The organism is Luteimonas sp. A649, from assembly GCF_054072735.1.
The window spans coordinates 111,417-167,327 of the sequence record NZ_JBSVRQ010000004.1; the positions used below are offsets into that span (position 1 = coordinate 111,417).

The following is a 55,911-nucleotide window of genomic DNA, read 5'->3' on the forward strand; positions in this document are numbered from 1 at the left end:
ACGGACTTCAGGTACATCATGTCCTCGACGCCGTTGATCGCCTCCTCAAGCGGCGTGGACACGGTTTCGGCGATCACCTTCGGGTTGGCGCCGGGGTACACGGTGCGCACCACCACCGAGGGCGGCACCACGTTGGGGTACTCGCCGATCGGCAGCAGCGGGATCGAGATCAGGCCGGCGGCGAAGATCACGATCGAGAGCACCGCGGCGAAGATCGGGCGGTCGATGAAGAACCTGGAGAAGTCCATGTCGCATCCCTTCGCGGCGTGGCCGCGTGGACCCTGCCCCGCGCAGGCGGGACAGGGGAGAGAGATGCCGGCATCGACCCGACCCGGGGGAGGGGAGGGTGGACGGATCGAACGCCGGCGGAGGAAAACCGTTCGCGTCGCCGGGCGGCGCGGAGGGTCGGGTGTCAGCTCATCGCGTGCCCGCAGCGGCCACTGGGCCGGCGTCCGATCCGCGTGCCGGTGCCATCGCCACCTGTTCCGGTGCGACCGGCATCCCGGGGAAGAACACCTTCTGCACACCGGCGACGATGACCTGGTCGCCGGATTCGAGTCCCGACTCGACCACGCGCAGGCCGTCGACCACGCGGCCCAGGGTCACGTCGCGACGCTGCGCGGTGTTGTCTTCGCCGAGCACGTAGACGTACTTGCGGTCCTGGTCGGTGAGCACCGCCTTGTCGTCGATCAGCAGTGCGTCGAACTCGGCGCTGCCCTCGAGCTGCACGCGGGCGAAGAGCCCGGGCGTGAACACGCGGTCGGGGTTGGGCAGCACGGCGCGCGCGTGCACGGTGCCGGTGGTGCTGTCGACCTGGTTGTCGATGAAGTCCACGATGCCGGCGTGCGGGTGGCCCTGCTCGTCGGCCAGGCCCACGCGCACCGGGTTGCTGGTCGCGTCGCGCGCGCCGCTGCGCGACAGCGCCTGGTAGCGCAGGAAGGCGCGCTCATCGGCATCGAAATGGACGTGCACCGGATCCTGCGACACCACCGTGGTGAGCAGGGTGGCATCGGCCTGGGCGAGATTGCCCACGGTGACCAGGGCGCGACCGGCGCGTCCGGCGACCGGGGCGCGGACCTCGGTGAACTGCAGGTCCAGGCGCGCCGCGGCCACCGCGGCCTCGGCGGCGCGGACGCCGGCCGCGCCCTCGGCGGACGCGGCGCGCCGGGTCTCGAATTCCTCGCGCGAGATCGCGCGCGCCTCGACCATCGACTGCGCCCGCTCGTGCTGGCTGCGGCTCAGCCTTGCTTCGGCGCGTGCGCGCTCGAGCTGGGCCTGGGCCTGGTCGAGCGCGGCGCGATACGGGCGCTGGTCGATCACGAACAGCAGGTCGCCCTTGGCGACTTCGCTGCCCTCGTCGTAGGCGACGCGCTGCACGTAGCCGCTGACGCGCGGCCGCAGTTCCACCGATTCCACCGCGGCAACGCGGCCGCTGAACTCGTCCCACTGCCGCACCGGCGTGGCGACCACGGTGGCGACACCGACACCCGGCGCCGGCGGCGCCTCCGGGTTGGCCACCGCGTCGCTGCTGCAGCCCGAACCGGCCAGCACGATGGCCGCCGCCAGGCCGGTCGCCAGCAGGGACAGGCGGACGGTGGAATGCACGATGACGTTGCGGATGTTCATGGCGGGATGTCCTTTGACGCGAGGGGAAGGCAGGAGCCGGCAGCGCCGGGACGATCAAACGTTCCGGGATTGTCCCGACAACGGGATTTGCTCTCCCGCATTCGGGATGCCGGCATAGCGGTCGGCCATGGAGAGCAGGGCGTCAGACAGCGGCCGCGCCAGTAGGAACAGCGGCACGAAGAGCACGACGGCGATGCTCCAGGAGCGGCCTGCTTCTTCAACAAGCCATTGATTTAAAACGAGCGCAGCCAGGCCGATCCCGTCCAGCACGATCAGCGTGGAGAAGATGGTGCGAAGCAGGGCGCGGCGCGCGGGACGGGTCATCGGGATCGGCCATGGGCGGGATGGCGGCCACGATAAGCCGATGCACGGCACTTGATTAGCCGTCAGTTCGGGGAATAATTGTCCCCCTGCTGGTCCAATGTCGCCGCTGCCCCGGAGTGCCCCCGTGAGCCACGATCTGAACGACACGCTGATCTTCGTCAAAGTGGTCGAGCTCGGCAGCTTCATCGCCGCGGCCAAGGCCTTGCGCCTGCCCAAGACCACCGTCAGCCGCAAGGTGCAGGAACTCGAGGCGCGCCTGGGCGCGCAGCTGCTCCATCGCACCACGCGCAAGCTCGGCCTGTCCGAGGCCGGCAGCGTCTACTACGAACACTGCCAGCGCATCGCGCGTGGACTCGAGGAAGCCGAGAGCGCTGTCGGCCAGCTGCAGGGCGGTCCGCGTGGCTGGCTGCGCTTCAGCGCACCGTATTCGGTCGGCATCGCCTGGATCGCGCCGCTGCTCGGCCAGTTCCATGCCCTGCATCCCGAAGTGCGCGTGGAGATGTCGCTCAGCAACGAACAGGTCGACCTGATCGACGGCGAGAACGACCTCGCGCTGCGCATCGGCACCCTGCCCGATTCCAACCTGGTCGCACGCCGGCTGGCGGTGTTCCGCACGCAGGTCTACGCAAGCCCGTCGTACATCGCGCGCCACGGCGCGCCGCAGCACCCCGACGACCTGCAGCACCACCGCACGCTGGCGATGCAGAAGTCGCGTCGCAACGGAAATTACTACTGGCCGCTGCGCGACAGCGAGAAAAGCGCGGAGTACCGCATCGATCCGATCCTGGTCGCCAGCGATCCCGCCGCCCTTACGGGTGCGCTGCTCTGCGGCGAGGGCCTGATGCTGGCCAGCGACGTGACCGTCAAATCCTTTGCCGAGCAGGGCGCCGTGCAGCACGTGCTGGCCGGGTGGACCGGGCCCAACCTCGACTTCAACGCGGTGTTCCCGCGGGGGCACGTCACCTCGCCCAAGGTCCGCGCCTTCGTCGACTTCCTGGCCGAACGCCTGAACTTCGACGCCGACTACATGCACACCCTGTGCCCGAACACGCGCTGCACCGAGCAAGGCGACGTCGCCGCCGAACTCGACCGGGTGGCGCGGCAGCCGGAGGCCGCGGCCCAGGGCGGCAAGCGCAGGAAGCGGGACGTCGAAGAGGCCGCGTGATCCCCGCAGCCGCGTGGCGGCACACTCGGCGCGCTAGCGCTCCGAGTGTCCGCTGTCCTCGTGGCCGCGGCGCACGAACAGGTCCGGCTTGATCAGGTCGATGAAGGCCCGTGCCTGCGGTGACAGCACCTTGCCCTTGCGCACCACCACGCCGTAGCTGCGCGCCGGGAACCAGGCATCCAGCGGGCGGATCGCCAGACGCTCGCTGTCGGTGTCGTCCAGGCAGATCGAACTCACGATCGAGATCCCCAGGCCCATCGCCACGTACTGCTTGATCACCTCCCAGCCGCCGACTTCCAGCGACACGGTGTAGGGCACCCGCGCCTGCTGGAACACCAGGTCGACCAGGCGCCAGGTCACCTGCCGCTGCGGCGGCAGGATCAGGCCGTGGCGCGAAATGTCTTCCAGCGTCAGTCGCGGGGTGTGCGCCAGCGGGTGGTCGCGCGGCGTGATCAGCATCGGGGTGAACGAGTACACCGGCACGTAGCTGAGGTCGGCGGGCACGTCGAGCATCGAGCCGACCACCAGCTCCACGGTGTCCGCGCGCAGCAGGTCGGTGCCGTCGGCGCTGATGGTGTTGTGCAGGCGCAGCCGGACCTCCGGGCGCTGGGCGCGGTAGGCCTCCACGATTCGCGGCAGCAGGTAGAGGATCGTCGAGCTGTTCGCGGCGATCTCGAGCTCGCCGGCGTCCATGCCGGCCAGCTGGCGGCGGAAGGCCGCCGGCAGTGCGTCGATGCCGTCGACCAGCGGGCGTGCCAGTTCGTACAGCGCTTCGCCCTCTGGCGTAGGGAGCAGGCGGCGGCCGCTGCGTTCGAACAGCTTCGCGCCCATTTCGCGCTCCAGCGCCTGCAGCTGCTGGCTGACAGCGGGCTGGCTGACGTACAGCGCCTCGGCGGCGCGCGACACCGATCCCAGGCGCGCGACCTGGCAAAAGGCCCGGAGCGGCTTCAGGCGATCGCCCTTGTAGGCAAATCTGGGGGTCCGGACAGGGTCCAAGGCCGCGTTCCGTCTCATTTATAAGTAGAAATTATCAATCGCATTGTTATATCTGTTTTGTCAAATACTTACGCCCCGGGGATGGTGAGGGCCCGAACCACGTGCCGGAGCCGCCATGTCCGCAGTCCCCCATGCCACCGTCGCCGAGGCCCGCGTCGCTCCGGGCGCTGCCGCTGCGGCCGACCTGCTGGACGACCGCGCCCTGGGGTTCCTGGCCGGCCTGCACCAGCGCTTCGAGTCCACGCGCCGCGACCTGCTCGCCGCACGTCGCGCGCGCCAGGCGGTGTTCGATGGCGGCGGCCTGCCGGACTTCCGCGCCGACACCCGCGCCATCCGTGAGGGCGACTGGCGCGTGGCGCCGCTGCCCGAGGCACTCCTCGACCGCCGCGTCGAGATCACCGGCCCGGTCGACCCGAAGATGGTCATCAACGCGCTCAATTCCGGTGCCAGCTGCTACATGGCCGACTTCGAGGATTCGACCGCGCCGACCTGGGATGCCCTGCTCACCGGCCAGCGCGCGCTGTGCGAAGCGGTTGCCGGCACGCTGGCCTTCGATGCGCCGGGCGGGAAGTCCTACCGCCTGAAGCCGGAAGGCGAGCGCGCGGTGCTGATCGTGCGCCCGCGCGGCTGGCACCTGGACGAAAAACACCTGCTGGTCGACGGGGAACGCATCTCCGCGAGCCTGTTCGACGCCGGCCTGTTCTGCCTGGAGAACGCCACAGCGCTCGCGGCGAAGGGCCGCGGCCCCTATCTCTACCTGCCCAAGCTGCAGTCGATGGAAGAGGCCGCACTGTGGGACGACGTGCTGGCCCATATCGAAGAGGTGTTGCGCCTGCCCGAGGGCTGCATCAAGGTCACCGTGCTGGTGGAAACGCTGCCCGCGGTGTTCGAGATGGACGAGATCCTGCACGCGCTGCGCGGCCGCATCGCCGGGCTCAACTGCGGGCGCTGGGACTACATCTTTTCGTACATCAAGACCTTCCGCGCGCACCGCGATCGCGTGCTGCCCGAGCGCGGCCAGGTGACGATGACGCAGCCGTTCCTCAAGGCGTACTCGGAACTGCTGGTGCGCACCTGCCACCGCCGCGGTGCGCATGCGATGGGCGGCATGGCGGCACAGATCCCGATCTCGGGCGACCCGGAGGCCAACGACGCTGCGCTGGCGCGGGTGCGCGCCGACAAGTTGCGCGAAGCCGGCGCCGGGCATGACGGCACCTGGGTGGCGCATCCCGCACTGGTGCCGATCGCCAAGGCGATCTTCGACGAGGCGATGCCGGGGCCGCATCAGCACGTTGTGGCGCGCCAGGACGTCGTGGCCGATCGCGATGTGCTGATCGCGCCGCCAGTGGGAACCATCACCCGCGCCGGTTTCGAGGGCAACGTCGAAGTCTGCGTGCGCTACCTCGCCGCCTGGCTCGACGGCAACGGCTGCGTGCCGATCCACTGGCTGATGGAGGACGCCGCCACCGCCGAGATCGCGCGCACGCAGCTGTGGCAGTGGCTGCATGCGGCCGACGGTGGCGAGCCGCTGCACCTGGCCGACGGCACGGTGATCGACGATTGTCTGTTCGAACAGGCCCTGCTGAACCTGCCTTCGCGGCTGGCCGCCGAGGGGCCGATGCCGGGCGCGGCGCGCGTGGCCGAAGCGATCGGGATGCTCGAGGAGCTGACGCGCGGCCAGGCGCTGGAGGAATTCCTGACCTTGCCGGCATACGAACGATTGGCCTGAGCGTTCCACCCCCCCCCTCCCACAAAAAAAGCCGCTGCCACAAGGGCGCGCTGCAGAATCCCACCGGAGATCCCGCATGAGCACGAAGCTTCCGAACGCCGACGCCATCCGCAACGACTGGGCCACCAACCCACGCTGGGCCGGCATCACCCGCAACTACGCGGCCGAGGACGTGGTGCGCCTGCGCGGCACCGTGCACGTCGAGCATTCCCTTGCACGCCTGGGTGCGGAGAAGCTGTGGACGTCGCTGCATCAGCGCCCCTACGTCAACGCGCTGGGCGCGCTGACCGGCAACCAGGCCATGCAGCAGGTCAAGGCCGGCCTGAAGGCGATCTACCTCAGCGGCTGGCAGGTGGCGGCGGATGCCAACCTCGCCGGGCAGATGTATCCCGACCAGTCGCTGTACCCGGCCGACTCGGTGCCGTCGGTGGTCAAGCGAATCAACAACGCCCTGCTGCGCGCCGACCAGCTGCACCATGCCGAGGGCGACGACTCCATCGACTTCCTGCAGCCGATCGTGGCCGACGCAGAGGCCGGCTTCGGCGGCGTGCTCAATGCCTTCGAACTGATGAAGGCGATGATCGAGGCCGGCGCCGCCGGCGTGCATTTCGAAGACCAGCTGGCCAGCGTCAAGAAGTGCGGCCACATGGGCGGCAAGGTCCTGGTGCCCACGCGCGAGGCCGTGGAGAAGCTCAACGCCGCCCGCCTGGCCGCCGACGTCTGCGGCGTGCCGACGCTGCTGGTTGCGCGCACCGATGCCGAGGCCGCAGACCTGCTGACCAGCGACGTCGACGACAACGATCGCCCCTTCACCACCGGCGAGCGCACCGTCGAAGGCTTCTACAAGACCCGCAACGGCCTCGACCAGGCGATCAGCCGCGGCCTGGCCTACGCGCCGTACGCGGACCTGGTGTGGTGCGAGACCGGCAAGCCTGACCTCGGCTTCGCCCGCGCGTTTGCCGAGGCCATCCACGAGAAATACCCGGGCAAGATGCTGGCCTACAACTGCTCGCCGAGCTTCAACTGGAAGAAGAACCTCGACGACGCGACGATTGCGAAGTTCCAGGACGAGATCGCCACCTACGGCTACAGGTTCCAGTTCATCACGCTCGCCGGCTTCCACGCGCTGAACTACTCGATGTTCAACCTGGCCCACGGCTATGCGCGCCGGCAGATGAGCGCCTTTGTGGAGCTGCAGGAGTCGGAGTTCGCGGCCGCCGACAAGGGTTTCACCGCGGTCAAGCACCAGCGTGAGGTCGGCACCGGCTACTTCGACGCGGTGACCCAGGCGATCCAGCAGGGGCAGTCGTCGACGACGGCGCTGACGGGTTCGACGGAGGAGGAGCAGTTCAAGGTGGCGGTGGCCTGATTTCGACGCCCCTCCCCTACCTGCGGAGGGGGCAGGGCGCACGGCCGGGATGCACCGACCCGTCCTCACCAGTGACTGAAGGAGCCGTGGCACAGCGGCCTGCCCGTTTTTGTCCTAGGCTCTGGCTGCGCAGGATGGCAGCAGGCATGGAGCGTGGACGAATGGATGGGGATCCTGGGGAAGGGCTGCAGCACGGGCTTCCACGAAGCACCAAGTGAGGGAGTGAGCCGACCGTGCTTCGTGCGTTGATCCTCGTCCTGCTTGTTGCCCTTTGCCCTTCGTGCGTTCGTGGTCCAGCGGCTGACGAGAGTCCATGCACTGTTGAGCCGGCCTTGGCCACCTGGATGGCGTCGGTACTGGAAGACACCGACGTGCTCGTCTTTGGCGAGCTGCATGGCAATGCCGAGTCACCGGCAGCGTTCAAGCGGATGGTGTGTGCGACCTTGGCGAGTGCGGACAGGGCTCTGGTCGGGCTCGAGCTGCCTGAGTCCGCCGTCGACGTGGTGCGTGCGCAGGTCGGCGAGGCGATGTCCTCCGCGGCAGCGACCGGTTCGGAGTTCTGGTCCAGGGCCCACGACGGCCGCACAAGCGTCGCCATGTTCGACCTCGTCGAATGGCTCGTGCACATCGAGGCAGCCGGACGCATCCAGCTGCTCGGAATCGACATGCGTGTCACTGGCCGCGAACCGTTCGGGACCACCTCGGGCATGCATCTGCGACGGGTGCTTTCCCCGGCCGGCGAAGACGCACGCAAGATCCTCCTCTTGACCGGTCGCGGCCATTCCGACTTCCACGGGGGCGGACACAGTATTTCCGAGGATCTCGCCTCGCATGGCATCGCAACGCTTTCCGTGGAGCTCATGCCGACCGGAGGTGCGAGCTGGGTGTGCCGCTTCGGACGCTGCGGTGTGTCGGACGCGCCGCGCGGGGAATGCGGCGTGGGAGGGGATGTGCCTGGTGCGTACGAAGAACGCGACGTCCATCGGCGCCGCGCCACGCTGTGCCTGGGTCCCGTGACGCCATCGTTGCCCAAGGTCCAGTGACATCGGCGGCACCTGGAAAGAACGCGCCGATGCGAATCAGAGCGGTACCGCCCTCGCCTCGGTGACGTGCGCGATCCGTTCCCCATTCCAGTGGTACTGCAGATGCGGACCCTGGTGCACCGGCTTCAACACGTCCGGGTAGAGCGCGGCCACGCAGGTGCCACCCGGCGCGCGCACGCTGTCATAGACGATGCCGTTGCTGCCTTCCGCCCGCAGCTCGACCGCGAAGCGCTGGCTGGCGACGTAGCTGTCGGGGTCGTGGAGTCCGGGGTACGCGCCGCGGATGTCGTGCAGGCGGGTGTCGATGTCGCCGACGTAGCAGCGCATGTCCAGGACGCAGGCGGGCTCGTTCGTGCTGCTCAGGAAGCGCTCCCTGTGGAAGACCGTCTCCCGCACCGCGGTCTGCTGTTCGCGGGCGCAGTAATAGACGCCGTACCAACCGGGGGTAAAGCGCGAGCCCTCGGGGTTTCGATGGGTGAAGGCCGCCATGATCGGCGTGGTGCCCGGGCCTGCGACGCGCCGGCGCGGGGGCACCAGTTCGATCGCGCCGAATTCTTCGCGCATCCGCGGGTTGGTCATCGACTCGAGTTCGTGCAGGGCGTCGATGTCGGCCGGATCGGCAATGGCATCGAACACGCCCACGGGCGGGAAGCGGCTCGACACGATGCGGTATGTCGACCGGAACCGCACCCGCGTCACGGGGACCGGCATCAGCCCCAGCCCCGCTGCGCGTCCAGGTACTGGCGCACGACGAAGAGGTCGGCGACCTGGCCGCCGAGCATCCGGTCCAGCGCCGGTCGGCCGCCCAGCAGCGGTGTCGCGTTGGGGCGGCGGACCCATTCGTCGGCCTGGCGTTCGTTGCTGAAGATCAGGTGCAGCGCTTTGTAGATACCCAGGACGTAGCTGACGCGCTCGAGGGCGTCATGCGGAAGCTGGCCGCTGCGGTCCCGCTTCCAGCGGAAAAACGTGGACCGGCCGGGGCTGCCCAGCAGCACGCGTTCCTGCTCGGCGCTGAGGCCCCAGCGTTCGGTGATGCTGAAGAATGCGCGGAGCGCGGGGCCGGCGAGTTCGCGGCGGGCGGGTGCATTGACTGCGTGGAGCTGCGCCATGGCTAATGTCCTTTAGTGGACTGTGCAGGCAGTATAGTCCCAAAAGAGACTTTATTCCAGTTCGCGCGATCCGGCGTCAAGACCGTGTTTCAAGCGGCGACCTGGCTCCGCGGGTCGATGCCCCTGTATCCCAGTGCTTCCGCCAGGTGCGCGCTGCCGATGGACTCGCTGCCGGCGAGATCCGCGATCGTCCGCGCCACGCGCAGGATCCGGTGCATCGCCCGGGCCGACAGTTGCAGGCTGTCGATGGCGCGTTCGAGCAGGGCCTGGTCCGCAGCGCCCAGGCGGCAGTGCGCCGCGGTACCAGCCTGGTCGAGGTGGGCGTTGAGCACGCCTGCCCGCGCGGTTTGGCGCTCGCGCGCGGCCTCGACGCGTGCGCGGACGGCGGCGCTGGATTCCCCCGGCGCCGCATCCAGCCGCAGTTCGGTGGATGACACCCGCGGCACGTCCACATGCAGGTCGATGCGGTCCAGCAGCGGCCCCGACACCCGCATGCGATAGCGCTGCACGGCATCGACGCCGCACTGGCAGCGGCCCGACGCATCGCCTGCCCAGCCACAGGGGCACGGATTCATGGCGGCGACGAGCTGGAAGCGCGCGGGGAACTCGCTCTGCCGGGCTGCGCGCGACACGGTGACCGTGCCCGATTCCAGGGGCTGGCGCAGCACTTCAAGGACATGGCGGCTCCACTCCGGCAATTCGTCCAAAAACAGCACGCCGTGGTGCGCCAAGGATATTTCTCCGGGCCGCGGCTCGCTTCCGCCGCCGGCCAGGGCGATGGCGCTGGCGGTGTGGTGCGGCGCGCGGAACGGCCGCTGCAGCCAGCGCGCAGGATCGATGCCGCGGCCGCTGACCGAGGCGATGGCCGCGGTCTCCAGGGCTTCGGCCTCGCTGGCGGGGGGCAGGATGCCCGGCAGCCGCGACGCGAGCAGGGTCTTGCCGCAGCCCGGGCTGCCCGAGAGCAACAGGTGATGGCCGCCGGCCGCGGCGATCTCAAGCGCGCGCCGTGCCCGCAATTGCCCCCGGACGTCGGCGAGGTCGGGAACGCCGGCTGCGGGGCCCGTGTCGACGGGCCGGGCCTCGGCCTTCGGCAGCGGCCGCTGCCCGGTCAGGTGGGCGCAGACTTCCGACAGCGTGCGCGCCACGCGCACGTCCACGCCTGCGGCCAGGGCGGCCTCGGCGCCGTTGTCGGCCGGCACCACCAGCACCCGGCCGGCCTCGCCGCAGGCCAGCGCCGCCGGCAGCACGCCATCGACTGCACGCAGTTCGCCGCTCAGGCCCAGCTCGCCCAGGAACTCGTGTCCCGCCAGGGCCGTGCGCGGCAGCTGCCCACTGGCCGCAAGGATCCCGAGCGCAATCGGCAGGTCGAAGCGACCACCGCCCTTGGGCAGGTCGGCCGGGGCCAGGTTCACCGTGGTGACCCGTGGCGGGAACTCGTACTGGGCGCAGCGGATGGCCGCGCGCACGCGGTCCTTGGACTCGCGGACCGCGGCCTCCGGCAGGCCGACCATCGACATCCGCGGCAGGCCGCCGCTCATGTAGACCTCGACCGTCACTTCCGGCGCGCGTACGCCGGCGCGTGCACGGCCGTGCACGATCGCAAGACCCGCCATGGCAGGAACCTCAGTGGGGTTGTTGCGGCGCCGGTGGCGCAGCCGTGCTACCGCCGTTGCCGCCGGCAAGCTGGGCCTCGAGCTGGGTGACCTGGGCCTGCAGCGCCTCGAGCTTCTCGCGCGTGCGCAACAGTACCGCCTGCTGGACGTCGAACTCCTCGCGGGTCACCAGGTCCAGGCGTGCCAGCCCCGCCTGCAGCACGGACTTGAAGTTTTCCCGCAGCTCCTCGCGGCCCTCGCGCAGGCCGGGGGGCACCAGGCTGCTGAGGCGGCGGGCGAGGTCGTCGATGTGGCCGAGGTCGATCATGGGGGTGTCCTCCGGTGTTGCAGTCAGCGTGGTCGCCACGCGGGTCCCGCGCCATCGGCCCGGTGCGTGCGTGCGGGTGGGAAAAAGCCCGTCGCCCGTGCCGGGCCGCGTTATGCTGCGCGCACTGCAAGCGGAGGCTGCGTGATGAAGATGATCATGGCGATCATCAAGCCGTTCAAGCTCGACGACGTCCGCGAGGCGCTGTCGGAAGCCGGCGTGGCCGGGATCACCGTCACCGAGGTGAAGGGGTTCGGTCGCCAGAAGGGCCACACCGAGCTTTATCGGGGCGCCGAGTACGTCATCGACTTCCTGCCCAAGATCAAGCTCGAGGTCGCGGTCACCGACGACCAGGCGGAACTGGTCACCGAGGCGATCCTGAAGGCCGCGTCCACCGGCAAGATCGGCGACGGCAAGGTCTTCGTCTACGACCTCGAGCGCGCGGTGCGCATCCGTACCGGCGAGCTCGACGCCGACGCCCTCTGAGGTCTCCGCAGGAAGAAGTCAGCTGTGGGGGCGGCTATAGCCGCGATTGGCCCGAATCGCGGCTATAGCCGCTCCCACGAAAGCTGCTCCCGCAGAAGTCCCTCCCGCAGCAGCAGCTAGCAGTGCCCCGCTTCAGCCCAGCGCTTCGGCCACGAATGGCGGCAGCACCTGCGCGGCCTTGTGGATGTCGGTGCTGTAGTACTTCGTCGCAAAGGCCTTCGCGCGCGCGTCGTCTTCGCGGAAGCCGAACCCGCGGCCATCCTTGCGCGCCAGCGTGCAGCTCCACCAGCCGGTCGGGTAGCAGGGCTGCGGGAAGGGCAGGGTCTGGAAGCTGTCGAAACCGGCCTTGCCCATCTCCGCGCGCATGGCCTGGATCAGCTCGAGCAACACCAGGGGAGACTCCGACTGCTGCACCAGGATGCCGTCGTCCTTCAGCGCGCGGAAGCAGCTTTCGAAGAAGCTCTTGTTGAACAGTCCTTCGGCCGGACCCACCGGGTCGGTCGAGTCCACGATCACCACGTCCAAGCTGCCCGGCGCGCAGTTCGCCATGTAGGCGATGCCGTCGTCGAACATCACCTCGGCGCGCGGATCGCCATTGGATTCGCACAGCTCGGGGAAGTACTTCTCCGCCATGCGCGTGACCTGCTCGTCGATGTCGCACTGCACGGCCTTTTCGACGCCCGGATGCTTCAGCACTTCGCGCAGCGTGCCGCAGTCACCGCCGCCGATGATCACCACCTGCTTCGGGTCGATGTGGGTGAACAGCGCGGGGTGCGTCATCATCTCGTGGTAGAGGAAGTTGTCGCGCGTGGTGACCATCATCGCGCCATCGATGAGCATGACGTTGCCCCAGTCGGTCGACTCATGGATCTCGATCTTCTGGAACGGCGACTGCACCTCGTCGAGCTTGCGCGTGACGCGGTAGCCGATGGCGGAGCCGGCGGGATCGAAGTTCTCGTACAACCAGTGCGGGGTGCTCATGGGGGCATCCGGAAGCGGGGATGAAGGCCGCGGATTGTAGCGGACCGGTCGTGGCCGACTTAGCATTGGTGACGGGTCGGGCGCAGGGGGCGCCTGTGGGGAGGGGACGGGATGACCAATGAGGAGCGGCGCGCGCTGGTCGCGCGCCTGGAGCAGGCCGCGCGCCGATCGCCGCGTGCCTACCGGTTCAAGCTCGCGCTGCTGGCCTGCTTGGGCTTCGCGGTGCTGGGCGGCGCCGTGCTGATCGCGCTGGGCATGTCGGCCGGGCTCGTGCTGGTGCTGCTCGCGATCAGCCCGGTGCTGCTGCTGAAGCTGGCGAACGTGGTGTGGATCCCGATCGGCTTCGGGCTGCTGGTGCTGCGGGCGCTGTGCATGCGCTTCAAGCGCCCGTCCGGCTTCCGCCTGCGGCGGGGCGAGGCGCCGGAGCTGGAAGCCGAGGTCGAGCGCCTGCGTCGTGCCGCCGGCGCGTCCCGGCTGGCCGGCATCGTGATCGACCAGGAGCTCAACGCCGCCGCGGTCAGTCTGCCGCGGGCCATGGGCCTGCTGGGCCACCAGCACTGGCTGGTGCTGGGGCTGCCGCTGATGCAGCTGCTGGACCGCGACCAGTTCGCCGCCGTGATCGCGCACGAGTTCGGGCATTTCGGCGGCGGACATTCGCGATTCGCGGGCTGGATCCATCGCGTCCGCGGCAGTTGGTATCGACTGCTTGTCGAGCTCCACGAACGCGGCAGCCGCGCCGGGCGTGTATTCGCCCGCTTCTTCGACTGGTACGCGCCCTGGTTCGACGCCTGGAGCTTCGTGCTCGCGCGCGACAACGAATACCAGGCCGATGCGACCGCTGCACGCATCGCCGGCGGCGAGGTGATCGGGCAGGCGCTGGTGCGGCTACACGTGGGTTCGGCGCGCCTGGCGCAGGACTTCTGGCCCGCCGTGTCCGACGCGAACCTGCGCGAAGCTGCGCCGCCGTCCATGCTGTTCCGGGACATGGCCGCCGCCCTCCGCCACGGCCATGCCGACGACGGCCAACGCATCGCCTTGCGCCTGGCGGAGAGCCCTGGCGTGGACGATACCCATCCCACCCTGGCGCAGCGGCTGGAGGCGCTGGGCGTGGAAGCGGTCGAACCGCCACCGCCCGTGGAGAGTGCGGCCGAGGCCTTGCTGGGTGCGCTGCTACCGCAGCTTGAGGAATCGTTCAGCGCCGAATGGCGGGCACGCATCGAAGGGCACTGGCGCGAGCGCTACATGCAGCACGGTGCCAACCTTGAGCGGCTCGGCGAACTCGAAGCCGGGGAGGTGCTGCTGCCGGACGAGATGGTCGAGCACGCACGACTGGTCGAGGAGCTCCACCCGCAGGTGGACGCCCTGCCGCTTTACCGCCGCGCGGTGGCCGCGGCGCCCGAGGATGCCTTCGCCCGGTTCCGCCTGGCCCTGCTGCTGCTGGCTCGCGACGACCGCTCCGGTATCGACGAGATGCGGCGCGTGATCGCGCTGGAAGCGGGCAGCGAAGAGGTCGTGCTGCGCGAGCTGGCTGCGTTCCACCAGCGGCAGGGCGACGATGCGGCGATTGCCGCGCTGCAGGCCGAGTTCGACGATCTGCGCGCCCGCGCGGCCCGGGCCGACCGCGCGCGCAACGAACTCCGGGGGCGCGATGTCTTCGTCGGGCACGGGCTGGACGACGAGGCGCTGCGCGATGCCCGCGCCGTGCTGGGCAGGGCCAAGGGCGTTGCGAAGGCCTGGATCGTGCGCAAGGTGCTGGAGGGCGATCCGCGCGCCATGCCGCACTTCGTCGTGCGCATCCGCCTGGGCGGGCTGATACGGAGCCAGGAAGAGGTCATCGGTCGGGTGGCCCGGGGCCTGCGCCTGCCCGGGACCGTGATGGTCTTCACCGCCGAGCACGGCCGTCGCGTCGCGTACCGCGTGCGCAAGGCCGCGGGAGCGCCGACCTACCAGCGCGGCAGGCACTGAGCGCCGCTGCGTGCATGGGGTGCCGGCGCGCGGGGCTAGAATGCGCGCCTCCCCCCACGCTCCCGGATTGCTGCCCATGACCGCCTGGTCCATCGACCAAGCCCGCAAGACCTACTCGATCCCGCACTGGTCCTCGGGCTATTTCGACGTCGATGCGGCCGGCCGCGTCGTGGTGCGTCCGCGTGGCGCCGGCGGACCGGCGATCGCGCTGCCCGAGGTCGTGGATCGTGCGCGCGAACAGGGCGCGAACCTGCCGATGCTGGTGCGCTTCCCCGACGTGCTGGGCGACCGCCTGGGCGCGCTGCAGGCGGCGTTCGCGCAGGCGCAGGCGGACTGGGAGTACACCGGCGGCTACACGGCGGTCTATCCGATCAAGGTCAACCAGCATCGCGGGGTGGCAGGGACGCTGGCCTCGCACGCGGGCGAAGGCTTTGGCCTGGAGGCCGGCAGCAAGCCGGAGCTGATGGCGGTGCTGGCGCTGTCGCGCCCGGGCGGCCTGGTGATCTGCAACGGCTACAAGGACCGCGAGTACATCCGCCTGGCGCTGATCGGTCGCAAGCTGGGCATGGACGTCTTCATCGTGGTGGAGAAGCCCTCCGAACTGCGGCTGGTGATGGAGGAGTCCAAGGCGCTGGGCGTGGAGCCGGTGCTTGGCGTGCGCATGCGCTTGGCCACGCTCGGCGCGGGCAAATGGCAGAACTCCGGCGGCGACAAGGCCAAGTTCGGCCTCAGTCCGCGGCAGCTGCTGGACCTGTGGAAGTCGCTGCGCGATGCCGGCATGGGAGATGCGCTCAAGCTGCTGCACTTCCACATGGGCTCGCAGATTTCCAACGTGCGCGACATCGCGCGCGGCATGCGCGAGGCCACGCGCTACTTCGTGGAACTGTCGCAGCTGGGCGCGTCGATCGACTATGTCGACGTGGGCGGCGGCCTCGGCATCGACTACGAAGGCACGCGCTCGCGTAGCTACAACTCGGTCAACTACGGCATGGCGCAGTACGCGTCGAACATCGTGCAGCCGCTGGCCGACGCCTGTGCCGAGGCCGGCCTGCGCCAGCCACGCATCGTCACCGAGTGCGGGCGCGCGATGACCGCGCACCACGCGGTGCTGGTGGCCAACGTGTCCGAGGTCGAGGCCGCGCCCGAGGGCCGCGTGCCCGACGAGCACGACGACGAGCCCGCGGTGATCCGCCACCTGCGCGAGATCCATTCCGAACTCGATGAGCGCCCGGCGGTTGAGCTGTTCCACGAGGCCCAGCACCACTATGCCGAGGGCCTGAGCCTGTACGCGCTGGGGCAGTTGGACCTCGTGCACCGCGCGCGCATCGACGACCTGTTCTACGCCATCGCCCACGCGGTGAAGGCGCGCCTGACGTATGACGAGAAGAGCCACCGCCCGGTGCTCGACGAACTCAGCGAGCGCCTGGTCGACAAGTACTTCGTCAACTTCAGCGTGTTCGAGTCGATGCCCGACGTCTGGGCGATCGACCAGGTGTTCCCGATCGTGCCGATCGAGCGCCTGGACGAGGCGCCGACGCGTCGCGGCACCATCGCGGACCTCACCTGCGACTCCGACGGCAAGATCGACACCTACGTCGAGAACGAGGACCTGGACAGCTCGCTGCCGCTGCACGCACTGCGCGCCGGTGAAAGCTACCGCCTGGGCTTCTTCCTCGTGGGGGCCTACCAGGAGATCCTGGGCGACATCCACAACCTGTTCGGCGACACCGACGTCATCGCGGTGAAGGTGGACGGTGACGGCTACGCGATCGCCCAGCAGCGCCGCGGCGACACCACCGACGTGATGCTCGATTACGTCGGCTACCGGCTCGAGGACCTGCGCCAGAGCTATGCCGACAAGGTCGCAGCCGCGGGCCTGCCTGCCGACGAGGCCGCGGGCCTGGCCGCGGACCTGGAAGCCGGCCTGACCGGTTACACCTACCTCGACGACACGCCGCTGGGCTGAAGCGTGACGCGGCGCATGGCCCGCCGGCTGCACGAAGGGCTGGATTGCGCGAGAATCGCGCGGAAACCGGGAGCGGACCGTGCTGGAACTGTTGATGGCGGTGGGAGTCGGGCTGGCGATGCTGCTGCCGCTGGCCAATCCGTTGACGACCGTGGCGCTGATGATGGGCCTGTCGCGCGGCATGAGCGAGGCCGAGCGCGACCGGCAGGCGTTCAAGGCGTCCTGCTACGTGTTCACGATCATGGTGGCGTCGTTCTACGCCGGCCAGCTGGTGATGAACGTGTTCGGCATCTCGATCACCGGCCTGCGCATCGCCGGCGGCTTGATCGTGGCCTTCATCGGCTTCCGCATGCTGTTCCCGCAGCAGAAGCTGGAGGAGACGCCGGAAGTGGAGCGGCGTGCCGAGGAACTGCGCCAGCACCGCACCGAGGACATCGCCTTCATTCCGTTGGCCATGCCCAGCACCGCCGGGCCGGGCACGATCGCGCTGATCATCAGCACCGCTGCGGCGATGCAGGACGACCTTCCCTGGTCGGGGTGGGTGCTGAACGTGGCGCCGGTGCTGACCTTCTTCATCGCCAGCGTGATCCTGCTGCTGTGCCTGCGCAGTGCCGGCCGCATCATGCGTTTCCTTGGCCAGAGTGGCGTGGAGGCGTTCTCGCGGCTGATGGGCTTCCTGCTGGTGTGCCTGGGCGTCCAGTTCGTGATCAACGGCGTTTACGAGATCTTCAAAGACCTGCACATGCTGGCGCAATCCGCCCTGTAGACCCGGCTGGAGCCGGATGTCCCTTGACCCTCTTTGGGCGGTGGGGGTTGGATGCGCTGCGGCGGCTACGCTGCCGGTGAGCGCCAGGGCGCTGCCACCAGCAGCACGCCCAGCAGCACCAGCATCGCACCGGTCACGCGTATCCAGTCCGCGTGCCGCGGTGCCTGCAGCACGCCGTAATGATCCAGCAGCAGCGATGCCACCAGTTGTCCGAACACCGCCAGGCAGATCGCCGCGGCCGCGCCGACGCGCGGGATCAGCAGCGTGAACACCGCCACGTAGACCGCGCCCAGCACGCCGCCGATCCAGATCCAGGCCGGGAAGCGCGCGTCCGCTGCGGCGCCCCAGGGCGTTCGCGCCGCCAGCAGCCAGGTGCCCAGCACCACGGTGCCGACCAGGAACGATGCGAAGGCCGCCATCACCGGCCCGTGTAGCGCCGTCGCCAAGCGCGCGTTGACCAGGCCCTGCAGCGGCAGCATGGCGCCGATGGCCACGATCGCGAGCATGGCCAGCCAGGGATTCATGCGCTGCGTCCGTCCGCTGCCACCTGCGGTCTTCCTGCAGCCGCAGGCACGGCCCGCTTCATTCCGCCGGCATCCGGTGGATCTGCAGTCCCGCCAGCGACTGGCTCACCGGCATCACTTCCAGGCGATTGATGTTGAGGTGCGGCGGCAGGTTGGCGACCCACCACGTGGATTCGGCGATGTCGCTGGCGGTGATCGGCTGCGTTCCCGCGTACAGCGCATCCGACGCGGCACTGTCGCCACCGGTGCGCACGAGGGTGAACTCGGTTTCCGCCAGGCCGGGCTCGATAACGCTCACGCGCACGCCGGTGCCGTGCAGGTCGGAGCGCAGGTTGAGCGAGAACTGCTCGACGAAGGCCTTGGTCGCGCCATAGACGTTGCCGCCGGGATACGGATACACGCCGGCGATCGAGCCGATATTGACGATCGCGCCGCGGCGCTCGATCAGCGTCGGAAGCATGCGGTGGGTCATCGTGACCAGGGCGGTGACGTTGGTGTCGATCATCTGCCGCCACTGGGCGAGGTCGCTGGCCTGCGCCGGCGCGGTGCCCAGGGCGAGCCCGGCGTTGTTGACCAGGAGGTCGACGCCGCGAAACGGTTCGGGAATCGCGTCCAGCGCGGCGGCCATGGCGTCGGCATCGCGGATGTCGAAGCAGGCGGTGTGGATGCGGTCCGGCCCCAGGCGCGCGGCCAGGGCATCGAGCCGGTCCTGGCGGCGCCCGGTGGCGACGGCGCGCCAGCCGGAGGACACGAAGCGCTCCACGATCGCGGCGCCGAAGCCGGCAGTGGCGCCGGTGACGAGGAGGGCCTTCATGATCGCGATTCTACGCCGGCGCGGAGAGTTTCTTTTTCGCCGGAGGCTTCCGCGCGGCGGGCGTGGCGACGCTCCTGCCTGGCTTGCACGCCGTGGTGTTCACTGCCAGCGCGGCCGCCGGCCTGCGCTTGCGCCCGGTGGCGGCCTTGCCCGCCGTCCGCGCCTTGGTGGCCCGGTGCTTCTGCAGCATGTCCTCGGCCAGCACGATGTCCTCGGACAGGATGCCGGCGGCGCGCGCGACCGCGATCCGCGTTGCCGCACGGTTCTCGTCGGGATTGGCCATCAGCAGCTCGCGGATGGCCCCGCGCAGCGCGGCCTCTGCGTCGTGCTTGAGCCTGAGTTCGCTGCCTTCGCGGAACAGCGCCAGCAGCGCGTCCACGACCGGCTTGATGAGTGCGGCTTCGATCGCCATCGCGGGCTCTCCTCCTGGGAAGGAGAGGCTACGGGGCGGCGGTCGCAGCGGCCGCGACCGCCGGGGCGGGCGGCCTCAGCGGGCGCGGATCGCCAGCGCTTCCAGGCCGCCGTTGCCGAGCTTCTGCTTGGCTTCGGCCAGTTCGGACGCGGTGCCGTAAGGCCCCATGCGTACGCGGTGCATGGTGCGGCCGTCGATGTCGGCCGACTCCACGCGGGCGACCAGGCCGAGCATGGCGATGCGTGCCTTGAGCGCTTCGGCATCGCCATTGCTGGCGAACGAGCCGGCCTGGAGGATGTAGCGCGCGCCGTCGGCAGCAGGGGCGGCGGACGCGGTCGGCGACGCCGGCCGCGCGGGCGCGGGCTGTGGTGTGGCCGCAGGCGCCGCGGTGGCTGCGGGCGTGGCGGTATCGGCCAGGTCCGCAGCGTCGGCGTCGCGCTCGCGCTGCTGCGCTGCACGCTCGCGGTCCAGCAGTTCACGCTGTCGCGTCTGCTCGGCGCTCGCGCTGGCTGCCAGTTCAGCGTCGGTCATCGCCACTTCCTGGCCGGGGAGCAGGTCGTAGAACTCGTAGCGGGTTTCCGGCGGGCCTCCTTCGCGCGGCGTCGCGGCCGTGCGCGACGGGGCGGGAGCGTCCTCGGCCACGCTTTCTTCGCCTGCGTTGGCGGCGGCGGCCGGGCGCGCGTCCGGGTTCGGCGTCGGGCGGAAGAAGCCCTGCTCGCCATCGGACTTGAGCAGCTTCGGCACCGCCATCACCACCACGATCGTCAGCAGCACGCCGATGATCATCCACGCCCAGCCCGGCAGCGGCGCACTGCTGCCGCTGTTGCGACGGGCCTGGGACTTGCCGCGCTTCACTGCCACTTACATCGCCTCCGGGGCCTGCACGCCCAATACACCAAGTCCGTTTGCCAGCACCTGCCGCGTCGCGAGCGCGAGCGCCAGGCGGCCGTCGCGCAGGTCGGCGTCGTCGACCAGGAACTGGTGATCGTTGTAATACGACTGGAACGCCTGTGCCAGCTCCAGCAGGTACTGCGCCACGAGGTGCGGTTCGAGCAGCTGTCCGGCCGTGGCCAGCAGTTCCGGCCAGCGGCTGATCGAAGTCACCAGCTCGAGCGTGGCGGCGCTGTCCAGGTCCAGCGGCTGCGCCAGGCCGTTGTCGCGGTCGAATGCCAGGCTGCGTTCGTCCATCTGCCGCAGCAGGCCGCAGATCCGGGCGTGCGAGAGCTGCACGTAGTAGACCGGGTTGTCGAGCGACTGGCTGCGCGCCAGGTCGATGTCGAACACCAGCTGCGAGTCGGGTTTGCGCGCAACCAGGAACCAGCGGGTGGCGTCGCGGCCGGCTTCGTCGATCAGGTCGCGCAGGGTGAGGTAGCTGCCTGCGCGCTTGCTGAGCTTCACTTCCTCGCCGCCGCGCATCACGGTGACCATCTGGTGCAGCACGTACTCGGGATAGCCCTGCGGAATGCCCTTGTCGAGCGCCTGCAGGCCGGCCTTCACCCGCGCCAGCGAGCCGTGGTGGTCGGCGCCGAGTTCGGTGATCGCGCGCTCATAGCCGCGCTCCCACTTCGACAGGTGATAGGCGACGTCGGGCACGAAATAGGTGTAGGTGCCGTCGGACTTGCGCATCACGCGGTCCTTGTCGTCGCCGAAGTCGGTGGTGCGCAGCCACAACGCGCCGCCCTCTTCATAGGCGTGGCCGCGTTCGTCGAGCTGGCGCACGGTGTCCTCCACCTTGCCCTCGCTGTACAGCGAGGACTCGAGGAAATACACGTCGAAGGACACGCCGAAGGCGGCGAGGTCGCCGTTCTGCTCGTTGCGCAGCCAGGCCACCGCGAAGCGGCGGATCGCATCGATGTCGTCGGCGTCGCCGTTGCCGGTCACCACCTGGCCTTCCACCTCGACGCTGCCGCGGTCGAGGAAGGCGCGGGCCACGTCGGCGATGTAGTCGCCGCGGTAGCCGTCCTCGGGCCAGCCGGCGTCGTCGGGGCGGATGCCGCGCGCGCGCGCCTGCACCGACTTCGCCAGGTTCTCGATCTGCACCCCGGCGTCGTTGTAGTAGTACTCGCGCTTCACGTCCCAGCCGTTGGCATCGAGCACGCGCGCGATGCAGTCGCCGATCACGGCCGCGCGACCATGGCCGACGTGCAGCGGACCGGTGGGATTGGCCGAGACGTACTCGACGCCGGCCACGCGCCCGGCGCCGCTGGCGTTGCGGCCATAGGCCGGGCCCTGCGCGTGCACGTCGCGCAGCTGGCGCTGCCATGCGGCGGGCGACAGGCGGAAATTCAGGAAGCCCGGGCCGGCGATCTCGACCGCGGCGATGTCGCCGCCGACCGAAATCGCCGCGGCCAGCGCCTGCGCCACCACGCGCGGATTGCTGCGCGCCGGCTTCGCCAGCAGCAACGCTGCGTTGCTGGAGAAGTCACCGTGCGCGCGCTCCTTCGGGCGCTCGATCACGAAATCGGGCGTCACGAGGTCGGAGGGCAGGGTGCCTTGGTCGCGGAGCGTGGCGATGCCCTGTTCGACCAGGGCCTTGAGCGTTGATTTCACGGGGATTCGCGCAGGAACACGGCTGCCCATTGTACGCGAGCGCCCGCCCGCGCCCGGGCTGGCGCCTGAACCGGCCCTGCGGCGTCCGGCCTAGACCCAGCCGCGCGCGGCGAGCGACACCGGCGCACCGTCGCCGACCACGAAATGGTCGAGCAGGCGGACGTCGACCAGGTGCAGGGCCTGTTTGAGCCTGGCGGTGACCGCGCGGTCGGCCGCGCTGGGTTCGCTGCTGCCGCTGGGGTGGTTGTGGCCGACGATCACCGCCGCCGCGTTGTGCCCCAGCGCCCGGCGCACCACCTCCCGCGGGTGCACTTCGGCGCCGTCGACGGTGCCCCGGAACAACTCTTCGAAGGCCAGCGCACGGTGGCGGGTGTCGAGGAACAGCGCGGCGAAGACCTCGCTGGGATGCCCGCGCAGGCGCTGGGAGAAATAGCGTCCGGCGGCGTGCGGATCGGTCAGGGCTTCGCCGCGCTCCAGGGCGGCCGCCAGGTGGCGGCTGGCGAGCTCCAGCGCTGCGGACAGCTGGCAGGCGCTGGCCGGTCCGAGGCCCGGCAGCGTCACCAGCTCGGCGGGGGGGCGATCGAGCAGGCGCCGCAGCGGGCCGTGGTCGGCCAGCAAACGGCGTGCCGTGGCGACCGCGTCGAGCCCGCGTACGCCGGAACCCAGGAACAGGGCCAGCAGCTCCGCGTCCGACAGGACGGCCGCGCCGCGGGCGAGCAGCTTCTCGCGCGGGCGTTCGCCGGTGGGCCAGTCGCGGATGTGCATGGGCGATCCTCGGAGTGGGTGGTCGTCGGCCGCCGACGCATCGCGGCAGGGGATGGAACCGCGCGGCGGGTCTGAAAGGGGGGTGCCTGCGCCGGCAGCCGACGTGGGGCCATTGCACGCGATCAGGCGTCGCGGCGCCGCCGGGCGGTCATGGACGTTCGGGTAAGCTGTCCGACCCCTGCCGGGTCAGGACACTCCGAGCGCGCATGGCCAAGACCGACAGCCAACTCGAAGGCGAGCGCATCCTGCTGTGCGTGTGCGGCGGCATCGCCGCGTACAAGTCCGCCGACCTCGTGCGCCGCCTGCGCGACGCTGGTGCGCAGGTGAAAGTGGCGATGACCGAGGGTGCGACGCACTTCGTCGGCGCCACCACCTTCCAGGCGCTGTCGGGCGAGACCGTGCGCACGTCGCTCTGGGATCCGGCCGCCGAGGCCGCGATGGGCCATATCGAACTCGCGCGCTGGGCGACCTGCGTGCTGGTCGCGCCGGCCACCGCCAACACCTTGGCCAAGCTCGCCCACGGCTTTGCGGACAACCTGGTCACCACGCTGTGCCTGGCCACCACCGCGCCGCTGGCGCTGGCGCCGGCGATGAACCACCGCATGTGGCTGCACCCGGCCACTCAGGCCAACATGGCGCTGCTGCGCGCACGTGGCGCCCTGGTCACGGGGCCGGTCGACGGTCCGCTGGCCGAGGGCGAGTCCGGGCCCGGGCGCATGGCCGAGCCGCTGGACATCGTCGCCGCGCTGGCGGCCGCGACGCCATGAGCCGCGGCACGCTGGCCGGCCTGCGCGTGCTGGTCAGCGCCGGCCCGACCTACGAGGACATCGATCCGGTGCGCTTCATCGGCAACCGCAGCAGCGGCAAAATGGGTTTCGCGATCGCCGCGGCCGCTGCGCGCCGCGGCGCGGACACGGTGCTGGTCGCCGGTCCGGTGGCGCTCGACACGCCCGCAGGCGTCGACCGCCGGGATGTACGCTCGGCCGCGCAGATGCACGCCGCCGTGCTCGCCGCGCTGCCGGCCGACATCTACATCGGCGCCGCCGCGGTCGCCGACTTCACCCCGGCCGCCGTGGCCGAAGGCAAGATCAAGAAGCAGCCAGGCGGCGATGGCCTGGTGCTGGAACTGGTGCGTACCGCCGACATCCTCGCCGGGGTCGCATCGCACGCACTGCGTCCGCGGCTGGTGGTCGGCTTCGCCGCCGAAACCGGTGACCTCGAGGACAATGCGCGCGACAAGCTGCGCCGCAAGCGCATCGACCTGATCGCTGCCAACCGGGTGGGTGTCCCGGGCAGCGGCTTCGAGTCCGATGACAATACGCTCCATGTCTTCAGCGCCGACCGCGGGCAGGTGCTTGGCCCGTCGCCCAAGACCGAACTTGCCGAGGCGCTGCTCGATCTCGTCGCCGCACAGTTGCAATGAACCCGCACCAGGACGCCAGCCGCCCATGCAGCACACGCTCGACCTGAAGATCCTCGATCCGCGCATCGGCGCTGAGTGGCCACTTCCTGCCTATGCCACCGATGGCAGCGCCGGCCTGGACCTGCGCGCCGCGATCGACGCGCCGCTGGAACTCGCCGGCGGCGACACCGCGCTGGTGCCCAGCGGCATCGCGATCCACATCGCCGATCCGGGCCTGTGTGCAATGGTGCTGCCGCGCTCGGGACTCGGGCACCGCCATGGCCTGGTGCTGGGCAACGGCACCGGCCTGATCGACGCCGACTACCAGGGCCCGCTCATGGTCAGCCTCTGGAACCGCTCGCGCGAGGCCTACGTGGTCCAGCCGGGCGACCGCATCGCGCAGCTGGTGCTCACGCCGGTCGTGCGCGCGGGGCTGCGGGTAGTGGATACTTTCGAACAAAGCACGCGGGGCGCGGGTGGCTTTGGCCACACCGGCACGCGCTGAGGGGGATACACCGGATGGATCTGAAGGCTTCGAACACGACCCGGCAACTCGTTGTGCACGGGCGGCCCTGGCTGCTGCTGCTTGCCGCGGCCGCGGTGCTGCTGGCGCTCTGGCTGGCCTGGACCGGCTGGCGGCAGATGCAGGACGGCACCCGGCGTGACCAGCTGTCGGTCAATCGCGACGCGCTGGCACAGTCGGCCGCGCGTTCGCTGGGCAACGAACTCGAGCGGATGGCCGAGCGCGTGGACTCGGCCCCGGTGCGCGAGGCCCTGGCTGCGGGGGACTTTGACGCCGCGGCAAAGGCGCTGGCCCTGGACTGGCCGAACATCGAGCATGCGGCGATCCACGCCCTGGACCTGGCCGAGGCCTACGGCGCGGTCGAGGAGGCCGGCTATGGCCGCATCGCCGTGGCCGAGGCCGCGATCATCGAGGGCAAGCCGGTAATGGGCGTGGTGCGCGACGGCGGCGGCCCGCGCCTGGCCCTGGCGGCGCCGGCGCGCGTCGACGGCGCCCTTGTCGGCGTGGCCTACGTACGCCTGCCGCTTGCGCGCGCGACCTCGAGCCTGGACGCCGTCGACGTGCCGGGTTCCACCTACCTGGCGCTGCGCCAGGGCGGCTTCACCCTGGCCGCGCGCGGCGACGAAAAATACGCCGTGTCCGCCGAGCGCATGGCCGTGCCCGTGGCCGGGACCGGCCTGCGCGTGGCGGCCGGCCTGCCGCCGCGGCCGGCGGCGCTGTTCGGACTTGGTGCGATGCCGTCGTTCGTGGTGGCCGCCATCCTGCTGCTGCTCGGCTACCTGCTGTCACGCCTGCCGTCGCTTGTCGGCAAGCCGGAGCACGAGGAGACCGGTGACGCGCCCACGCTCGAGCAGGCGCTGGAGCTGGAACCCGAAGACGGCGTGGACGGGACCGACGGGTCCGCAGCCGCACCGGTGCGCGCGGAGGCAGTCAAGGCAGCGGTGGCGATCGACCCGGGCATCTTCCGCGCCTACGACATCCGCGGCATCGTGGGGCAGACGCTGGACATCGGCGTCGCCGAGCTGATCGGCCACGCCATCGGCTCGCTGATGCACGAACAGGGGCTGAAGGACATCGTGATCGGCCGCGACGGCCGCCTCTCCGGTCCGGACATGGTCGCCGGCCTCACCGCCGGCCTGCGCAAGGCCGGCCGCGACGTCATCGACATCGGCATGGTCCCGACCCCGGTGGTGTATTTCGGCGCCTACCACCTGCGCACGGGTTGCTGCGTGTCGGTGACTGGCAGCCACAATCCGCCCGACTACAACGGCTTCAAGATCGTGGTCGGCGGCGAGACGCTGTCGGGTGCCGCGGTGACCGACCTGTACGCGCGCATCGCCGAGGATCGGCTCCACATCGCGCCCACGCCGGGCGGCGTGACCGAGCGCGACATCGCCGACGACTATGTCGAGCGCATCGCCTCCGACGTCCAGGTCGACCGCGCGCTGAAGGTCGTGGTGGATGCCGGCAACGGCGTGGCCGGCGAGATCGGCCCGCGCGTGCTGGCCGCGATCGGCGCCAACGTCGAGCCGCTGTTCTGCGAGATCGACGGCACCTTCCCCAACCACCATCCGGATCCGAGCGAGCCGCACAACCTGGTCGACCTGATCGACATGGTGAAGCGCTTCGACGCCGACCTCGGCATCGCCTTCGACGGCGACGGCGACCGCCTGGGCGTGGTCACGAAGGACGGCGAGAACATCTATCCCGACCGCCTGCTGATGCTGTTCGCGGCCGACGTGCTGGAGCGCAACCCGGGTGCCGTGATTGTCTACGACGTGAAGTGCACCGGCCGCCTGCAGGGCCACATCCTGCGCCACGGCGGCAGCCCGCTGATGTGGAAGACCGGGCATTCGCTGATCAAGGCGAAGATGCGCGAGACCGAGGCCGAGCTTGCCGGCGAAATGAGCGGCCACTTCTTCTTCGGCGAGCGCTGGTACGGCTTCGACGACGGCATCTATGCCGCCGCCCGCCTCCTGGAAATCCTGGCGTCGCGCCCGGAATCACCCAGCGAGGTGCTGTCCGCGCTGCCCACCGGCATCGCCACGCCCGAGATCAAGGTCGATGCCCCGGGTGGCGATCCGCACGCCTTCGTCGAACGCTTCGTTGCGCAGGCGACGTTCGAAGGCAATGCGCGCCCCTCGACCATCGACGGCCTGCGCGTGGACTTCCCGGACGGCTGGGGCCTGGTGCGTGCCTCCAACACCACGCCGGTGCTGGTGCTGCGCTTCGACGCCGACAGCGAAGAGGCCCTGGACCGCATCCGCGGCCAGTTCCGCGAGCAGCTGCTGGCGATCGACCCGGATCTGCCGCTCCCGTTCTAGCCCCGACTGTTGTGGGAGCAGCCAATAGCTGTGGGAGCGGCGATAGCCGCGATTGCGGCCATGGCGGCTCCCACAGCTATAGCTGCAGGCCGACCGCCCCTAGCCGGACTTCATGTTCCGATAGCGCTCCAGCGCCCCCTCCAGATCGCTACCCAGCGACGCATGATCCGCCAGCTGCCGCTGCATGATCGCCTGCTGGCGGACCAGGTCGCCATGCTGCGACTGGATGCCCTCGGCCAGGGTCTTGCCCACGGGCTGCTCGAGCAGCTCACGCTCGGCCGCTTGGCGCAGCAGTGACAGCAGGCTCTGGCGCAGGTTGGCGAGGCTGAGCTCGGAGGTCTTCAGCGACTCTTCCACCAGGGTGATGCGCTCGCCGTAGGCACGGCGCAGGTCGTCTTCGGTGGCGTATGACTCGACCATGGCCAGGTCGCGGCGGTAGCGCTCGGCCTCGGCCAGTTCGGCATCGGCCGCGGCGCGGGCGGCGATGGCCGCGGCGCCGCGTTCGTCGTCGGTGAGTGCGCGCGGCACCTGTCCGGTGCGCGCGCCGCTCTGGGCGCTGATCTCGGTGCGGGCGCGGTCAAGCGCGCTGGCCGGCAGCGTATCGCCGCAGACCTGGACGCCGTTCTCATCCCAGCAATAAAGCTTCTTGTCGGTCGGCGCCTTCTGCGCCACGGCCGCCAGCGGCAGCGCGGCAAGCACGATGCCGGCTATGCAGTTCATGGTCTTCATCGTATCCGTCCCCCCGGTCGGCCGAATCAGGTGGCCGCGCTGCCGAAGCGCGCGCGGTACGCGAGCAGGTGCTCGCGCTCGGCTGACAGTGTCGCGTTTCCATCGGTGAACGCAAGCAGGTCGTCGAAACCGGCAATGGCCACCACAGGCACGCCTTCGTTGGCCGCCACTTGTGCCGCGGCCGATCGGCGGTCGCCGGATGCCTCGTCGAGGATCTCCTGGCGGTCCAGCGCGATCACCACGCCGGCGGGAATGCCACCGCCGGCGCGAATCAGGCCCAGGGCTTCGCGCACGGCGGTACCCGCGGTGAGCACGTCGTCGACCACCAGCACGCGGCGGCCCACCAGCGCCGCGCCGACCAGCGTGCCGCCTTCGCCGTGGGCCTTGGCTTCCTTGCGGTTGTAGGCCAGCGGCAGGTCGCGGCCGCGGCGCGCGTACTCGCAGGCGAGCGCTGTGGCCAGCGGGATGCCCTTGTAGGCCGGGCCGAACAGCAGGTCGAACACCAGTCCGGCGGCATCGATGGCGTCGGCGTAGCAGGCGGCCAGCGTGGCGAGCGCGGCGCCGGAGTCGAAGCGCCCGGCGTTGAAGAAATACGGGCTGGTGCGGCCGGACTTCAGCGTGAACCCGCCGAAGCGCAGGGCCTCGGCCTCGAGCGCCAGCTGCAGGAAACGTGAGCGGTGGTCGGGCATGGGTTGCAGTGCGGCCGCGGCGGGGGCGCCATGGTAGCAATCCGACGGCATTGACCGGGGTCAAGGCCATGACCACCGTCCCCGGCTTATGGTGAACGTGGACTGGCGCCGGTTGGAGACGGGTGATGCGGATGCGGACGAGGCTTGGAATCGTGACGACGCTGGCGATGGCCGTGGCGCTTGCCGCCGGCTGCGGAAACAACGCGCCCGACCGCGCGGGCGTGCCTGCAGACGGAACCGCTCCGGCAGATGCGGCGGCCGCGACCGCAGCCCCGGCGGCCGATGCACCGGTGGCGACCTCCGGCGTGCCCGGCACGGCGCAGACCGCCGAGGCGGCCGCCCCGACCGATGCCGCGGGCGCGTCTGCCGATACGCTGCGGACCACCGCGGCGGCGATGTTCGGGACCATCCCCGAGGTCGTCGAGGAACTTCGCGGACAGCCGCTGTCCGACGACCAGGTCGAACTCGGCCGCATGCTGTTCTTCGACCCGCGCCTCTCGCGCAGCCACCTGATCACCTGCAACACCTGCCACAGCATGGGCACCGGCGGCGCCGACAACGTGCCGGCGTCGATCGGCCACGGCTGGCAGCGCGGCCCGCGCAACTCGCCGACCGTGCTCAACGCCGTGTTCAACGCCGCCCAGTTCTGGGACGGTCGCGCCGCCGACCTCGCCGAACAGGCCAAGGGCCCGGTGCAGGCCAGCGTCGAAATGAACAGCACCCCGGAGCTCGTGGTCGAGACGCTGCGGAGCATCCCGCAGTACGTCGAGCGGTTCGGCACCGCGTTCCCGGGCCAGGCGGACGCGGTGAGCTTCGACAACATGGCGCTGGCGCTGGAGGCCTTCGAAGCCACCCTGGTGACGCCGCACTCGCGCTTCGATCGCTGGGTGCTGGGCGATGACGCCGCCATCGACGCCACCGAGCGCAAGGGCCTGGAGCTGTTCGTGTCCAGCGGCTGCGCGTCCTGCCACAACGGCCGCAACTTCGGCGGCCAGGCCTATTTCCCCTTCGGCGTGATCGAGCGCCCGGGCGCGGACATCCTGCCCGAGGGCGACAAGGGTCGCTTCGAGGTCACCGCCACCGCCACCGACGAGTACGTGTTCCGCGCCTCGCCGCTGCGCAACGTCGAGCTGACCGCGCCGTATTTCCATAGCGGCCAGGTCTGGGACCTCGAGCAGGCGGTGGCGATCATGGGCAACGCCCAGCTGGGGCGCGAGCTGAATGCGGAGGAAGCCAGCGCGATCGCCGCCTTCCTGCGCACCCTGACCGGGCGCCAGCCGACGGTGGAGTATCCGATCCTGCCGCCGAGCACCGAGCGCACGCCCAAGCCGACGCTGTAACGCAGGGCCGGAGCGGCCGTCGGCAACAGGGTCGGCGGTGCGTTAACCTTGGACAGCGGCGGGCCTGTGCCCGCCGCTTCCGTCATTGCACCGGCACTCCATGCGCATCATCAGCTTCAACGCCAACGGCATCCGTTCGGCCGCCAAAAAAGGCTTCTTCGACTGGTTCCGGGCCCAGGACGTCGACATCCTCTGCGTCCAGGAAACCAAGGCCCAGGAACACCAGCTCGTCGCGGCAGACGGTGAAGGGCTGCATCCGGACTACCTGCCCGAGGGCTACAAGGCCTGGTTCCGCGATGCCACGACCAAGAAGGGCTACAGCGGCGTGGCGATCTACAGCCGCCGCGAGCCCGACGAGGTGCGCACGGCGCTGGGCTGGGCGCCGTTCGACGACGAAGGCCGCTATATCGAGGCGCGCTTCGGCAACCTGTCCGTGGTGTCGTTCTACATCCCTTCGGGCTCGTCGGGCGACCTGCGCCAGGGCTTCAAGTTCGAGGTCATGGACTGGCTCAAGCCCATCCTCGACGGCTGGCTCGCCAGCGGTCGCGACTACGTGCTGTGCGGCGACTGGAACATCGTGCGGTCGCGCAACGACATCAAGAACTGGACCGGCAACCAGAAGAACTCCGGCTGCCTGCCGCCCGAGCGCGCCTGGCTCAACGGCATGATCGCCGACGCCTGCGGCGACGGCCTGTGCGACGCGCCGACGCACGGCTGGAGCGACGCGCTGCGCGTGCTGCGTCCGGACGTCGCCGACGAATACACCTGGTGGAGCAATCGCGGCGCCGCGCGCGCGAAGAACGTGGGCTGGCGCATCGACTACCAGTTCGTGACCCCGGCGCTGGCCGGGCGCGTGGACGCCTGCGCCGTGCACGGCGAGCCGCGCTTCTCCGACCACGCGCCTTTGATCGTGGATTACCGCGAATGAGCGCCGGCAAGCGGTTCGCAGGTCCCCGCGCATGAGTACCGCCGCCGGCGCCGATGCGCCGCCGAAGCCCTCCGCGTGGCGTGCGTTCGCGCAGCCCGCGGCGTGGACGATGTTCTTCTTCGGCTTCGCCTCGGGGCTGCCGTTCCTGCTGGTGGCCGGCACGCTGGCGTACTGGCTGCGCGAGGGCGGGATCGAGCTCCGGGAAATCACCATGATCGCGAGCGCGGGCATGGCGTACTCCTTCAAGTTCGTGTGGGCGCCGCTGGTGGACCGCTGGCGGCTGCCGCTGCTGGGCCGCTTCGGGCAGCGTCGCGGCTGGCTGCTGCTGGCGATGGCCTGCGTGATGGTCGGCCTGCTGGCGATGTCGGCGCTGACGCCGGAGCGGCTGACGGTCTTCGTCGCGCTGACGCTGTTCGTGGCCTTCTCCGGCGCCACGCTCGATATCGCCGTGGACGCCTATCGCGTCGAAATCGCGCCGCCGTCCGCACAGGGCGCACTGGTGGCGACCTACTCGCTGGGTTACCGGATCGCGCTGATCGTGTCCGGCGCGCTGGCCCTGGTGCTGGCCGACCACGCCGCCTGGCCGAACGTGTACCGCCTGATGGCCGCCTGCATGCTGGTGCCGCTGGTAGCCTGCCTGGTGGCGACCGAGCCCGAAGTAATGCGCGTGCGCACCGCGGGCTGGGCGGCGGGCCTGCGCGAGGGCGTGGTCGAGCCGTTCGCCGACTTCTTCCGCCGCTTCGGCGGCGGCGTCGGCCTGGTGGTGCTGCTCTTCATCCTGTCGATCAAGATCTCCGACCAGGCGCTGGTCGGCGGCATCATCGGCCCGTTCTATCTTGACCAGGGCTTCAGCAAGACCGAGATCGCCGCGGTGACCAAGGTCTACGGCATCTGGGTCGGCATCGCCGGGGTCTTCCTCGGCGGCGTGGCGGTGGCGCGCTGGGGCATCCACTGGCCGCTGCTGGCGGCGATCATCCTGGGCGCGGCGAGCAACCTGCTGTACCTGGTCCTGATCGGCGCCAACGGCGACATCGGCCTGCTGACCCTGGTGATCTCGGGTGAGAACCTGGCCCAGGGCTTCCTCGGCACCACTGCGGTCGCGTACCTGTCGGCACTGGTCAACACGCGCTACACGGCCACGCAGTACGCGCTGTTTTCATCGCTGATCATGCTGCCGGGCAAGGTGCTGGGCTTCTTCTCGGGTGCCATCGTCGAGACCAGTACCGGCGGCTATGCCACCTACTTCCTGATCACCGCGGTGGTGGCGGTGCCGGCGGTGCTGCTGTTCTTCTGGCTGAAGCCGCGGGTGCGCGCCGGCGGGGATGACGTGGTCCCCGCGACGACCGGGGATGGCGCGTGAGCAGGGGGAGGTGCTTGCCGCCGGGGCCGCGTCGTCGTATCAATGACAGGGTGCCCCGCTCGTGAGCGCCCACTGGACGCCGGCCGTGACCGACATCGTTCTCAAGGACATCGACGAAGTGCTGCTCGAGCGCATCAAGCGCGTGGCCGAGCGCCGCGGCTGGGCGCTGTCGCACGCCCTGCTGCACTTGCTGGAGCAGGGCCTGTACGCGATCGAGGGCGACGGCAAGCTCGGCTTCGACAACTCCGAGGCCGACGTGCTGCAGGCGGCGATCGCCGCGCTGGAAGGCGTCCCGGACGGCGTCTTTTCGATGATCGGCCAGGTTCCCGACGACAAGACGCCCTGACCGCCTACAAGAGCGGGGTTGCGGGGTGGATGGCGCCGAGCACGCGTGGCCCGGCTGCGCCGGTGACCGTGGCCAGGTTGCCCGGCCGGCCCGCCAGCGTTTCCCGCGCCAGCCAGGCAAAGGCCATCGCCTCGATCGCGTCCGGATCCAGGCCATGCGCTGCGCTGGATTCCACCACCATGCCCGGCAGTTCAGCGGCCAGCGCCGCCATCAGCGCCGCGTTGTGCACGCCGCCGCCGCAGGCGATCACGCGCGCGGTGCCGGGCTGGGTGGCGCGCAGCGCGTCGGCCACGGTATGGGCGGTCAGCGCCAGCAGCGTGGCCTGAACATCGGCGGGCGACTCCGTGCCGGCCAGCCGCGACTCCACCCAGCCGAGGTGGAACTGGTCGCGGCCGGTGGATTTCGGGGGTGGCAGCGCGAACCACGGTTCGTCCAGCAGGCGCGCCAGCAGCGTTTTGTCCACGTGGCCGCTGGCCGCGAAGGCGCCGCCGCGGTCATAGGCTTCGCCGCGGTGGTGCAGGCACCACGCATCCATCAGGCCGTTGGCCGGACCGGTGTCGAAGCCGCGCACCGGGCCTTCGGCCGGCAGCAGGGTGAAGTTGGCGATGCCGCCGAGGTTGAGCACGGCGCGCGACTCGCCCGGTTCGTGCAGCAGGGCGGCGTGCAGCGCCGGCACCAGCGGTGCGCCATGGCCACCGGCGGCGACGTCACGGGCACGGAATCCGGCGACGGTGGTGATGCCGGTACGTTCGGCGATGCTCGCCGCGCATCCCAGCTGCAGGCTGAAGGGCAGGACGCCATGCGGGCGGTGGCGCAGGGTCTGGCCGTGGGAGCCGATCGCGGTGATGTCCGCCGCCGCGGTGCCGGCGTCGTCGAGCGCTGCCAGCGCGGCCGCCGCAAAGGCGCGGCCGATGGCCACGTCGAGTTCGCCGACGTCGTCCAGGGTGAGAGATGCGCCCTGCTGGCCGAGCGCGACCAGTCGTGCGCGCAGCGCGGGATCCCAGGGATAGGTGCGGGCGAAGCGGAGCGACGGCCGGGCAGCTGCATCGTCGCCGTCGAAGTCGACCAGCGCGGCGTCGATGCCGTCGGCGCTGGTACCGGAGATCAGTCCAAGGAAGCGGCGCGGACCGGCCATGCGTGCAAGCCCGTCGATGGCTTGGCGCGGCGCAGGGGCGATCAGCCCCGGCCGCGGGCCGCGGTGGTGTCGCGGTCGGCGGCGGCGACGCGCGTGTCGTCGTCCGCGGCCGGCACCTGGGCGTAGATGACGTCTTCGACCGTGCGGATGCGCGCCAGCGCCGGCCCGGTCTGGGCCTTGAACGCGATCAGCGCGGTGCCCTTGAGCGGCTCGGGCTCGGGCATCGTGTGCTGCAGCGGGTTGCGGTGCACGCCGTTGATGCGGAACTCGTAGTGCAGGTGCGGGCCGGTGGACAGGCCGGTGGTGCCGACGCGGCCGATCACCGTGCCCTGGCTGACGCGCTGGCCCTGGCGGATGTTGCCGAAGCCGGACATGTGCGCGTACAGCGTGGTGTAGCCGCGCCCGTGGTCGAGGATCACGGTGTTGCCGTAGCCGCCGCGCCAGCCCTTGAACTGCACGCGGGCGTCGCCGGCGGCCATGATCGGGGTGCCGGTGCGCGCGGCGTAGTCCACGCCCTTGTGCTGGCGCACGTTGCCGCTCACCGGGTGCCGGCGCGAGCCGAAGCGCGAGCTCAGGCGTGCGTACTGGATCGGCATGCGGATGAAGCTCTTCTTCAGCGGCCGGCCTTCTTCGTTGTAGTACTGGGCCTTGCCCTCGTGCTCGAAGCGGAAGGCGGTGAAGGGCTTGTTCTTGGCGGTGAACACCGCCGCCAGCACGTTGCCGGTCCGCAGCAGCTCACCCTCGCGGTAGACCTGCTCGACGACCACGCTGAAGCGGTCGTTCTGGGTGACGTCGGTGTTGAAGTCGATGTCGTACTGGAAGATCTCGTCGGTCAGCATGTTGATGCTGGATCCCGACAGGCCGAGCTTGCGCGCGGAGTGGAACAGCGAGCGGCCGACCTTGCCGCTGACCACGGTGGTGCGGATCTCGATGGGGCGCTCGATTACGGTTTCAACGACGTCGTCGCCGGCCAGTGCGAGTTCCACGCGCTGGGTCTCGTTGCGGTCGTAGCGCAGCGCGCGCAGGCCGGCACGCTTGTCGTCGGCCGCCGGCGGGTCGAACGCGAAGCCGAGCTGGACGCCGGGGCGTAGCCGGGTCAGGGCGTCGCGCGCGCCGGGGTGCGCGAGCAGGGTGTGCATGGTGCTGGCGGGGATGTCCAGGTCGGCGAAGATCGCCCCCAGCGTCTGGCCCTTCTCCACCGTCACCGGCATCCACTCGTTGGCCGGAAGCGCCTGCGCGGCCACCACTGGCTGCGCAGGCAGCGACAGCGACAGCGTGGTCAGGCGGCTGCTGTGCGGAACGTCGACGGCGGTATTGAAACCGGGCACGATGGCGAGCAACAGCGCGCCTGCGGTGGCCGCGAGGCTGGCATGGGCCCACTGTCGCCGCGACCAGCGGCGGTTGCCGGCGGTTAGGTCCGCGGTGTCGACGTGTTGCTGGTTGGCGGCGGCCTGGCGCTCGAGTTCGCGCAGGTTGTCGAGGCGGGCGCGGCTGGTGTGCTGCGCGTCCGGTGACTGGGGCGATTCAGGCGTCGTCATGGTGTGGATCGGACTCCCGGCCCGTGCGTGACGGGCACGTCACGACGCCACCATAATCACGCGAAGATCATGCGTCAAACGATTGACGCCAATGAAGTTTCCGCCGGGTTAATATTTTAACTTCGTGATAACAACCACTTAGAACCGCGTCACACTTTCCGTGTTGCGGTGCACACAGGATTCAAGGCCTTGTCACAGATGTCTCCCCCGCCCGCCCCCGCGTCCGCCGCCATCGAACTCATCGCCCGTGGTGCCGACGAGCTCCTCAAGCGCGAAGAGCTCGAGGCCCGCCTGGCGTCCGGGCGCCCGCTCCGGGTCAAGGCCGGTTTCGACCCCACGGCGCCCGACCTGCACCTGGGCCACACGGTGCTGCTCAACAAGATGCGGCAGTTCCAGGACCTCGGGCACACCGTGGTGTTCCTGATCGGCGACTTCACCGGGATGATCGGCGACCCCTCGGGCAAGAGCGCCACCCGCAAGCCGCTGACCCGCGACGACGTGCTCGCCAACGCGAAGACCTACGAGGACCAGGTGTTCAAGGTGCTCGACCGCGAGCGCACCGAGGTCCGCTTCAACTCGGAGTGGTTCGGGAAGATGGGCGCGGCCGACATGATCCGCCTCGCCGGCCAGCTCACGGTGGCGCGCATGCTCGAGCGCGACGACTTTGCAAAACGCTACGCCGCGCAGCAGTCGATCGCGATCCACGAATTCCTCTACCCGCTGGTACAGGGCTATGACTCGGTCGCGCTCGAGGCCGACGTCGAGCTCGGTGGCACCGACCAGAAGTTCAACCTGCTGATGGGTCGCGGCCTGCAGGAGCATCACGGGCAGAAGCCCCAGGTGGTGCTGACCATGCCGCTGCTGGTGGGGCTGGACGGCGTCAACAAGATGTCCAAGTCGCTGGGCAACTACATCGGCGTGACCGATCCGGCGATCGACTTCGTCAACAAGACCATGAAGGTCGGCGACGACCTGATGTGGGACTGGATCGACTTGCTGAGCTTCGAGATCGGCATCGCGGAGGCGTCGAAGCTCAAGGCCGACGTCGCCGCAGGCACGCTCAACCCGCGCGAAGTGAAGCTGCGCCTTGCGCGCGAACTGGCCACGCGCTTCCACGATGCCGCCGCGGCCGAGACCGCGATCGCCGGCTGGCGCGCGGCGGTGACCGGGCAGGGCGACACCTCGCTGCTGCCGCTGCAGGACGTGGTGGTGCCGGCGGAAGGCCTGCGCATCGCCGCGCTGCTCACCGCGGCCGGGATCACGCCGTCCAATTCGGAGGCGAACCGCAAGCTGAAGGAGCGCGCCGTCAAAGTGGATGGCAACGTGGTCGAGGATCCCGGTGCCACGTTGGGGCCCGGCTTTGAGGGCGTATTGCAGGTGGGCAAGCGCAACTTCGCGCGTGTGCGTCTGGTGGTGGCGGGCCTGTAACGGCCCACGGACACATGGCCGCCCCTACCTGCCGGTCGGCGATACAGAGAGGGGATCTGCGCCCGGTCGAGGCCCGGACGCATCACTCAGGCGGCGCTTAGCGCCGCCATCACCATCAGCGCCGCCACGCAGGCAAAGCCGACCAGCCAGGACAGGCTGCGCACCAGCTGCACGTCGGCGACGTAGAACACGCCGTGCGCGATGCGCATGGCCACGAAGACGAGCGCGAGCAGCGCGATGCGGCCATGGTCGACCCCGGCCAGCTGCGCCATCAGCACCGCGGCCGCGAACGGTGCGAAGGCTTCGAAGGCGTTGAGGTGGGCAGCGTTTGCGCGCTGCACCCGGTAGTTGTCCTGCTTCGCCAGCCAGGCGCGCGGATTGCGGTTGTTGAAACCGGGCGCGGAGGTCTTGGCGATGATGGCCAAGGCGTAGGGAAGCAGCGCGGCGATCAGGATGCACCAGTAGGCGATGGCGAGGGTCATGGCGAGGTCTCCCGGAAGGTCCCTGGAGTAGAGCAGCTTGCGGGGGCCGGACGCCATGGCCGCGCCGGCCGTCGCGCATCCGGGTCCGGGATCGCGGTGGCGGAAACAGAAACAGAAACGGAAACGGCGCCTTTCGGCGCCGTTCCGTGTGGCCATGCCTGGCCTCGGGTCGCGTGGTTACTCGGCGTCGGCCCGCATCGCGTCGCGCGCGGCCTTGAAGGCGTTGCCGTCGTACCAGTTCGGCCAGCTGCCGTCGTCGGCCAGGGTGCGGCCCACGCCGTAGAGCACTTCAAGATCCTGGACTACGCCGTCGAAGTTCCAGGCCGGGTCGAACTCGTCCGCAGGCTTGTGGTACGCAACTTCGGTGTAGGCGCGCGCGTACTCGGCACCGGCTTCCGGACCGCCCTCGAGCAGGTCGTCGCCGCCCTTCGCGTACAGCGCAGGCACGCCGGCCTTGGCGTAGTTGAAGTGGTCGGAGCGGAAGAAGAAGCCGCCCGCCGGATTGCCTTCGGCCACGATGGTGCGGTCCTGGGCATCGGTGAAGGTCTTGAGCACGTCCTCGAGCTCCGAGTTGCCCTGGCCGACCACGACCATGTCGCGCGACGGACCGGCCACGCTCATGGCGTCGAGGTTCACCACCGCCACGGTCTTGTCGAGCGGGAACGCCGGGTGCGCGACCTGGTACTTCGAGCCGAGCAGGCCCGACTCCTCAAGGGTCACGGCGATGAAGGCGATCGAGCGCTTCGGCTGGCCGTCGGCCTTGAACTTCTCCGCGATCTCGATGATGCCGGCGACGCCGGTGGCGTTGTCGATGGCGCCGTTGTAGATCGTGTCGCCCTCGCCCTCGTGCTTGCCGAGGTGGTCCCAGTGGGCGATGTAGGCGATCGCTTCGTCAGGCGCCTCGCTGCCCCGCAAGATGCCGACCACGTTGCGCGAGGAGCTCTCGCGGGTGGTGCTGGCGAGGTCGAACGAGACGCGCGCATCGAGCGGAACGGCGGTGAAGCCGCGGGTGTTGGCGGCGGTGTACAACGCGTCCAGGTCCTGTCCGGCGTCGGCGAAGAGCTGCTTCGCGGCGTCGGCGCTCAGCCAGCCCTGTGCCGGCAGGCGCGGTTCCGGATCGTCGGATGCGCGCAGGTCGAACTGCGGCCCGGACCAGGAGTTCTTCACCACGTCCCAGCCGTAGGAGGCGCCGGCGGTGTCGTGGATGATCAGCGCGGCGGCGGCACCCTTGCGCGCGGCCTCTTCGAACTTGTAGGTCCAGCGCCCGTAATAGGTCATGCGCTCGCCTTCGAACAGCGTCTCGTCGTTGGCGTGGAAGCCGGGGTCGTTGACCAGGATGACCACGGTCTTGCCCTTGACGTCGATGCCGGCGTAGTCGTTCCAGCCCAGCTCCGGCGCGTCCACGCCGTAGCCGACGAACACCAGTTCGCTGTCGGCCACCTTGATCTCGGCTTCGCCGGTGCGGGTGCCGATCACCATGTCGGTGCCGAACTTGAGCTCTCCGGCCTTGCCCGCCACGTCCATGCGCAGGACGGTGGATTCGTCGGCGGTGGTCTCGACCATGGGCACGGTCTGGAAGAAGGTGCCGTCGTCGCCGCCGGGCTCGAGGCCGATGCGCTCGTACTGCGCCTTGATGTACTCGACGGTCATCTCGCCGCCGGCGGAACCCGGCGCGCGGCCCTCGAAGGCGTCGGAGGACATCGTCCGCACCATCTCGGCGAAGTCGCCCTTGTCCAGTTCGGGGTTGAACGCGTGGCTGGAGGCAGCCGTGGCCGCGGTGTCTCCGGTGGCGGGAGCGGGCTCGCCGCTGCATGCGGCCAGCACCGCGGTGACGGCGAGGCTGAGCACGAGGTGGGTTGGTCGCATTCGTTCGGGTCCTGCGTGTAAGGAACCCCCGATTCTATGCGCTCGGCGCCCGCGGGGGGCGGGGGGCCGTTTCAGTCGTCGCCGCGGGGCGGGGCGGTGGGCGTGGAGTAGCGGACGGGTTCGGCGCCGGTGACCGCGCCGATGCGCGCGGTGTCGTGCACGTACAGCACCACCTCGCGCTCGAATTCCAGCGGACCATCGACCACCGCGCCCGGGCCGATGATCACGCGCTGGCGCCGCGTGCTGACGCGGATCGGCATCCAGTTGCTGCCCGCCTTGCGCACGCGCACGCCGCCGTGGACGTGCGAGCCGATGCCGATGGTGAGGTCGCCGTTGGACATCTCGACGTCGCCACGGACCTCGGTCGCGATCAGGCCGATGGCGCCGTTGGCGTTGCCGACGTTGCCGCCGACCTTGCTGCCGCGATCGATCAGCACGCTGCCGTTCACGGTTTCGACGCTCTCGGTGATACGCGCGCGTTCGCCGACGCGGATGCTGCCGTTGACCGTGGACAGGCTTTCCGCGGTGACGTCGTTGCCGGTGCTGATGCTGCCGTTGGTGGTCGACGCCGGCCCGGCGGTGACGCCGTCGGCCATGCGGATGCTGCCGTTGGTGGTCGCCAGGCGGCCGTACTCGCCGCCGGCAGTAGTGGCGACGGCGCCGTTGGTGCGCACGATATCTTCCGCCGCCCACGCCGATCCGGCAGTCACGAAGGCGGTGAGCGCGAGGACGAAACAGGAGGAGCGGATGCTGGTCATGCGGCGAGTCTGGACCCGCCGGCGGTACAATGCATCTGTCCATCGTCACAGGGTCGAACGTCGTGCCTGAACCTGTCTCCGTCCGCCGCCAGACGCCGGTGGTGCTGCTGATCCTCGACGGCTGGGGGCACCGCGACGATCCCCGCGACAACGCCCTGGCGCTCGCCGACATCCCCAACTGGCGCCGCCTGTTCGCCGCCCATCCGCACGCCCTGGTGCACACCGAGGGCACGCACGTCGGCCTGCCCGACGGCCAGATGGGCAACTCCGAGGTCGGGCACATGAACATCGGTGCCGGGCGCGTGGTCTACCAGGACCTCACGCGCATCGACGCAGCGATCGCCGACGCCAGCTTCTTCGGCAACGACGAACTGCGTGCGGCCTGCGCCGCGGTGAATGCCAGCGGCGGCACCCTGCACGTGATGGGCCTGCTGTCGCCGGGCGGCGTGCACAGCCACGAGGCGCACCTGTTCGCGATGCTCGAACTGGCGAAGCGCGAGGGCGTGGCGCGCGTGGCCGTCCACGCCTTCACCGACGGCCGCGACATGCCGCCGCGTTCGGCCGCGCCCAGCCTGCGCGCGCTGGCCGAGGCCTGCGCCACCGCGGGCAACGCGCGCATCGCAAGCGTCAGCGGACGCTACTACGCCATGGACCGCGACAGGCGCTGGGACCGGGTGCAGCGCGCCTGGAACGCGATCGTGGAAGCGACGTCCGACCAGCACGCGCCCGACGCCATGGCCGCGCTCGAAGCCGCCTACGCGCGCGGCGAGAACGACGAGTTCGTCGCGCCTACCGCCATCGCAGGCGCCGGCCCGGTGCGCGATGGCGACGTCGTGGTGTTCATGAATTTCCGTGCCGACCGCGCGCGCCAGCTCACCGCCGCGTTCGTGGCGCCGGATTTCGACGGTTTCCAGACACGCCGTCCGGCGTTGGCGCGCTTCACCTGCCTGACCGAATACGACGCCACGCTGCCGGCGCCGCTGGCATTCCCGCCCGACGACCTTCGCAACACGCTCGGCGAAGTGCTGGGCGCAAACGGCCTCACCCAGCTGCGCATCGCCGAGACCGAGAAGTACGCGCACGTCACCTTCTTCTTCAACGGCGGCCGCGAAGCGCCGTTCGCCGGCGAGGAGCGCATCCTGGTGCCGAGCCCGAAGGTCGCCACCTACGACCTGCAGCCTGAAATGAGCTGTCCCGAAGTCACCGCGAAGCTGGTGGCCGCGATCGACTCCGGTCGCTTCGACGCCGTGGTCTGCAACTTCGCCAATCCCGACATGGTCGGCCACACCGGCGACCTGCAGGCCGCGATCAAGGCCGTGGAAGCGGTGGACGAGGCCCTGGGCGAGGTCGCCGCCGCGGTGGCCGCACGGGGCGGCGAGCTGCTGGTCACCGCCGACCACGGCAACGTCGAGATGATGCGCGACCCGGTCACCGGCCAGCCGCACACCTCGCACACCGTCGGCCCGGTGGACCTGATCTACGTCGGCAACCGCGCCGGCGTGCGGGTGCGCGAGGGCGGCGCCCTGCGTGACCTCGCGCCGACCATGCTCGACCTGCTGGGCGTGGCGAAGCCGGCGGAGATGACCGGCAGCAGCCTGCTGGCGTGAGCATCGAAGCGGCCAGCGCGAGCCGCTCTTTCCGCATGCAGGTGGCGTCCGCGGCGTCCGCCCTGCTGCTGGCGCTGCTGCTGTTTCCGGCCGGCCCGCTGGCGGCGCAGGACAGCCGCGACGCGCAGCGCCGGCTCGACACCGTCAAACGCGAACTCAACCAGGTCGGTCGCGAGCGCCGCCGCATCGAAGGCCAGCGCGGCGACGCCAGCCGCGCGCTGCGCGATGCCGACGAGCGCGTGGCCCGCAACGCGCGCGAGCTGGCCGATACCGAGGCCGCGATCGCGCGCCAGCAGCAGGCGCTGGCCGAGCTGCAGGCCCGGCGCGACGTCCTGGCCGACAGCATGTCGGCGCAGCGCGCCGAACTCGCGGCGCTGCTGCGCGCGGCCTATACCGTCGGCGGCGCCGCGCCCCTGAAGCTGCTGCTGGCGCAGGACGACGTCGCCGGCGCCAACCGCAGCCTGGCCTACCACGGCTATCTGCAGCGCGGACGCAGCGCCCGCATCACCGAGCTGTCGAACGAACTGGCCGGACTGGAGGCGATGGAGCAGTCCATCGCCGACGAGCGCGCGGCACTGGCCGAAGCCGGCGCGCGCCAGCGTGCGCAGGCCGCGGCGCTGGAGCGCGAGCGCGGCGAGCGTGCCAAGGCGGTGGCGGCGCTCGATGCCCGCTACAAGGATCGCAGCGACCGCGAAAAGGCACTGGGCGCCGACGCGAAATCGCTTGAATCGCTGCTCGCGCGCCTGCGCGAAGCGGCGCGCAAGGCCGAGGCCGAGCGCAGGGCCGAGGCGGCCCGCCGCGCGGCCGCGGCCCGCCGCGACACCGGTACGCCGACCGCGGGCACCGGTACGTCACCGGGCAGCCCGGTGCCCGATGCGCCGCGCGTCGCCGTGGCGCGCACGGCACCGGTGCAGGTCGGTGGACTCTCGTGGCCGCTCACCGGCAGCCTGCTGGCGGGCTATGGCGCACGCATGCCCGACGGCCGCCGCAGTTCGGGCGTGCTGGTCGGCGCCGCGGCGGGCAGCCCGGTCACCGCCGTGGCCGAGGGCACGGTGGTGTTCGCGGAATGGATGACCGGCTACGGCCTGATCCTGATCATCGACCACGGCAACGGCTACATGAGCCTGTACGCGCACAACGACAGCCTGCTCAAGGGTCCCGGCGATCGCGTCCGCCGGGGCGATGCCGTGTCCACCGTCGGCACATCGGGTGGCCAGGGCCGCGCGGCCCTGTACTTCGAGCTGCGCCGCGACGGCAAGCCGGTCGATCCCGGGGCCTGGCTGCAGAAGCGCTGAACGGCGCCATCGCGCGCCGGCGGCATAATCGGAACGCGCGCCCCGGCGCGCTGTCCCATCCCTGTCCCGACCGGAGTTCCGCATGCGTGCCAGCCTGTTGACGCTCGCCCTCGCCAGCCTGCTGGCCCTGCCCGCCATTGCGCAGGAGCTGCCATCCGAGCCGCCGCGCGAAGCGCCACCCGCCACGCAGGATGCCGGGGAGTCGGTGGATGACGCCGCTCCGGCCGACCCCGACGAGCCCGCGGATGACGCCGATCCGGCTGATCCGGCCGAAGCCGCCGATCCAGGCGACCCGAGCGAAGCGGTCCGCCGGGAGTCCGAGGCATCCCCCGCCAGCACGGTGCCGCTGGATGAGATCAGCCGCTTCGTGCTGGTGTTCAACGCCGTGCGTGCCGGCCACGTCGACAAGGTCGACGACCACGAGCTGATGCAGGCGGCAATCCGTGGCCTGCTGCTGGATCTCGACCCGCACAGCGCCTACCTGCAGCGCAGCGACGCCGAGGCCTTCGAGGAGGGCGCCAGCGGTGCCTACGAAGGCATCGGTGTGGAGGTGATGCAGCTTCCCGACGGCCGCATGCGCGTGGTGGCGGCGATGGACGACAGCCCGGCCCAGCGCGCCGGCATCCGTTCCGGCGACCTGATCATCGCCGTGGACGGCGAAGCGCTGTCGCTCGAGAGCCACGAGGGCAGCGGGCCGCTGCGGGGGCCGCCGGGCACCGAGGTCGGAGTCACCATCGTCCGCGAAGGCGAGGCCGAGCCGCTGGAGCTGCGGGTGGCGCGCGCGGTGATCCGCACGCCCAGCGTGCGCGGCAGCATCCGCGAGCCGGGTTTCGGCTACATCCGCATTGCCGGGTTCCAGGTCGATACCGCCTCGGACTTCGGCGAGACCGTGGACAGGCTCAACGGCGAGGCCGGTGGCGCCGGCCTGCGCGGGCTCCTGGTCGACTTGCGCAGCAACCCGGGCGGGCTGCTCACGTCGGCGGTGCAGATTGCCGACGACCTGCTCGAGACCGGCGACATCGTCAGCACCCGCGGCCGCATCCAGATTGGCGATACCGCGTTCAGCGCCACCCCGGGCGACCGCATGGGTGGGCGCCCGGTGGTGGTCCTGGTCGATGCCGGTTCCGCCAGCGCCTCCGAGGTCCTGGCCGGGGCGCTGGGCGACAACGGCCGCGCCTGCATCGTCGGCAGCCGCACCTTCGGCAAGGGTTCCGTGCAAACGGTGATGCCGCTCGACAACGGCGATGCGGTCAAGCTCACCACCGCGCGCTACTACACGCCCGATGGCACCTCCATCCAGGCCCGCGGCATCGAGCCCGACGTGGTGATCGATGGCAAGGGCGAAGCTGTCGGCGTTTTCGGCGAAGCCGCGCTGCCCGGACACCTCGCGGCGGACGGTGGCGAGGACAGTGGTCCAGGCGAGGTGCTCGACGGCGAGGAGCCGATCAAGGCGGCCATGGCCGTGCTGCGCAGACTCGCCGAAGGCGGCTCATGCGCCCCACCGGCGACGGGGCCGGTGCCGCAACCGCAGCCGGAACCGGAGCCCGTGTCGTGAGCCTGACTCAGTAACCCTTCTGGCGGCGCAGGCGGCGCGCGATGGCGCGCCGCGAAAGCAGGGCGAACAGAGCGCCGAAGGCGAAGCCCACCGCGTGCGCCGACCACGCCACGGCCCCGAAGGCCGGGCCGATATAGGCGAACACCACCTGCAGCAGGGCCCAGATCCCGATCAGCAGCGAGGCCGGCGCGCGCACGAATTCGAGGAACAGGCCCAACGGCAGCACCACGCCCAGGTGGGCGCGGGGGAACAGCGCGAGATAGGCGCCGATCAGCGCCGACACCGCGCCGCTGGCACCGATCACCAGGCGGTCGGGCGTGTCGATCACGAGCACGGTGGCGAGGTTGGCGACCGCGCCGCCGACCATGAACAGGGTCAGCAGCCGCAGCGGCCCCATCACGCGCTCCGCCGGCAGGCCGAAGATCAGCAGGAACACCAGGTTGCCGAGCAGGTGCGCCCAGTCGGCATGCACGAACAGGGCGGTGAGAAGGCGCAGGCCGCGTTCGCCATCCGCCCACGAAGCCAGCAGGTCACCCGGCGCGAGGCCTCCGGTCAATGCGCCCCAGCGCGCCATCAAGGCCTGCTCGACGGTCTCCGGACGCGTGCTCGCCCACAGGTACACCGCCCACAGGGTCGCGCACAGCAACGGGGTGGCCCAGCGCAGCGCCGGGCGTGAGCGCGTCGGGATGGAGACGAACATGCGTGGCGTCGGGCCTGGGTGGCGGAACCCCAAGATAACCGGTGCCGACCGTGACGCGGGGCACCTGTGCATCACCATCCGCCACGGTATAGTGCGCCGGCGCCAGGGTCGGGAGGGAGTCTTCCGGCACGTGGGGCCAGGGCGGGAAACACCGCCCGGCCAGGCGCATCCACAGCAAGCCACTTGTCAGGAGTTCACCAGCAATGCGTACCTCCCCTCTTCTCCAGGCTTCGGTCCTTGCGCTCGGCATCGCCGGCGCGCTGGCCCTGGCCCCGGCCCACGCGTCGGGCTTCCAGCTCAAGGAAAACAGCGTCAAGGGCCTCGGCGCGGCGTTTGCCGGCTCGGGCGTCAATGAAGGCGATGCTTCGGTCGTCGTGAACAACCCGGCCTCGATGACCCGCTTCGAAGGCACCACGGTCCAAGCCGACCTGTCGGTCATCGACCTGAGCTACACCTTCGAAGGCTCGGGCACCGACGCCTTCGGCCGCCCCCTCACCGGTGGCAACGGCGGCGATGCCGGTGACGTGACCCCGATCCCGGCGTTCTCCGTGATCCACAAGCTCGACAACGGCCTGGCGCTGGGCGCCATGGTCAGCGCGCCGTTCGGCCTGAAGACCGAATACGAGCCCGACTGGCAGGGTCGCTATTTCGCCGACACCTCCGACATGCAGATCGTGAACCTGACCCTGTCGGCGGCGCTGGACATCAACGACCACGTGTCGGTCGGCATCGGCGCGGTGTATTCCAAGGCCGACGTGACCCTGTCGAAGGCGGTCGACTTCGGCACCCTGCTGTACTCGAACCCGGCCACCCGTCCGCTGCCCTTCGCGATCCCGCAGGCGCGTGACGGCCACGCCGAGATCGAGGGCGACGACACCGGCTTCGGCTGGATCGCCGGCGTGACCGTGCGTCCGACTGACAGCCTCACGGTCGGCCTGAGCTACCAGTCCGAGATCGATTACGAGCTGCGCGGCACCGCCGAGTGGACCGTGCCGGGCGACGTGCGCGCGTTCTTCGACAACAACCCCAACAGCGCCGTGACCAGCCAACTGTTCGTCAACGGCGCTGTTGGCGCGAAGCTGACCACGCCGTCCACGCTGGCCGTCGTCGCGCGCTACGACTTCACCGACCGCTTCGCGATGATGGCGAACTGGACCGAGACCGGCTGGTCGTCGCTGCGCGAAGTGCGCGTCGAGTTCGACCGTCCGGATCCGGACTCGGTCGAGCCCTTCGAGTGGGAGGACTCCACCTTCGTGTCGCTGGGCGCCGAGTACAAGCTCAACGAAACCTGGACCCTGCGCGGCGGCGTCGCGCACGACGAGACCCCGACCAGCATCGAGCACCGCACCCCACGCCTGCCCGACGACGACCGTCGCTGGTACTCGATCGGCGCCACCTGGAAGGTCAGCGACGCGATGGACGTGGACTTCGCGTTCACCCACCTGAAGCCGAAGGATCCGAAGGTCGACTTCAGCTCGGGCGGCAGCACCATCACCGGTCCGTACGACGGCGACGCCAACCTGTTCGGCGTCTCGGCGCAGTACCGCTTCTGACCAGTCGCCGGGGGCCCGCCCCAGGGGCTCCGGCTGTCCAGGCCCGGCGTTCCGGGTCCAGAAAAAGCCCCGCGTAAGCGGGGCTTTTTCATGCCGGGGCAGCCGCTACATCTCCGGTCTCAGCGTTACGGACGCGCCATAGGTGATGATTTTGCCTATGCCCGTGCCCGGGGGCAGGCTGCAGCTCAAGTAGATGAAGTCGCCGGTGGGTTGGGTGCCGCTGTTGTCCCACCATATCTGCGACTCTTGTCCCGCCGCCATGGTGGTGGATTTCACCAGGTAGATTTGCTCGCCGTTGATCCATGTGACACCCGTACAGGTCACGGTTGCCGCGCTGGCGCCCATGTTGGCGACAAAGATGTCGAGGCCGAGTTGGGGATTCGAGGCATGGCCCCCGAACTGCGGTGGCGCGCAACTGACGAACGCGGTGCTGGATCCCTCGTTCTGGATTGCCAGCGGGCGCTTTCGCACCAGGCCTTCGAACGCAGGAAGCGCCGCCGCGCACACGCCGGATCCGGTTGATACCTGGTCAAGATTGGCGTACTGCGCCTGCGGTTGACGTCGCGCCAGAAGCCAGCAGCGCCAGCGCGGCGGCCAGGGTTGAAGAGTGCGTCAGGCTCATATGAAATCCCCTCAGTTTTGTTGGATGGGCATCCGGACTCGCGGATAGAAGCCATGTACGAGCAAGCGCGCGCCGGAAGGACAGGGATCGGTGCCACTTGGCACGCAGATGGCGCGGACCCTAAGGCCGCCTACAGCAGCGATGGCAGCACCGTCACGGGTCCAGACGACGGAGACGCCAACCTGTTCGGCATCTGATCGCAGCGTTCATGTGACGCACGAAGGGCCCCTTTGAGGGGCCCTTTCGTGTTTCAGGTGAGTCGATTGCCGAGACCTGCGGTGACGCCAGCAGGGCGGCCATCTGCCAGCCCACCAGGCAGCCTCCGCCGTGGCGGGGACCGCCTTCAATCGTCCAGCGTCAGCAGCGAGGCATTGCCGCCGGCGGCGGTGGTGTTGATGGTGACCACCTTCTCGGTGGTGAAGCGCGGCAGGTAGTGCGGGCCGCCGGCCTTGGGGCCGGTGCCGGACAGCCGCTGCCCGCCGAAGGGCTGCGTCCCGACCACCGCTCCGACCTGGTTGCGGTTGACGTAGACGTTGCCGACCTTGGCCCGCGCGGCGATCAATTCGACGGTGTCGTCGATCCGCGAATGGATGCCCAGGGTGAGGCCGTAGCCGGTGGTGTTGATGGCGTCGATCACCTGGTCGAGCTCGCTGCCCTTCCAGCGGATCACGTGCAGCGCCGGCCCGAAGTTCTCGCGGTCGAGCTGCGAGAGCGACTTCAGCTCCCAGGCGTGCGGCGCGAAGAACGTGCCGTGCGCCGTGTCCTCGCCCAGGGCGACCTGCGCGATCAGCCGGGCCTCGTCCTGCATGCGCTCCGCATGGCGGTCGAGCATCCCCAGCGCATCGGCGTCGATCACCGGGCCGACGTCGGTCGACAGCAGGCCCGGATCCCCGACCTTCAGCTCGGCCATGGCGCCGGCGAGCATGGCGATGACCTTGTCGGCGATGTCGTCCTGCACGAACAGCACGCGCGCGGCCGAGCAGCGCTGGCCGGCGGAGGTGAAGGCCGAGGCCATCACGTCCTTGACCAGCTGCTCGGGCAGCGCGGAGGAGTCGGCGATGAGGGCGTTCTGGCCGCCGGTCTCGGCGATCAGGGTGCCGATCGCGCCGTCGCGCGCGGCCAGCGCGCGGTTGATCGCGAGCGCGGTGCCGTTGGAGCCGGTAAACACCACGCCGGCGATGCGCGGGTCGCCGGTCAGCGCCGCGCCCACGCTGGCGCCATCGCCGGGCACGAGTTGCAGCACCATCTCCGGCACGCCGGCCTCGTGGAGCAGCTTCACGGCCTCGAAGCCGACCAGTGTCGTCTGCTCGGCGGGCTTGGCCAGCACGCTGTTGCCGGTGACGAGCGCCGCGGCGACCTGGCCGAGGAAGATCGCCAGCGGGAAGTTCCATGGCGAAATGCAGGCGAACACGCCGCGCCCGGCGAGCTGCAGGGTGTTGGTTTCGCCGGTCGGGCCGGGCAGCGCTTCGGAGGCCGACAGGTTGCGTGCCTGGCCGGCGTAGTAGCGGAGGAAGTCGACCGCCTCGCGCACTTCGGCCACGCCATCGGGGATGGTCTTGCCGGCCTCGAGCGTGCACAGCGCCATGAAGCGCGGCATCCGCTGCTCCAGCAGGTCGGCGGCATGTTCGAGCAAGGCGGCACGGCTGGCGACGGGCGTGGCGTCCCAGGCCGGCTGCGCTGCGACGGCATTCGTCATCGCGCGCTCGACGGCGGCGGCATCGGCGGCCTGCCAGCGGCCGACGCGCCGGCGGCGATCGGCGGGGCTGGTGACATCGATCCACGCGCCGGTGTTCGTCGCGCCCGGCACCAGCGGCACGGCCTGCCATTCGCCGGGTTCGGCGGCCATTGCCGCGGCCAGGGTGCGCAGGTCGTCGTCGTTGGCGAGGTTGATGCCCATGGAATTGGTCCTGTCGGTGCCTTGGCTGCGGAGCATGTCGGCCGGCAGCGGAATGCGGGGGTGCGGGATCGGATCGAACGCGGCCACGACCTCGACCGGGTCGCGGACCAGGTCGTCGATCGGTACGTCTTCGTCGGTGATGCGGTTGACGAAGCTGGAGTTGGCGCCGTTCTCGAGCAGGCGGCGCACGAGGTAGGGCAGCAGGTCCTCGTGGCTGCCCACGGGCGCATACACGCGGCAAGGCACGCCCAGGCGGTCGGCCGGGATCACTTCGTCGTAGAGGTCGTCGCCCATGCCGTGCAGCTTCTGGAACTCGAACGGCCGGCCATCGGCCAGGCGGTGCACGGCGGCGATGGTCTGTGCGTTGTGGGTGGCGAACATCGGGTACACCGCGGTGCCGGCATCGAGCAGGCGGCGGGCGCAGGCGAGGTAGCTGACGTCGGTGTTGGGCTTGCGCGTGAATACCGGGTAGCCCGGGTAACCATCCACCTGGGCGCGCTTGATCTCGGCGTCCCAGTAGGCGCCCTTGACCAGGCGCACCGGGATCTGGCGGCCGCCGCGACGGGCGAGGCTGGCGATCCAGTCGATCACGAACGGCGCACGCTTCTGGTAGGCCTGGACCACGATCCCGAAGCCGTCCCACCCGGCCAGCGACGGGTCCGACCACGCAGCCTCGATCACGTCCAGCGACAGTTCCAGGCGGTCGGCTTCCTCGGCGTCGACGGTCAGGCCGATGCCGTGGCTCTTTGCACGCTGCGCCAGGTCCAGCACGCGCGGCGCCAGCTCGGCGAGCACCCGCTGGCGCTTGGCGTGTTCGTAGCGCGGGTGCAGCGCGGACAGCTTGACCGAGATCGACGGCGCGACGATCTCGTCGGCGGACTGGCCGGCGCCGCGGCCGATGGCGTCGATCGCGCTGCGGTAGGCCTCCAGGTAACGGTCGGCATCCTGCTGCGTGAGCGCGGCCTCGCCGAGCATGTCGTAGGAGTAGCGGTAGTGGGCGTTGCGGCCCTTGCGCGCGCGCGACAGGGCTTCGGCGATGGTCCGGCCCATCACGAACTGGTGGCCCATGATCTTCATCGCCTGGCGCACCGCCAGCCGGATCACGGGCTCGCCCACGCGGCCGGCCAGCCGCTTGAATGCGCCGTGGGCATCGCGCCTGGTGTCGTCGGCAAGATCGACCAGCTGGCCGGTGAGCATCAGTCCCCAGGTGGACGCATTCACGAGCACCGACTCCGACTGGCCCATGTGCCGCTTCCAGTCGGCATCGCCGAGCTTGTCGCGAATCAGTTTGTCGGTGGTGTCCGCGTCCGGGATGCGCAGCAGCGCCTCGGCCACGCACATCAGCAGCACGCCTTCCTCGCTGCCGAGGTCGTACTGGCGCATGAAGGACTCCACCACGCCCTGGTCGCGTGCCCGTGCGCGCACCCGGCGCACCAGGTCGCTGGCGGTGGCGGCGATCGCGGCGGCGTCGGCAGGCGTCTGGCGGGCTTCGCCAAGCAGGGCGCCGACCCGGGTCGTCTCGTCCGCGAGCCAGTGTCGGGTGATGGCCGCGCGCAGCGGATCGGGCGATGTCGGTTCGCCAAGGGACAGGTCGGTCACGGTCTTCGCAACGGAGAGGGGAGCGCAAATTCTAGCCGCCGGACCGGGCGAAAGGGCGCTCTGCGCGAGCGGTCACGCGTCGCGCGTGCTTGCCGGTGCGGTGGCGGGACCGCTACCATCACGTGGATCGAGCGCCCCAGGTGGGGTGCGGTCGGTCTTTCCAGGGGCGAGCGCCAACCGGAAAGGCTCGCCCACAACCGTTCCAGCAAGCGGCCAGCCGGCCGCGATCGACGACATTTGGGGTTGCAGCATGATGCAGGCGCGATTCTTGCGGTGGATTCTGGCGGCCATCGCCGCGGTGCCCGTGGCGGCCATGGCGCAGTCCGCCGACCCGGTGCGATGGCAGCTGAACATGACGCCCGGCGTGACCTCCTCGTCGCAGAACGCCTACGACGCGCACATGCTGGTGCTGTGGATCTGCGTCGGCATCAGCGTGATCGTGTTCGGCGCGATGGCCTATGCGATCTTCGCCTTCCGCAAGTCCAAGGGCGCGGTGGCGGCGAAGTGGAGCCACAACCTCAACGCCGAGATCGCCTGGACGGTGATCCCCGTGATCCTGCTGGTGATCATGGCCTGGCCGGCCACCACCAAGCTGATCGCGATGTACGACACCCGCGAGTCCGCCATGACCGTCAAGGTCACCGGCTACCAGTGGATGTGGAAGTACGACTACCTCGGCGAAGACGTCTCCATCGTCAGCCGCATGGACCGCGAGAGCGACCGCATCCGCCAGTCCGGCGAGCGCCCCAGCCTGGCCGCCAATCCCCACTACCTGCTTGATGTCGACAACGAACTGGTGCTGCCGGTCGATACCAAGATCCGCTTCGTGATCACCGCCGACGACGTCATCCACTCCTGGTGGGTGCCGGCGCTGGGCTGGAAGCAGGACGCGGTGCCGGGCATCGTCAACGAGCACTGGACCGAGATCCGCGAGCCGGGCGTCTACCGTGGCCAGTGCGCCGAACTCTGCGGCAAGGACCACGCGTTCATGCCGATCGTGATACGCGCGCTGCCGATCCCCGAATACGAACAGTGGTTGCAGGCCGAGAAGGCCAAGGCAGCACCCGTGGCCGCGCAGGCCGCTTCCGCCGTCGCCGCGCCCGCGGCCGGCTGATCGAACGAACCAAGAGGCAAGGCATCTCCATGGCCACCGATACCGCTACCGTCGCCGTCCACGACGACCACCACGCCCACAAGCAGGGCTTCGTCGAACGCTGGTTCTTCTCCACGAACCACAAGGACATCGGCACGCTGTACCTGCTCTTCAGCTTCACGATGTTCATCATCGGCGCGGCGATGAGCGTGATCATCCGCCTCGAGCTGGCCGTGCCGGGCCTGCAGCACGTCAGCCCGCACTTCTTCAACCAGATGACGTCGATGCACGCGCTGGTGATGATCTTCGGCGGCGTCATGCCCGCTTTCGTGGGCCTGGCCAACTGGCTGATCCCGCTGCAGATCGGCGCGCCGGACATGGCGCTGCCGCGCATGAACAACTGGTCGTTCTGGATCCTGCCGTTCGCCTTCGCGATGCTGTTGCTGACCCTGTTCCTCCCGGGTGGCGCGCCAGCCGGCGGCTGGACGATGTACCCGCCGCTGTCGCTGCAGGGCGGCTCCAGCATGGCCTTCGCGATCTTCGCCATCCACATGATGGGCATCAGCTCGATCATGGGCGCGATCAACGTCATCGCCACCGTGCTCAACATGCGCGCGCCGGGCGTCGACCTGCTGAAGATGCCGATCTTCCCGTGGACCTGGCTTATCACCGCGTTCCTGCTCATCGCGGTGATGCCGGTGCTGGCGGGTGCGGTGACGATGCTGCTGACCGACAAGTTCTTCGGCACCAGCTTCTTCAATGCCGCCGGCGGCGGCGACCCGGTGATGTACCAGCACATCTTCTGGTTCTTCGGGCACCCGGAGGTCTACATCATGATCCTGCCGGCCTTCGGCGTGGTCTCGGAGATCATCCCGACCTTCAGCCGCAAGCCGCTGTTCGGCTACCAGGCCATGGTGTACGCGACCGCCGCGATCGCCTTCCTGTCGTTCATCGTGTGGGCGCACCACATGTTCACGGCGGGCATGCCCCTGGGCGGCGAAATCTACTTCATGTACGCGACCATGCTGATCTCCGTGCCCACGGGCGTGAAGATCTTCAACTGGGTCAGCACGATGTGGCGCGGCTCGCTGACGTTCGAGACGCCCATGCTGTTCTCGATCGCCTTCGTGATCCTGTTCTCGATCGGCGGTTTCTCCGGCCTGATGCTCGCGATCGTGCCCGCCGACTTCCAGTACCACGACACCTACTTCGTGGTGGCGCACTTCCACTACGTGCTGGTGACGGGCTCGGTGCTGGCGCTGATCGCCGCGGTCTACTACTGGTGGCCCAAGTGGACCGGCCGCATGTACAACGAGGCCTGGGGCAAGTTCCAGTTCTGGTGGACGATGGTCTTCGTCAACCTGCTGTTCTTCCCGCAGCACTTCCTGGGCCTGGCCGGCATGCCGCGCCGCATCCCGGACTACAACGTGGTGTTTGCCGACTGGAACCTGATCAGCTCGATCGGCGCGTTCGGCATGTTCGTCACGCCCTTCATGATGTTCGGCATCCTGTACCACTCGCTGAAGAAGGGCGCCCTGGCGCCGCAGCGTCCGTGGGAAGGCGCGCGTGGCCTGGAGTGGACCGTGCCCTCGCCGGCGCCGCACCACACCTTCACCACGCCGCCGGTGATCGGCCCGGGCGACCTCGCCCATGGCGACCTGGATCCGGAAGGCCATGAGTTCGAGCCTGCCAGCGATGCCAGCCGCGCCTGACCAGCACGATCCTGATCGCGTTGCCGCGCAGCGGCGGCGCGCGCTGCGCCTTGCGCTGATCCTGGGCGCCGTGGCGCTGGCGATCTATGTCGCCTTCATCCTGTCGGGAGTGCTCGCGTCGTGAGTGGCAAGGTCTCCAACACCGCCGGCATCGGCAAGATGGTGCTCGCCGCGGCGGTCGCGTTCGCGTTCACCTTCTCGCTGGTGCCGCTGTACCGGATCGCCTGCGAGAAGGTCTTCGGCATCCGCCTGGACAACACCGCGGTCGACGCCAGCACGCTGTCGGGCGCGTCGGCCGAGGCGCGCATGGTCACGGTGGAGTTCGACGGCGGCGTCAACTCGTCGTTGCCGTGGTCGTTCCGGCCGAACCAGGCGCGCATGCAGGTGCGCGTGGGCGAACAGTACGAAACCACCTATTACGCGCACAACGATAGTGACCAGCCGATCGTTGGCACGGCAACACCCTCGGTGGCGCCGGCGCGCGCGTCGGGCTACTTCGCCAAGACCGAATGCTTCTGCTTCACCGCGCAGACCCTGACCGCGGGCGAGACCCGCGACATGCCGGTGCGCTTCATCATCGATCCGTCCCTGCCCGCGGACGTAAAGACGATCACCCTGTCCTACACTTTCTTCAAGAACGACGTCCTGACCGAGCGCGAGCAAGCCGCCGCACTGGTCGCGGCGCCGTCGACCGTGCCGCACGCGGCACCCTGACCCAGCAACGGATACCGACATGGCACAGGCCCAAGCCGATCACCGAGACCCGAACGTCTACTTCGTCCCCCACGACAGCAAGTGGCCGCTGTTCGCGTCGGTGGCGCTGTTCGTCCTCTTCTTCGGGCTGGCGACCTGGTTCAACGAGGTGTCCTGGGGCCGGCCGATGTTCTTCGTCGGCGCCGCGGGCCTGATCCTGATCCTGTTCAAGTGGTTTGCCGACGTGATCCTGGAATCGGTCTCGGGCTACCACAACCGCCAGGTCGACGGCTCCTTCCGGATGGGCATGGTGTGGTTCATCTTCTCGGAAGTGATGTTCTTCGCTGCCTTCTTCGGCGCGCTGTTCTACGCACGCCAGCTCTCGCTGCCGTGGCTGGGCGGTACCGGCGACGGCGTGATGACCAACGCGCTGCTGTGGGAGGGCTACAGCACGGCCTGGCCGTCGGCCGGCCCCGGCGAAGTGGGCGGCGTCTTCCAGACCATTCCGGCCTGGGGCCTGCCGCTCCTCAACACCCTGATCCTGCTGACCTCGGGCGTGACGCTCACCATCGCCCACCACGCGCTGAAGGCCGACAATCGCCGCCAGCTGCTGGTCTGGCTGGGCCTGACGGTGCTGCTGGGCTGCCTGTTCCTGTTCTTCCAGGTCGAGGAATACATCCACGCCTACCGCGACCTCAACCTGACCATGGGTTCGGGTATCTACGGTTCGACCTTCTTCATGCTCACCGGCTTCCACGGCGCGCACGTGACGCTGGGCACGATCATGCTGGCGATCATCTGGCTGCGCTGCTTCAAGGGCCACTTCACCCGCGACAACCACTTCGCGTTCGAAGCCGTGGCCTGGTACTGGCATTTCGTGGACGTGGTGTGGCTGATGCTGTTCCTGTTCGTCTACGTGGTCTGAGGCAGGGCGCCCGTCAGAGGGCGACCGTCATGGAATGACGAAGGCCGGCGATTGCCGGCCTTCGTGTCTGCGGAGCGCCATGTGCCGGCCGCTCCGTGCGAGAGCGGTCAGCCCTGGACGCCGTGGGGCGTGATCCAGCCCATCCAGATCGACAGGAGCACGATCAGGATCAGGACCACGGACAGCGCGATGCGCCGGGTGAGCGCATTCACGGTGCGCTTGGTGGTGCCCTTGTCGACCAGCATGTAATACAGGCCGGCACCGAGGTTCCATACGATCAGGATCAGGAACGCGATGATGAGCAGGGTTTTGAGCGAATCACTCATGCGGTTGGCCTCCACAAGGCCGGTGCGATCGCGCGATTATCGCACCTGCGTGCGTGGCTGAGATGGGCCGCAATGCCACCCTGCTGGTCGGCTGGGCCGCGGCCCTGGCACTGGTCGCCGCCTTCTGTGCGCTCGGCTCCTGGCAGCTGGGCCGGCAGGATGAAAAGCAGGCCATGCTCGACGCGGTCGCAAGCACCATTGCCGTGCGTGTGCCCGTTCCGCTGGCCGCCGCCGCCGACCCGGCGCGGCTGCGCGGCTACGACTGGGCCGCCGGTGCGGGCCACTTCGCGGAAGCGCCGGCGGTGCTGCTCGACAACCAGCAGCGCGGTGGCCGCGCGGGTGTCCGGGCCTATCGCGTCTTCGTGCCGGATGCCGCGGGGCAACCGCTGCTGGTCGAACTCGGCTGGCTGCCGCTGCCCGGCGACCGCACGCTTCCGGTGGTGGAACGTCCGCCCGGCCAGCGCGAGGTGGCCGGGCTGCTGGCGCCGCCGCCGTCGCACGGCATCGGTCCAGCCGGCAGCGCCGCGCAGGACGACGGCACGCTCCTCGCCATCGGCCTGGATCCGACGGCACTGGCCGCCACGCTGCGCCTGCCCGGGCTCGCCCCGCGCGTGCTCAAGCTCGATCCGGAGGACGGCATCGGCTACGCCCGCGATCTCGACGCGCTTCCCAACACACTGCCGCCCGAGCGCCACCTCGGCTATGCCGTGCAGTGGTTCGCGCTGGCCCTCGCCGTGCTTGCCACTGCCCTGGTCCTCACTTTCCGCAGGCCCCGTCCATGACTGAATCCCCCGTTCCGACCATTCCCGTGCAGCAGCGCAACCGCAACCGCGGCCTGCTGATCCTGATCGTCGTCGTGTTCTTCGGCAGCGCCCTGGTCGCCGGCGCGCTGCGCTTCTCCGGCTGGCGCCCGGCGGGCATGAAAAACCACGGCGAGTTGCTGCAGCCGCCCGGCGACCTGCGCGGCGTGGTGCCGCGA

General features: G+C 69.9%; 52 protein-coding genes and 1 pseudogene (2 of these 53 running past the window's edge). 27 read left to right on the plus strand and 26 right to left on the minus strand.

Annotated features, from left to right (window positions below; all coding sequences use genetic code 11):
- The 3 genes from ACW5E8_RS13885 to ACW5E8_RS13895 form a co-directional block, all read right to left on the minus strand.
- A protein-coding gene (locus ACW5E8_RS13885; protein WP_456966123.1) for an efflux RND transporter permease subunit crosses the window boundary here: on the minus strand, positions 1–248 show its beginning. 2,929 nt of this gene lie to the left of the window's left edge; the window shows 248 of its 3,177 coding nt (coding positions 1–248); its start codon is at positions 246–248; its stop codon lies beyond the left edge, outside the window.
- A gap of 169 nt (positions 249–417) precedes the next feature.
- On the minus strand, positions 418–1,626 hold the full coding sequence (locus tag ACW5E8_RS13890; RefSeq protein ID WP_456966124.1) for an efflux RND transporter periplasmic adaptor subunit: 1,209 nt from the start codon (positions 1,624–1,626) through the stop codon (positions 418–420).
- 54 nt (positions 1,627–1,680) lie between these two features.
- The gene (locus ACW5E8_RS13895) at positions 1,681–1,950 is read right to left on the minus strand and encodes a hypothetical protein (protein WP_456966125.1); all 270 of its coding nucleotides are present in this window, start codon (positions 1,948–1,950) and stop codon (positions 1,681–1,683) included.
- A gap of 124 nt (positions 1,951–2,074) precedes the next feature.
- Here ACW5E8_RS13895 and ACW5E8_RS13900 point away from each other — a divergent pair, with 124 nt between their 5' ends.
- Positions 2,075–3,115, plus strand: a complete 1,041-nt coding sequence (locus ACW5E8_RS13900) for a LysR substrate-binding domain-containing protein (protein WP_456966126.1) — start codon at positions 2,075–2,077, stop codon at positions 3,113–3,115.
- A 33-nt stretch (positions 3,116–3,148) separates the two neighbouring features.
- Here the strand turns inward: ACW5E8_RS13900 and ACW5E8_RS13905 are convergent, their stop codons facing one another.
- Complete coding sequence (locus ACW5E8_RS13905; RefSeq protein ID WP_456966127.1) at positions 3,149–4,129, minus strand: LysR family transcriptional regulator; 981 nt, start codon at positions 4,127–4,129, stop codon at positions 3,149–3,151.
- 97 nt (positions 4,130–4,226) lie between these two features.
- Here ACW5E8_RS13905 and aceB point away from each other — a divergent pair, with 97 nt between their 5' ends.
- The 3 genes from aceB to ACW5E8_RS13920 all read left to right on the plus strand — a co-directional run bounded on the left by aceB (position 4,227) and on the right by ACW5E8_RS13920 (position 8,252).
- Entirely contained in the window at positions 4,227–5,840 is a 1,614-nt protein-coding gene (gene aceB, locus ACW5E8_RS13910) for a malate synthase A (protein WP_456966128.1), read from the plus strand.
- Between the two features lie 76 nt (positions 5,841–5,916).
- Positions 5,917–7,209, plus strand: a complete 1,293-nt coding sequence (gene aceA, locus ACW5E8_RS13915) for an isocitrate lyase (RefSeq protein WP_456966129.1) — start codon at positions 5,917–5,919, stop codon at positions 7,207–7,209.
- Positions 7,210–7,541: 332 nt separating this feature from the next.
- Positions 7,542–8,252, plus strand: a complete 711-nt coding sequence (locus tag ACW5E8_RS13920; RefSeq protein ID WP_456966130.1) for a hypothetical protein — start codon at positions 7,542–7,544, stop codon at positions 8,250–8,252.
- A gap of 36 nt (positions 8,253–8,288) precedes the next feature.
- Here the strand turns inward: ACW5E8_RS13920 and ACW5E8_RS13925 are convergent, their stop codons facing one another.
- From ACW5E8_RS13925 to ubiK, 4 genes are all read right to left on the minus strand, one after another.
- Positions 8,289–8,963, minus strand: a complete 675-nt coding sequence (locus tag ACW5E8_RS13925; protein WP_456966131.1) for an RES family NAD+ phosphorylase — start codon at positions 8,961–8,963, stop codon at positions 8,289–8,291.
- Entirely contained in the window at positions 8,963–9,361 is a 399-nt protein-coding gene (locus ACW5E8_RS13930) for an MbcA/ParS/Xre antitoxin family protein (protein ID WP_456966132.1), read from the minus strand. The genes ACW5E8_RS13925 and ACW5E8_RS13930 overlap by 1 nt, the downstream gene beginning before the upstream one ends.
- An 89-nt stretch (positions 9,362–9,450) precedes the next feature.
- Positions 9,451–10,974: a YifB family Mg chelatase-like AAA ATPase gene (locus tag ACW5E8_RS13935; RefSeq protein ID WP_456966133.1), complete on the minus strand. Its 1,524-nt coding sequence runs from the start codon at positions 10,972–10,974 to the stop codon at positions 9,451–9,453.
- Positions 10,975–10,984: 10 nt separating this feature from the next.
- On the minus strand, positions 10,985–11,281 hold the full coding sequence (ubiK, locus tag ACW5E8_RS13940; RefSeq protein ID WP_456966134.1) for a ubiquinone biosynthesis accessory factor UbiK: 297 nt from the start codon (positions 11,279–11,281) through the stop codon (positions 10,985–10,987).
- Positions 11,282–11,425: 144 nt separating this feature from the next.
- On the opposite strand from ubiK, the gene ACW5E8_RS13945 reads away from it, so the two are divergent.
- A complete protein-coding gene (locus ACW5E8_RS13945; RefSeq protein ID WP_132998728.1) occupies positions 11,426–11,764 on the plus strand; it encodes a P-II family nitrogen regulator in 339 nt (112 codons plus the stop codon).
- 132 nt (positions 11,765–11,896) lie between these two features.
- Here ACW5E8_RS13945 and speE read toward each other — a convergent pair whose 3' ends face one another.
- Positions 11,897–12,745, minus strand: coding sequence for a polyamine aminopropyltransferase (gene speE / locus ACW5E8_RS13950; protein ID WP_456966135.1), 849 nt, complete (start codon positions 12,743–12,745; stop codon positions 11,897–11,899).
- Positions 12,746–12,856: 111 nt separating this feature from the next.
- Between speE and ACW5E8_RS13955 the strand changes: the two genes are divergently transcribed.
- The 3 genes from ACW5E8_RS13955 (at position 12,857) to ACW5E8_RS13965 (ending at position 17,442) form a co-directional block, all read left to right on the plus strand.
- On the plus strand, positions 12,857–14,710 hold the full coding sequence (locus ACW5E8_RS13955) for a M48 family metallopeptidase (RefSeq protein WP_456966136.1): 1,854 nt from the start codon (positions 12,857–12,859) through the stop codon (positions 14,708–14,710).
- Between the two features lie 76 nt (positions 14,711–14,786).
- The gene (gene speA, locus ACW5E8_RS13960; RefSeq protein WP_456966137.1) at positions 14,787–16,676 is read left to right on the plus strand and encodes an arginine decarboxylase; all 1,890 of its coding nucleotides are present in this window, start codon (positions 14,787–14,789) and stop codon (positions 16,674–16,676) included.
- A gap of 79 nt (positions 16,677–16,755) precedes the next feature.
- Positions 16,756–17,442 carry a MarC family NAAT transporter gene (locus ACW5E8_RS13965; RefSeq protein WP_456966138.1) on the plus strand — a complete coding sequence of 229 codons (687 nt, stop codon included), beginning with the start codon at positions 16,756–16,758 and terminating at the stop codon, positions 17,440–17,442.
- Between the two features lie 65 nt (positions 17,443–17,507).
- On the opposite strand, the gene ACW5E8_RS13970 is transcribed toward ACW5E8_RS13965, so the two are convergent.
- The 6 genes from ACW5E8_RS13970 to radC form a co-directional block, all read right to left on the minus strand.
- The gene (locus ACW5E8_RS13970; RefSeq protein ID WP_456966139.1) at positions 17,508–17,966 is read right to left on the minus strand and encodes a DMT family transporter; all 459 of its coding nucleotides are present in this window, start codon (positions 17,964–17,966) and stop codon (positions 17,508–17,510) included.
- 58 nt (positions 17,967–18,024) lie between these two features.
- A complete protein-coding gene (locus ACW5E8_RS13975) occupies positions 18,025–18,780 on the minus strand; it encodes an SDR family NAD(P)-dependent oxidoreductase (RefSeq protein WP_456966140.1) in 756 nt (251 codons plus the stop codon).
- 10 nt (positions 18,781–18,790) lie between these two features.
- Positions 18,791–19,192: a hypothetical protein gene (locus tag ACW5E8_RS13980; protein ID WP_456966141.1), complete on the minus strand. Its 402-nt coding sequence runs from the start codon at positions 19,190–19,192 to the stop codon at positions 18,791–18,793.
- Positions 19,193–19,267: 75 nt separating this feature from the next.
- A complete protein-coding gene (locus tag ACW5E8_RS13985) occupies positions 19,268–20,053 on the minus strand; it encodes an SPOR domain-containing protein (RefSeq protein ID WP_456966142.1) in 786 nt (261 codons plus the stop codon).
- The gene (gene argS / locus ACW5E8_RS13990) at positions 20,054–21,742 is read right to left on the minus strand and encodes an arginine--tRNA ligase (protein ID WP_456966143.1); all 1,689 of its coding nucleotides are present in this window, start codon (positions 21,740–21,742) and stop codon (positions 20,054–20,056) included.
- Between the two features lie 90 nt (positions 21,743–21,832).
- Positions 21,833–22,507: a RadC family protein gene (gene radC / locus ACW5E8_RS13995; protein ID WP_456966144.1), complete on the minus strand. Its 675-nt coding sequence runs from the start codon at positions 22,505–22,507 to the stop codon at positions 21,833–21,835.
- Positions 22,508–22,713: 206 nt separating this feature from the next.
- Between radC and coaBC the strand changes: the two are divergent.
- The 3 genes and pseudogenes from coaBC to ACW5E8_RS14010 all read left to right on the plus strand — a co-directional run bounded on the left by coaBC (position 22,714) and on the right by ACW5E8_RS14010 (position 26,756).
- A pseudogene (gene coaBC, locus ACW5E8_RS14000) lies at positions 22,714–23,930 on the plus strand (bifunctional phosphopantothenoylcysteine decarboxylase/phosphopantothenate--cysteine ligase CoaBC).
- Positions 23,931–23,955: 25 nt separating this feature from the next.
- Positions 23,956–24,414 (plus strand): dUTP diphosphatase, encoded by a 459-nt coding sequence (gene dut, locus ACW5E8_RS14005; protein WP_456966145.1) that lies wholly within the window; start codon positions 23,956–23,958, stop codon positions 24,412–24,414.
- A 137-nt stretch (positions 24,415–24,551) separates the two neighbouring features.
- Positions 24,552–26,756, plus strand: coding sequence for a phosphomannomutase/phosphoglucomutase (locus ACW5E8_RS14010; RefSeq protein WP_456966207.1), 2,205 nt, complete (start codon positions 24,552–24,554; stop codon positions 26,754–26,756).
- A 99-nt stretch (positions 26,757–26,855) separates the two neighbouring features.
- Here the strand turns inward: ACW5E8_RS14010 and ACW5E8_RS14015 are convergent, their stop codons facing one another.
- Together ACW5E8_RS14015 and pyrE are read right to left on the minus strand one after the other, a co-directional pair.
- Positions 26,856–27,476: a hypothetical protein gene (locus tag ACW5E8_RS14015; RefSeq protein ID WP_456966146.1), complete on the minus strand. Its 621-nt coding sequence runs from the start codon at positions 27,474–27,476 to the stop codon at positions 26,856–26,858.
- 35 nt (positions 27,477–27,511) lie between these two features.
- Positions 27,512–28,174, minus strand: coding sequence for an orotate phosphoribosyltransferase (pyrE, locus tag ACW5E8_RS14020; protein WP_456966147.1), 663 nt, complete (start codon positions 28,172–28,174; stop codon positions 27,512–27,514).
- Positions 28,175–28,326: 152 nt separating this feature from the next.
- On the opposite strand from pyrE, the gene ACW5E8_RS14025 reads away from it, so the two are divergent.
- The 4 genes from ACW5E8_RS14025 (at position 28,327) to ACW5E8_RS14040 (ending at position 32,148) form a co-directional block, all read left to right on the plus strand.
- The gene (locus tag ACW5E8_RS14025; protein WP_456966148.1) at positions 28,327–29,514 is read left to right on the plus strand and encodes a cytochrome-c peroxidase; all 1,188 of its coding nucleotides are present in this window, start codon (positions 28,327–28,329) and stop codon (positions 29,512–29,514) included.
- 100 nt (positions 29,515–29,614) lie between these two features.
- Entirely contained in the window at positions 29,615–30,442 is an 828-nt protein-coding gene (locus ACW5E8_RS14030) for an exodeoxyribonuclease III (protein ID WP_456966149.1), read from the plus strand.
- A gap of 31 nt (positions 30,443–30,473) precedes the next feature.
- The gene (locus ACW5E8_RS14035) at positions 30,474–31,802 is read left to right on the plus strand and encodes an AmpG family muropeptide MFS transporter (protein WP_456966150.1); all 1,329 of its coding nucleotides are present in this window, start codon (positions 30,474–30,476) and stop codon (positions 31,800–31,802) included.
- An 85-nt stretch (positions 31,803–31,887) separates the two neighbouring features.
- Positions 31,888–32,148, plus strand: a complete 261-nt coding sequence (locus tag ACW5E8_RS14040; RefSeq protein ID WP_456966151.1) for a hypothetical protein — start codon at positions 31,888–31,890, stop codon at positions 32,146–32,148.
- A 4-nt stretch (positions 32,149–32,152) separates the two neighbouring features.
- On the opposite strand, the gene ACW5E8_RS14045 is transcribed toward ACW5E8_RS14040, so the two are convergent.
- Both ACW5E8_RS14045 and ACW5E8_RS14050 read right to left on the minus strand, forming a co-directional pair.
- Positions 32,153–33,283 (minus strand): anhydro-N-acetylmuramic acid kinase, encoded by a 1,131-nt coding sequence (locus ACW5E8_RS14045; RefSeq protein ID WP_456966152.1) that lies wholly within the window; start codon positions 33,281–33,283, stop codon positions 32,153–32,155.
- Between the two features lie 41 nt (positions 33,284–33,324).
- On the minus strand, positions 33,325–34,821 hold the full coding sequence (locus ACW5E8_RS14050) for a M23 family metallopeptidase (protein WP_456966153.1): 1,497 nt from the start codon (positions 34,819–34,821) through the stop codon (positions 33,325–33,327).
- A gap of 198 nt (positions 34,822–35,019) precedes the next feature.
- Between ACW5E8_RS14050 and tyrS the strand changes: the two genes are divergently transcribed.
- The gene (gene tyrS, locus ACW5E8_RS14055; protein WP_456966154.1) at positions 35,020–36,249 is read left to right on the plus strand and encodes a tyrosine--tRNA ligase; all 1,230 of its coding nucleotides are present in this window, start codon (positions 35,020–35,022) and stop codon (positions 36,247–36,249) included.
- Positions 36,250–36,335: 86 nt separating this feature from the next.
- Here the strand turns inward: tyrS and ACW5E8_RS14060 are convergent, their stop codons facing one another.
- From ACW5E8_RS14060 to ACW5E8_RS14070, 3 genes are all read right to left on the minus strand, one after another.
- Positions 36,336–36,731 (minus strand): MAPEG family protein, encoded by a 396-nt coding sequence (locus ACW5E8_RS14060; RefSeq protein WP_456966155.1) that lies wholly within the window; start codon positions 36,729–36,731, stop codon positions 36,336–36,338.
- Positions 36,732–36,908: 177 nt separating this feature from the next.
- The gene (locus ACW5E8_RS14065) at positions 36,909–38,597 is read right to left on the minus strand and encodes a M28 family metallopeptidase (protein WP_456966156.1); all 1,689 of its coding nucleotides are present in this window, start codon (positions 38,595–38,597) and stop codon (positions 36,909–36,911) included.
- 71 nt (positions 38,598–38,668) lie between these two features.
- Positions 38,669–39,355 (minus strand): hypothetical protein, encoded by a 687-nt coding sequence (locus tag ACW5E8_RS14070; RefSeq protein WP_456966157.1) that lies wholly within the window; start codon positions 39,353–39,355, stop codon positions 38,669–38,671.
- 62 nt (positions 39,356–39,417) lie between these two features.
- Between ACW5E8_RS14070 and gpmI the strand changes: the two genes are divergently transcribed.
- The 3 genes from gpmI to ACW5E8_RS14085 all read left to right on the plus strand — a co-directional run bounded on the left by gpmI (position 39,418) and on the right by ACW5E8_RS14085 (position 43,812).
- Positions 39,418–40,962: a 2,3-bisphosphoglycerate-independent phosphoglycerate mutase gene (gene gpmI, locus ACW5E8_RS14075; RefSeq protein ID WP_456966158.1), complete on the plus strand. Its 1,545-nt coding sequence runs from the start codon at positions 39,418–39,420 to the stop codon at positions 40,960–40,962.
- Entirely contained in the window at positions 40,959–42,257 is a 1,299-nt protein-coding gene (locus ACW5E8_RS14080; protein WP_456966159.1) for a murein hydrolase activator EnvC family protein, read from the plus strand. Before gpmI ends, ACW5E8_RS14080 begins: the two co-directional genes overlap by 4 nt.
- An 82-nt stretch (positions 42,258–42,339) precedes the next feature.
- Entirely contained in the window at positions 42,340–43,812 is a 1,473-nt protein-coding gene (locus ACW5E8_RS14085; RefSeq protein ID WP_456966160.1) for a S41 family peptidase, read from the plus strand.
- A gap of 7 nt (positions 43,813–43,819) precedes the next feature.
- Here ACW5E8_RS14085 and ACW5E8_RS14090 read toward each other — a convergent pair whose 3' ends face one another.
- The gene (locus ACW5E8_RS14090; protein WP_456966161.1) at positions 43,820–44,512 is read right to left on the minus strand and encodes a rhomboid family intramembrane serine protease; all 693 of its coding nucleotides are present in this window, start codon (positions 44,510–44,512) and stop codon (positions 43,820–43,822) included.
- Between the two features lie 203 nt (positions 44,513–44,715).
- On the opposite strand from ACW5E8_RS14090, the gene ACW5E8_RS14095 reads away from it, so the two are divergent.
- Positions 44,716–46,065 (plus strand): OmpP1/FadL family transporter, encoded by a 1,350-nt coding sequence (locus tag ACW5E8_RS14095; protein ID WP_456966162.1) that lies wholly within the window; start codon positions 44,716–44,718, stop codon positions 46,063–46,065.
- 105 nt (positions 46,066–46,170) lie between these two features.
- Here the strand turns inward: ACW5E8_RS14095 and ACW5E8_RS14100 are convergent, their stop codons facing one another.
- Complete coding sequence (locus ACW5E8_RS14100) at positions 46,171–46,572, minus strand: hypothetical protein (protein ID WP_456966163.1); 402 nt, start codon at positions 46,570–46,572, stop codon at positions 46,171–46,173.
- A gap of 458 nt (positions 46,573–47,030) precedes the next feature.
- Positions 47,031–50,213, minus strand: coding sequence for a bifunctional proline dehydrogenase/L-glutamate gamma-semialdehyde dehydrogenase PutA (gene putA, locus ACW5E8_RS14105; protein WP_456966208.1), 3,183 nt, complete (start codon positions 50,211–50,213; stop codon positions 47,031–47,033).
- Between the two features lie 220 nt (positions 50,214–50,433).
- Here putA and coxB point away from each other — a divergent pair, with 220 nt between their 5' ends.
- The 5 genes from coxB to ACW5E8_RS14130 are packed head-to-tail and all read left to right on the plus strand — an operon-like array spanning position 50,434 to position 54,606.
- A complete protein-coding gene (coxB, locus tag ACW5E8_RS14110; protein ID WP_456966164.1) occupies positions 50,434–51,297 on the plus strand; it encodes a cytochrome c oxidase subunit II in 864 nt (287 codons plus the stop codon).
- Between the two features lie 29 nt (positions 51,298–51,326).
- Positions 51,327–52,988, plus strand: a complete 1,662-nt coding sequence (gene ctaD / locus ACW5E8_RS14115; RefSeq protein WP_456966165.1) for a cytochrome c oxidase subunit I — start codon at positions 51,327–51,329, stop codon at positions 52,986–52,988.
- Complete coding sequence (locus ACW5E8_RS14120) at positions 52,972–53,112, plus strand: hypothetical protein (protein WP_456966166.1); 141 nt, start codon at positions 52,972–52,974, stop codon at positions 53,110–53,112. The genes ctaD and ACW5E8_RS14120 overlap by 17 nt, the downstream gene beginning before the upstream one ends.
- Positions 53,109–53,702: a cytochrome c oxidase assembly protein gene (locus tag ACW5E8_RS14125; RefSeq protein ID WP_456966167.1), complete on the plus strand. Its 594-nt coding sequence runs from the start codon at positions 53,109–53,111 to the stop codon at positions 53,700–53,702. Before ACW5E8_RS14120 ends, ACW5E8_RS14125 begins: the two co-directional genes overlap by 4 nt.
- A 19-nt stretch (positions 53,703–53,721) precedes the next feature.
- The gene (locus ACW5E8_RS14130) at positions 53,722–54,606 is read left to right on the plus strand and encodes a cytochrome c oxidase subunit 3 (RefSeq protein ID WP_456966168.1); all 885 of its coding nucleotides are present in this window, start codon (positions 53,722–53,724) and stop codon (positions 54,604–54,606) included.
- Positions 54,607–54,713: 107 nt separating this feature from the next.
- Here ACW5E8_RS14130 and ACW5E8_RS14135 read toward each other — a convergent pair whose 3' ends face one another.
- The gene (locus ACW5E8_RS14135) at positions 54,714–54,932 is read right to left on the minus strand and encodes a twin transmembrane helix small protein (RefSeq protein ID WP_456966169.1); all 219 of its coding nucleotides are present in this window, start codon (positions 54,930–54,932) and stop codon (positions 54,714–54,716) included.
- 62 nt (positions 54,933–54,994) lie between these two features.
- Between ACW5E8_RS14135 and ACW5E8_RS14140 the strand changes: the two genes are divergently transcribed.
- Complete coding sequence (locus ACW5E8_RS14140; RefSeq protein WP_456966209.1) at positions 54,995–55,714, plus strand: SURF1 family protein; 720 nt, start codon at positions 54,995–54,997, stop codon at positions 55,712–55,714.
- Positions 55,711–55,911: the start of a hypothetical protein gene (locus ACW5E8_RS14145; RefSeq protein WP_456966170.1), read on the plus strand. It continues 387 nt past the right edge of the window; the window shows 201 of its 588 coding nt (coding positions 1–201); the start codon lies at positions 55,711–55,713; its stop codon lies off the right edge, out of view. The genes ACW5E8_RS14140 and ACW5E8_RS14145 overlap by 4 nt, the downstream gene beginning before the upstream one ends.

Coding starts and splice junctions, on each gene's coding strand:
- coxB (WP_456966164.1), top strand. CDS start 50,434: ATGATGCAGGCGCGATTCTTGCGGTGGATTCTGGCGGCCATCGCCGCG.
- ACW5E8_RS14120 (WP_456966166.1), top strand. CDS start 52,972: ATGCCAGCCGCGCCTGACCAGCACGATCCTGATCGCGTTGCCGCGCAG.
- ACW5E8_RS13980 (WP_456966141.1), bottom strand. CDS start 19,192: ATGGCGATCGAAGCCGCACTCATCAAGCCGGTCGTGGACGCGCTGCTG.
- radC (WP_456966144.1), bottom strand. CDS start 22,507: ATGCACATCCGCGACTGGCCCACCGGCGAACGCCCGCGCGAGAAGCTG.
- speE (WP_456966135.1), bottom strand. CDS start 12,745: ATGAGCACCCCGCACTGGTTGTACGAGAACTTCGATCCCGCCGGCTCC.
- ACW5E8_RS14065 (WP_456966156.1), bottom strand. CDS start 38,597: ATGCGACCAACCCACCTCGTGCTCAGCCTCGCCGTCACCGCGGTGCTG.
- ACW5E8_RS14050 (WP_456966153.1), bottom strand. CDS start 34,821: ATGACGACGCCTGAATCGCCCCAGTCACCGGACGCGCAGCACACCAGC.
- ACW5E8_RS13905 (WP_456966127.1), bottom strand. CDS start 4,129: ATGAGACGGAACGCGGCCTTGGACCCTGTCCGGACCCCCAGATTTGCC.
- ubiK (WP_456966134.1), bottom strand. CDS start 11,281: ATGATCGACCTCGGCCACATCGACGACCTCGCCCGCCGCCTCAGCAGC.
- ACW5E8_RS14095 (WP_456966162.1), top strand. CDS start 44,716: ATGCGTACCTCCCCTCTTCTCCAGGCTTCGGTCCTTGCGCTCGGCATC.
- ACW5E8_RS13890 (WP_456966124.1), bottom strand. CDS start 1,626: ATGAACATCCGCAACGTCATCGTGCATTCCACCGTCCGCCTGTCCCTG.
- ACW5E8_RS14140 (WP_456966209.1), top strand. CDS start 54,995: ATGGGCCGCAATGCCACCCTGCTGGTCGGCTGGGCCGCGGCCCTGGCA.
- ACW5E8_RS14045 (WP_456966152.1), bottom strand. CDS start 33,283: ATGGCCGGTCCGCGCCGCTTCCTTGGACTGATCTCCGGTACCAGCGCC.
- ACW5E8_RS13925 (WP_456966131.1), bottom strand. CDS start 8,963: ATGCCGGTCCCCGTGACGCGGGTGCGGTTCCGGTCGACATACCGCATC.
- tyrS (WP_456966154.1), top strand. CDS start 35,020: ATGTCTCCCCCGCCCGCCCCCGCGTCCGCCGCCATCGAACTCATCGCC.
- ACW5E8_RS13895 (WP_456966125.1), bottom strand. CDS start 1,950: ATGACCCGTCCCGCGCGCCGCGCCCTGCTTCGCACCATCTTCTCCACG.
- pyrE (WP_456966147.1), bottom strand. CDS start 28,174: ATGCCCGACCACCGCTCACGTTTCCTGCAGCTGGCGCTCGAGGCCGAG.
- aceA (WP_456966129.1), top strand. CDS start 5,917: ATGAGCACGAAGCTTCCGAACGCCGACGCCATCCGCAACGACTGGGCC.
- ACW5E8_RS13930 (WP_456966132.1), bottom strand. CDS start 9,361: ATGGCGCAGCTCCACGCAGTCAATGCACCCGCCCGCCGCGAACTCGCC.
- ACW5E8_RS14035 (WP_456966150.1), top strand. CDS start 30,474: ATGAGTACCGCCGCCGGCGCCGATGCGCCGCCGAAGCCCTCCGCGTGG.
- aceB (WP_456966128.1), top strand. CDS start 4,227: ATGTCCGCAGTCCCCCATGCCACCGTCGCCGAGGCCCGCGTCGCTCCG.
- ACW5E8_RS14135 (WP_456966169.1), bottom strand. CDS start 54,932: ATGAGTGATTCGCTCAAAACCCTGCTCATCATCGCGTTCCTGATCCTG.
- ACW5E8_RS14010 (WP_456966207.1), top strand. CDS start 24,552: ATGCAGGACGGCACCCGGCGTGACCAGCTGTCGGTCAATCGCGACGCG.
- ACW5E8_RS14060 (WP_456966155.1), bottom strand. CDS start 36,731: ATGACCCTCGCCATCGCCTACTGGTGCATCCTGATCGCCGCGCTGCTT.
- ACW5E8_RS13970 (WP_456966139.1), bottom strand. CDS start 17,966: ATGAATCCCTGGCTGGCCATGCTCGCGATCGTGGCCATCGGCGCCATG.
- ACW5E8_RS14030 (WP_456966149.1), top strand. CDS start 29,615: ATGCGCATCATCAGCTTCAACGCCAACGGCATCCGTTCGGCCGCCAAA.
- ACW5E8_RS13975 (WP_456966140.1), bottom strand. CDS start 18,780: ATGAAGGCCCTCCTCGTCACCGGCGCCACTGCCGGCTTCGGCGCCGCG.
- ACW5E8_RS14090 (WP_456966161.1), bottom strand. CDS start 44,512: ATGTTCGTCTCCATCCCGACGCGCTCACGCCCGGCGCTGCGCTGGGCC.
- ACW5E8_RS14070 (WP_456966157.1), bottom strand. CDS start 39,355: ATGACCAGCATCCGCTCCTCCTGTTTCGTCCTCGCGCTCACCGCCTTC.
- ACW5E8_RS14015 (WP_456966146.1), bottom strand. CDS start 27,476: ATGAACTGCATAGCCGGCATCGTGCTTGCCGCGCTGCCGCTGGCGGCC.
- ACW5E8_RS13955 (WP_456966136.1), top strand. CDS start 12,857: ATGACCAATGAGGAGCGGCGCGCGCTGGTCGCGCGCCTGGAGCAGGCC.
- ACW5E8_RS13935 (WP_456966133.1), bottom strand. CDS start 10,974: ATGGCGGGTCTTGCGATCGTGCACGGCCGTGCACGCGCCGGCGTACGC.
- dut (WP_456966145.1), top strand. CDS start 23,956: ATGCAGCACACGCTCGACCTGAAGATCCTCGATCCGCGCATCGGCGCT.
- ACW5E8_RS14130 (WP_456966168.1), top strand. CDS start 53,722: ATGGCACAGGCCCAAGCCGATCACCGAGACCCGAACGTCTACTTCGTC.
- ACW5E8_RS13945 (WP_132998728.1), top strand. CDS start 11,426: ATGAAGATGATCATGGCGATCATCAAGCCGTTCAAGCTCGACGACGTC.
- ctaD (WP_456966165.1), top strand. CDS start 51,327: ATGGCCACCGATACCGCTACCGTCGCCGTCCACGACGACCACCACGCC.
- ACW5E8_RS14085 (WP_456966160.1), top strand. CDS start 42,340: ATGCGTGCCAGCCTGTTGACGCTCGCCCTCGCCAGCCTGCTGGCCCTG.
- speA (WP_456966137.1), top strand. CDS start 14,787: ATGACCGCCTGGTCCATCGACCAAGCCCGCAAGACCTACTCGATCCCG.